Source organism: Antrihabitans cavernicola (assembly GCF_008297975.1).
GTDB lineage: Bacteria > Actinomycetota > Actinomycetes > Mycobacteriales > Mycobacteriaceae > Antrihabitans > Antrihabitans cavernicola.
Map to the genome: position 1 here is coordinate 56230 of NZ_VLNY01000002.1, position 55624 is coordinate 111853.

62 protein-coding genes and 1 tRNA gene (2 of these 63 running past the window's edge) are annotated in these 55624 nt (G+C 63.7%); 42 read left to right on the plus strand and 21 right to left on the minus strand.

What is annotated here, in order from left to right; translation table 11 throughout:
* Nucleotides 1–502 carry the 5' portion of a DUF4126 domain-containing protein gene (locus tag FOY51_RS03945; RefSeq protein WP_149428926.1) on the minus strand. It extends 74 nt beyond the left edge of the window, so the window shows 502 of its 576 coding nt (coding positions 1–502); it begins with the start codon at nucleotides 500–502; the stop codon falls past the left edge of the window.
* Between the two features lie 93 nt (nucleotides 503–595).
* Here FOY51_RS03945 and FOY51_RS27815 point away from each other — a divergent pair, with 93 nt between their 5' ends.
* From FOY51_RS27815 to FOY51_RS03955, 3 genes are read left to right on the plus strand one after another with little or no spacing between them, the layout of a single operon-like run.
* On the plus strand, nucleotides 596–724 hold the full coding sequence (locus tag FOY51_RS27815; RefSeq protein ID WP_290367874.1) for a hypothetical protein: 129 nt from the start codon (nucleotides 596–598) through the stop codon (nucleotides 722–724).
* Between the two features lie 55 nt (nucleotides 725–779).
* On the plus strand, nucleotides 780–2153 hold the full coding sequence (locus tag FOY51_RS03950; RefSeq protein ID WP_187776172.1) for a sigma 54-interacting transcriptional regulator: 1374 nt from the start codon (nucleotides 780–782) through the stop codon (nucleotides 2151–2153).
* On the plus strand, nucleotides 2153–4135 hold the full coding sequence (locus FOY51_RS03955) for a vWA domain-containing protein (RefSeq protein WP_149428927.1): 1983 nt from the start codon (nucleotides 2153–2155) through the stop codon (nucleotides 4133–4135). The genes FOY51_RS03950 and FOY51_RS03955 overlap by 1 nt, the downstream gene beginning before the upstream one ends.
* Here the strand turns inward: FOY51_RS03955 and FOY51_RS03960 are convergent.
* A complete protein-coding gene (locus FOY51_RS03960; RefSeq protein ID WP_149428928.1) occupies nucleotides 4122–4559 on the minus strand; it encodes a hypothetical protein in 438 nt (145 codons plus the stop codon). The two genes, FOY51_RS03955 and FOY51_RS03960, sit on opposite strands and share 14 nt — an antisense overlap.
* A gap of 173 nt (nucleotides 4560–4732) precedes the next feature.
* Between FOY51_RS03960 and FOY51_RS03965 the strand changes: the two genes are divergently transcribed.
* On the plus strand, nucleotides 4733–5308 hold the full coding sequence (locus FOY51_RS03965) for a LysM peptidoglycan-binding domain-containing protein (protein ID WP_149428929.1): 576 nt from the start codon (nucleotides 4733–4735) through the stop codon (nucleotides 5306–5308).
* A gap of 54 nt (nucleotides 5309–5362) precedes the next feature.
* Here the strand turns inward: FOY51_RS03965 and rpsR are convergent, their stop codons facing one another.
* From rpsR to rpmB, 4 genes are read right to left on the minus strand one after another with little or no spacing between them, the layout of a single operon-like run.
* A complete protein-coding gene (gene rpsR, locus FOY51_RS03970; RefSeq protein WP_149428930.1) occupies nucleotides 5363–5617 on the minus strand; it encodes a 30S ribosomal protein S18 in 255 nt (84 codons plus the stop codon).
* 9 nt (nucleotides 5618–5626) lie between these two features.
* Nucleotides 5627–5932, minus strand: a complete 306-nt coding sequence (gene rpsN, locus FOY51_RS03975; protein WP_149428931.1) for a 30S ribosomal protein S14 — start codon at nucleotides 5930–5932, stop codon at nucleotides 5627–5629.
* A 2-nt stretch (nucleotides 5933–5934) separates the two neighbouring features.
* Nucleotides 5935–6099: a 50S ribosomal protein L33 gene (gene rpmG, locus FOY51_RS03980; RefSeq protein ID WP_149428932.1), complete on the minus strand. Its 165-nt coding sequence runs from the start codon at nucleotides 6097–6099 to the stop codon at nucleotides 5935–5937.
* Nucleotides 6099–6335, minus strand: coding sequence for a 50S ribosomal protein L28 (gene rpmB, locus FOY51_RS03985; protein ID WP_149428933.1), 237 nt, complete (start codon nucleotides 6333–6335; stop codon nucleotides 6099–6101). The genes rpmG and rpmB overlap by 1 nt, the downstream gene beginning before the upstream one ends.
* 96 nt (nucleotides 6336–6431) lie before the next feature.
* On the opposite strand from rpmB, the gene mrf reads away from it, so the two are divergent.
* The 3 genes from mrf to rpmF are packed head-to-tail and all read left to right on the plus strand — an operon-like array spanning nucleotide 6432 to nucleotide 8112.
* Complete coding sequence (gene mrf, locus FOY51_RS03990) at nucleotides 6432–7703, plus strand: ribosome hibernation factor-recruiting GTPase MRF (RefSeq protein WP_149428934.1); 1272 nt, start codon at nucleotides 6432–6434, stop codon at nucleotides 7701–7703.
* Nucleotides 7700–7954 (plus strand): type B 50S ribosomal protein L31, encoded by a 255-nt coding sequence (locus tag FOY51_RS03995; protein WP_149428935.1) that lies wholly within the window; start codon nucleotides 7700–7702, stop codon nucleotides 7952–7954. Before mrf ends, FOY51_RS03995 begins: the two co-directional genes overlap by 4 nt.
* Nucleotides 7954–8112, plus strand: a complete 159-nt coding sequence (gene rpmF, locus FOY51_RS04000; RefSeq protein ID WP_149428936.1) for a 50S ribosomal protein L32 — start codon at nucleotides 7954–7956, stop codon at nucleotides 8110–8112. Before FOY51_RS03995 ends, rpmF begins: the two co-directional genes overlap by 1 nt.
* Before the next feature lie 52 nt (nucleotides 8113–8164).
* Here the strand turns inward: rpmF and asnB are convergent, their stop codons facing one another.
* Nucleotides 8165–10006: an asparagine synthase (glutamine-hydrolyzing) gene (gene asnB, locus FOY51_RS04005; RefSeq protein WP_149428937.1), complete on the minus strand. Its 1842-nt coding sequence runs from the start codon at nucleotides 10004–10006 to the stop codon at nucleotides 8165–8167.
* 158 nt (nucleotides 10007–10164) lie between these two features.
* On the opposite strand from asnB, the gene FOY51_RS04010 reads away from it, so the two are divergent.
* From FOY51_RS04010 to FOY51_RS04050, 8 genes are all read left to right on the plus strand, one after another.
* Entirely contained in the window at nucleotides 10165–10434 is a 270-nt protein-coding gene (locus tag FOY51_RS04010) for a hypothetical protein (protein ID WP_149428938.1), read from the plus strand.
* Entirely contained in the window at nucleotides 10434–11600 is a 1167-nt protein-coding gene (locus FOY51_RS04015; RefSeq protein ID WP_149428939.1) for a DUF2079 domain-containing protein, read from the plus strand. The genes FOY51_RS04010 and FOY51_RS04015 overlap by 1 nt, the downstream gene beginning before the upstream one ends.
* A gap of 32 nt (nucleotides 11601–11632) precedes the next feature.
* On the plus strand, nucleotides 11633–12259 hold the full coding sequence (locus FOY51_RS04020) for a trimeric intracellular cation channel family protein (protein WP_149428940.1): 627 nt from the start codon (nucleotides 11633–11635) through the stop codon (nucleotides 12257–12259).
* 47 nt (nucleotides 12260–12306) lie between these two features.
* Complete coding sequence (locus FOY51_RS04025) at nucleotides 12307–12993, plus strand: response regulator transcription factor (RefSeq protein WP_149428941.1); 687 nt, start codon at nucleotides 12307–12309, stop codon at nucleotides 12991–12993.
* 131 nt (nucleotides 12994–13124) lie between these two features.
* Nucleotides 13125–14528, plus strand: a complete 1404-nt coding sequence (locus FOY51_RS04030) for a sensor histidine kinase (protein WP_149429472.1) — start codon at nucleotides 13125–13127, stop codon at nucleotides 14526–14528.
* 124 nt (nucleotides 14529–14652) lie between these two features.
* Nucleotides 14653–16191: a S1C family serine protease gene (locus FOY51_RS04035; protein WP_149428942.1), complete on the plus strand. Its 1539-nt coding sequence runs from the start codon at nucleotides 14653–14655 to the stop codon at nucleotides 16189–16191.
* Between the two features lie 98 nt (nucleotides 16192–16289).
* Nucleotides 16290–16787, plus strand: a complete 498-nt coding sequence (locus FOY51_RS04040) for a MogA/MoaB family molybdenum cofactor biosynthesis protein (RefSeq protein ID WP_187776214.1) — start codon at nucleotides 16290–16292, stop codon at nucleotides 16785–16787.
* 645 nt (nucleotides 16788–17432) lie between these two features.
* The gene (locus FOY51_RS04050) at nucleotides 17433–18089 is read left to right on the plus strand and encodes an MspA family porin (RefSeq protein ID WP_149428944.1); all 657 of its coding nucleotides are present in this window, start codon (nucleotides 17433–17435) and stop codon (nucleotides 18087–18089) included.
* Between the two features lie 74 nt (nucleotides 18090–18163).
* Here FOY51_RS04050 and mscL read toward each other — a convergent pair whose 3' ends face one another.
* The 4 genes from mscL to FOY51_RS04070 form a co-directional block, all read right to left on the minus strand.
* Nucleotides 18164–18565, minus strand: coding sequence for a large conductance mechanosensitive channel protein MscL (gene mscL, locus FOY51_RS04055; protein WP_149428945.1), 402 nt, complete (start codon nucleotides 18563–18565; stop codon nucleotides 18164–18166).
* A gap of 123 nt (nucleotides 18566–18688) precedes the next feature.
* Complete coding sequence (locus tag FOY51_RS04060; protein WP_149428946.1) at nucleotides 18689–19366, minus strand: SAF domain-containing protein; 678 nt, start codon at nucleotides 19364–19366, stop codon at nucleotides 18689–18691.
* An 87-nt stretch (nucleotides 19367–19453) separates the two neighbouring features.
* Nucleotides 19454–19777, minus strand: a complete 324-nt coding sequence (locus tag FOY51_RS04065) for an FmdB family zinc ribbon protein (RefSeq protein WP_149428947.1) — start codon at nucleotides 19775–19777, stop codon at nucleotides 19454–19456.
* Nucleotides 19778–19889: 112 nt separating this feature from the next.
* Nucleotides 19890–20462 carry a 5-formyltetrahydrofolate cyclo-ligase gene (locus tag FOY51_RS04070; RefSeq protein WP_149429474.1) on the minus strand — a complete coding sequence of 191 codons (573 nt, stop codon included), beginning with the start codon at nucleotides 20460–20462 and terminating at the stop codon, nucleotides 19890–19892.
* Nucleotides 20463–20551: 89 nt separating this feature from the next.
* Between FOY51_RS04070 and FOY51_RS04075 the strand changes: the two genes are divergently transcribed.
* From FOY51_RS04075 to FOY51_RS04150, 16 genes are all read left to right on the plus strand, one after another.
* Nucleotides 20552–21493, plus strand: coding sequence for a UTP--glucose-1-phosphate uridylyltransferase (locus FOY51_RS04075; RefSeq protein ID WP_149428948.1), 942 nt, complete (start codon nucleotides 20552–20554; stop codon nucleotides 21491–21493).
* A gap of 63 nt (nucleotides 21494–21556) precedes the next feature.
* Nucleotides 21557–22816, plus strand: coding sequence for a molybdotransferase-like divisome protein Glp (gene glp, locus FOY51_RS04080; protein ID WP_149428949.1), 1260 nt, complete (start codon nucleotides 21557–21559; stop codon nucleotides 22814–22816).
* A gap of 1 nt (nucleotide 22817) precedes the next feature.
* Nucleotides 22818–23474, plus strand: coding sequence for a GNAT family N-acetyltransferase (locus FOY51_RS04085; protein ID WP_149428950.1), 657 nt, complete (start codon nucleotides 22818–22820; stop codon nucleotides 23472–23474).
* A 144-nt stretch (nucleotides 23475–23618) separates the two neighbouring features.
* Entirely contained in the window at nucleotides 23619–24452 is an 834-nt protein-coding gene (gene sepX / locus FOY51_RS04090; protein WP_149428951.1) for a divisome protein SepX/GlpR, read from the plus strand.
* Between the two features lie 89 nt (nucleotides 24453–24541).
* A tRNA-Ala gene (locus tag FOY51_RS04095) sits at nucleotides 24542–24617 on the plus strand.
* A gap of 152 nt (nucleotides 24618–24769) precedes the next feature.
* Nucleotides 24770–25228, plus strand: coding sequence for a GyrI-like domain-containing protein (locus FOY51_RS04100; protein ID WP_149428952.1), 459 nt, complete (start codon nucleotides 24770–24772; stop codon nucleotides 25226–25228).
* Nucleotides 25225–25662: an AraC family transcriptional regulator gene (locus FOY51_RS04105; protein WP_149428953.1), complete on the plus strand. Its 438-nt coding sequence runs from the start codon at nucleotides 25225–25227 to the stop codon at nucleotides 25660–25662. Before FOY51_RS04100 ends, FOY51_RS04105 begins: the two co-directional genes overlap by 4 nt.
* A gap of 353 nt (nucleotides 25663–26015) precedes the next feature.
* Nucleotides 26016–26669, plus strand: coding sequence for a DUF6875 domain-containing protein (locus FOY51_RS04110; protein WP_149428954.1), 654 nt, complete (start codon nucleotides 26016–26018; stop codon nucleotides 26667–26669).
* A 691-nt stretch (nucleotides 26670–27360) separates the two neighbouring features.
* Nucleotides 27361–27753 (plus strand): hypothetical protein, encoded by a 393-nt coding sequence (locus tag FOY51_RS04115; protein ID WP_149428955.1) that lies wholly within the window; start codon nucleotides 27361–27363, stop codon nucleotides 27751–27753.
* Entirely contained in the window at nucleotides 27750–28859 is a 1110-nt protein-coding gene (locus tag FOY51_RS04120) for an Rv1355c family protein (protein ID WP_149428956.1), read from the plus strand. Before FOY51_RS04115 ends, FOY51_RS04120 begins: the two co-directional genes overlap by 4 nt.
* A 146-nt stretch (nucleotides 28860–29005) precedes the next feature.
* On the plus strand, nucleotides 29006–30844 hold the full coding sequence (locus FOY51_RS04125; protein ID WP_149429475.1) for a putative bifunctional diguanylate cyclase/phosphodiesterase: 1839 nt from the start codon (nucleotides 29006–29008) through the stop codon (nucleotides 30842–30844).
* A gap of 105 nt (nucleotides 30845–30949) precedes the next feature.
* Nucleotides 30950–31918 (plus strand): GAF domain-containing protein, encoded by a 969-nt coding sequence (locus FOY51_RS04130; RefSeq protein ID WP_235916166.1) that lies wholly within the window; start codon nucleotides 30950–30952, stop codon nucleotides 31916–31918.
* Nucleotides 31919–32071: 153 nt separating this feature from the next.
* On the plus strand, nucleotides 32072–33076 hold the full coding sequence (locus FOY51_RS04135) for a GAF domain-containing protein (protein WP_149428958.1): 1005 nt from the start codon (nucleotides 32072–32074) through the stop codon (nucleotides 33074–33076).
* 210 nt (nucleotides 33077–33286) lie between these two features.
* Nucleotides 33287–34261, plus strand: a complete 975-nt coding sequence (locus FOY51_RS04140) for a GAF domain-containing protein (RefSeq protein ID WP_149428959.1) — start codon at nucleotides 33287–33289, stop codon at nucleotides 34259–34261.
* An 83-nt stretch (nucleotides 34262–34344) separates the two neighbouring features.
* Entirely contained in the window at nucleotides 34345–35478 is a 1134-nt protein-coding gene (locus FOY51_RS04145) for a glycosyltransferase (RefSeq protein ID WP_149428960.1), read from the plus strand.
* A gap of 76 nt (nucleotides 35479–35554) precedes the next feature.
* A complete protein-coding gene (locus tag FOY51_RS04150) occupies nucleotides 35555–36400 on the plus strand; it encodes an SDR family oxidoreductase (protein WP_149428961.1) in 846 nt (281 codons plus the stop codon).
* Here FOY51_RS04150 and soxR read toward each other — a convergent pair.
* Nucleotides 36375–36869: a redox-sensitive transcriptional activator SoxR gene (soxR, locus tag FOY51_RS04155; protein WP_149428962.1), complete on the minus strand. Its 495-nt coding sequence runs from the start codon at nucleotides 36867–36869 to the stop codon at nucleotides 36375–36377. The genes FOY51_RS04150 and soxR overlap by 26 nt on opposite strands.
* Nucleotides 36870–36982: 113 nt before the next feature.
* On the opposite strand from soxR, the gene arcA reads away from it, so the two are divergent.
* The gene (gene arcA, locus FOY51_RS04160; RefSeq protein ID WP_149428963.1) at nucleotides 36983–38200 is read left to right on the plus strand and encodes an arginine deiminase; all 1218 of its coding nucleotides are present in this window, start codon (nucleotides 36983–36985) and stop codon (nucleotides 38198–38200) included.
* A gap of 22 nt (nucleotides 38201–38222) precedes the next feature.
* Here the strand turns inward: arcA and arsC are convergent, their stop codons facing one another.
* Nucleotides 38223–38570 (minus strand): arsenate reductase (glutaredoxin), encoded by a 348-nt coding sequence (gene arsC / locus FOY51_RS04165; protein ID WP_149428964.1) that lies wholly within the window; start codon nucleotides 38568–38570, stop codon nucleotides 38223–38225.
* 66 nt (nucleotides 38571–38636) lie between these two features.
* Between arsC and FOY51_RS04170 the strand changes: the two genes are divergently transcribed.
* Together FOY51_RS04170 and FOY51_RS04175 are read left to right on the plus strand one after the other, a co-directional pair.
* Complete coding sequence (locus FOY51_RS04170) at nucleotides 38637–39299, plus strand: SDR family oxidoreductase (protein WP_149428965.1); 663 nt, start codon at nucleotides 38637–38639, stop codon at nucleotides 39297–39299.
* Nucleotides 39296–39664, plus strand: coding sequence for a GntR family transcriptional regulator (locus tag FOY51_RS04175; RefSeq protein WP_149428966.1), 369 nt, complete (start codon nucleotides 39296–39298; stop codon nucleotides 39662–39664). Before FOY51_RS04170 ends, FOY51_RS04175 begins: the two co-directional genes overlap by 4 nt.
* Here FOY51_RS04175 and FOY51_RS04180 read toward each other — a convergent pair.
* On the minus strand, nucleotides 39661–40023 hold the full coding sequence (locus FOY51_RS04180; protein ID WP_149428967.1) for a DoxX family protein: 363 nt from the start codon (nucleotides 40021–40023) through the stop codon (nucleotides 39661–39663). The genes FOY51_RS04175 and FOY51_RS04180 overlap by 4 nt on opposite strands.
* A 75-nt stretch (nucleotides 40024–40098) precedes the next feature.
* Nucleotides 40099–41655, minus strand: coding sequence for a dolichyl-phosphate-mannose--protein mannosyltransferase (locus FOY51_RS04185; RefSeq protein ID WP_235916106.1), 1557 nt, complete (start codon nucleotides 41653–41655; stop codon nucleotides 40099–40101).
* 76 nt (nucleotides 41656–41731) lie between these two features.
* On the opposite strand from FOY51_RS04185, the gene rsmI reads away from it, so the two are divergent.
* Nucleotides 41732–42589 (plus strand): 16S rRNA (cytidine(1402)-2'-O)-methyltransferase, encoded by an 858-nt coding sequence (gene rsmI / locus FOY51_RS04190; protein WP_149429477.1) that lies wholly within the window; start codon nucleotides 41732–41734, stop codon nucleotides 42587–42589.
* A gap of 3 nt (nucleotides 42590–42592) precedes the next feature.
* Here rsmI and FOY51_RS04195 read toward each other — a convergent pair whose 3' ends face one another.
* From FOY51_RS04195 to metG, 3 genes are all read right to left on the minus strand, one after another.
* On the minus strand, nucleotides 42593–43588 hold the full coding sequence (locus FOY51_RS04195; RefSeq protein ID WP_149428968.1) for an AurF N-oxygenase family protein: 996 nt from the start codon (nucleotides 43586–43588) through the stop codon (nucleotides 42593–42595).
* Nucleotides 43589–43687: 99 nt separating this feature from the next.
* Nucleotides 43688–44830, minus strand: a complete 1143-nt coding sequence (locus FOY51_RS04200) for a DUF2786 domain-containing protein (RefSeq protein ID WP_149428969.1) — start codon at nucleotides 44828–44830, stop codon at nucleotides 43688–43690.
* Nucleotides 44831–44981: 151 nt separating this feature from the next.
* Complete coding sequence (gene metG, locus FOY51_RS04205) at nucleotides 44982–46535, minus strand: methionine--tRNA ligase (RefSeq protein ID WP_149428970.1); 1554 nt, start codon at nucleotides 46533–46535, stop codon at nucleotides 44982–44984.
* 21 nt (nucleotides 46536–46556) lie between these two features.
* On the opposite strand from metG, the gene FOY51_RS04210 reads away from it, so the two are divergent.
* The 3 genes from FOY51_RS04210 to rsmA all read left to right on the plus strand — a co-directional run bounded on the left by FOY51_RS04210 (nucleotide 46557) and on the right by rsmA (nucleotide 49549).
* Nucleotides 46557–47387: a TatD family hydrolase gene (locus tag FOY51_RS04210; protein ID WP_149428971.1), complete on the plus strand. Its 831-nt coding sequence runs from the start codon at nucleotides 46557–46559 to the stop codon at nucleotides 47385–47387.
* A gap of 117 nt (nucleotides 47388–47504) precedes the next feature.
* Nucleotides 47505–48632: a resuscitation-promoting factor gene (locus FOY51_RS04215; RefSeq protein WP_149428972.1), complete on the plus strand. Its 1128-nt coding sequence runs from the start codon at nucleotides 47505–47507 to the stop codon at nucleotides 48630–48632.
* A gap of 35 nt (nucleotides 48633–48667) precedes the next feature.
* Nucleotides 48668–49549 carry a 16S rRNA (adenine(1518)-N(6)/adenine(1519)-N(6))-dimethyltransferase RsmA gene (gene rsmA, locus FOY51_RS04220; protein ID WP_149428973.1) on the plus strand — a complete coding sequence of 294 codons (882 nt, stop codon included), beginning with the start codon at nucleotides 48668–48670 and terminating at the stop codon, nucleotides 49547–49549.
* Between the two features lie 39 nt (nucleotides 49550–49588).
* Here rsmA and FOY51_RS04225 read toward each other — a convergent pair whose 3' ends face one another.
* The gene (locus tag FOY51_RS04225) at nucleotides 49589–50557 is read right to left on the minus strand and encodes a helix-turn-helix transcriptional regulator (RefSeq protein WP_149428974.1); all 969 of its coding nucleotides are present in this window, start codon (nucleotides 50555–50557) and stop codon (nucleotides 49589–49591) included.
* Nucleotides 50558–50619: 62 nt separating this feature from the next.
* On the opposite strand from FOY51_RS04225, the gene FOY51_RS04230 reads away from it, so the two are divergent.
* Nucleotides 50620–51594, plus strand: a complete 975-nt coding sequence (locus tag FOY51_RS04230) for an ABC transporter ATP-binding protein (protein WP_235916107.1) — start codon at nucleotides 50620–50622, stop codon at nucleotides 51592–51594.
* A gap of 41 nt (nucleotides 51595–51635) precedes the next feature.
* Nucleotides 51636–52379 (plus strand): ABC transporter permease, encoded by a 744-nt coding sequence (locus FOY51_RS04235; protein WP_149428975.1) that lies wholly within the window; start codon nucleotides 51636–51638, stop codon nucleotides 52377–52379.
* Nucleotides 52380–52384: 5 nt separating this feature from the next.
* Here the strand turns inward: FOY51_RS04235 and FOY51_RS04240 are convergent, their stop codons facing one another.
* Entirely contained in the window at nucleotides 52385–52858 is a 474-nt protein-coding gene (locus FOY51_RS04240) for a hypothetical protein (RefSeq protein ID WP_149428976.1), read from the minus strand.
* Nucleotides 52859–52969: 111 nt separating this feature from the next.
* Entirely contained in the window at nucleotides 52970–53410 is a 441-nt protein-coding gene (locus tag FOY51_RS04245) for a COG3650 family protein (protein WP_149428977.1), read from the minus strand.
* Between the two features lie 98 nt (nucleotides 53411–53508).
* On the opposite strand from FOY51_RS04245, the gene FOY51_RS04250 reads away from it, so the two are divergent.
* Nucleotides 53509–54444 carry a 4-(cytidine 5'-diphospho)-2-C-methyl-D-erythritol kinase gene (locus tag FOY51_RS04250; RefSeq protein WP_149428978.1) on the plus strand — a complete coding sequence of 312 codons (936 nt, stop codon included), beginning with the start codon at nucleotides 53509–53511 and terminating at the stop codon, nucleotides 54442–54444.
* 34 nt (nucleotides 54445–54478) lie between these two features.
* Nucleotides 54479–55624: the 5' portion of an ABC-F family ATP-binding cassette domain-containing protein gene (locus FOY51_RS04255; RefSeq protein ID WP_149428979.1), read on the plus strand. Its footprint extends 636 nt past the window's final position; 1146 of the gene's 1782 nt are visible here — the first part of the coding sequence; its start codon is at nucleotides 54479–54481; its stop codon lies beyond the right edge, outside the window.

Below are 55624 nucleotides of genomic sequence, written 5' to 3' on the forward strand. Positions count from 1 at the left end.
TCGGTATGAGGATCGGCGCTATCAACGCGATCAGCGAGGTCAGGAAGGTCACCACGTCTTCGATCACCGAGACGATCGGATTCGCCACTCCCGCAGTGGTTGCCGTACTCGCCGCCCGGACGCCCGTTTGCGCGGTGCTGAACGCGAGGGCTGTCGGAGCGCCCACGATGATCCCGGCGATCGCTGCCGTTGTCGGATCGTGCGACGAGAACGCCGAACCCGCGGCTATGGCACCTGCGACCGGTCCACTCACGTTGCCCACCAGCGACAACGCGTTGTCGACGAACGGGATCAGGTCGGCGAGCAGCTCGACGACCGCCGCGATCGCCAACGCGACCAGCGCACCCGTCGAACCGACCCACGCGAACGAGTGACTCAGGTCGATGCCGAACAGGTTGAAATGGGCGGCGATGCTCAGCATGAGCAGCGGAAGGAAGGTGCGGAATCCGCTCGCCGCGGCCAAACCCAAACCCAGCAGCGCAGGCAGGACCCAGGTATCCATGAACGGAGTCTAGAAGTACGACGAGCAATTCCGGCTGACCTTGGACGATGTGGTTTACCGTAATCATGCCGACCACCTCAGAACGGACTCGCCATGATCCCGCCACCCGCTCCGAACCTGCTGCAGTTTCTGATCGACCTGGTCGGCTTCGCGGGTCAGATGATCCCGCGCACCCCGGAACTGCTGACGGCGCTGGTCCAATCGATTCAAGCCCTGTCCTAGTCCCTGGAGTGGATACCAGGTGGCCGCATTGCCTCGACACTCGTAGCGTGAAGAGGTGACCACACCGAACACAGTCGGCGAGCTGCGCGCCTCCGGCCACAAGCAGCTGTCCGTCAAGCAAGAACTCCGCGCCAACCTGATTTCCGCGCTACGCGAGGGCCGTGATCCGTGGCCGGGAATCGTCGGCTTCGAAGACACCGTCATTCCCCAGCTGGAGCGCGCGTTGATCGCGGGCCACGACGTCGTGTTGCTCGGCGAGCGCGGTCAAGGCAAGACGCGTCTGCTGCGCACCCTGAACCTGCTGCTCGACGAATACACCCCCGTCATCGCAGGCAGCGAACTCGGCGAGCATCCCTACGAGCCGATCACGCCCGCATCGATCCGCAAGGCCGCCGAACTGGGCGACGACCTGCCCATCGAGTGGCGGCACCGCAGCGAACGCTATTCCGAGAAGCTGGCGACCCCGGACACCAGCGTCGCCGATCTGGTCGGCGACGTCGATCCGGTCAAGGTGGCGGAAGGCCGCAGCCTCGGCGACCCGGAGACCATCCACTTCGGCCTCGTTCCCCGCAGCCACCGCGGCATCGTCGCGATCAACGAGCTGCCCGACCTCGCCGAGCGCATTCAGGTGTCGTTGCTGAACGTCATGGAGGAGCGCGACATTCAGGTGCGCGGCTACACGTTGCGGCTGCCGCTCGACGTGCTGCTCGTCGCCAGCGCCAACCCCGAGGACTACACGAACCGGGGCCGCATCATCACACCGCTGAAGGACCGCTTCGGTGCCGAGATTCGCACGCATTACCCGCGCGCGCTCGGCGACGAGATTGCCGTCATCAACCAGGAAGCTCATCTGGAAGCGACGGTGCCCGAGTATCTGCTCGAGATCCTCGCCCGCTTCACGCGATTGCTCCGCGAGTCGACCGCTGTCGATCAGCGCTCGGGTGTCTCGGCACGCTTCGCAGTGGCTGCGGCAGAGACGGTCGCAGCATCGGCTGTGCATCGCAGTGTCGTTCTGAGCGAAGCGGATCCGGTTGCGCGGCCGGTCGACCTGACGACCGTCATCGAGGTGCTGCGCGGCAAGATCGAGTTCGAGTCCGGCGAAGAAGGGCGCGAGGTGGAGGTGCTCGAGCATCTCCTGCGACGCGCAACGGCGGATACCGCGCGTGAGCGACTCGGTGGAATCGACTTGGCGCCCTTGGTCTCCGCGGTGGAGCTGGGTGACCCGGTGACGACGGGCGAGCGGATAACGGCAAAGGCGTTGCTCGCCGAGCTGCCCGATCTGCCGGTGCTGAACGATGTTGCGGCCCGCTTGAATGCCGTCTCCGACGGAGAGCGTGCTGCTGCAGCCGAATTGGCATTGGAGGGTCTGTACCTGGCCCGTCGTATCTCCAAGATCGCGGGCGACGACGGCGAGTTGGTGTACGGCTGATGTCCGCCAACGCGCGTTATCTGCCCTACGACGGCAGCGACCCTTTGGCGCCACCGGTGGACCTGCGCGATGCGTTGCAGGCCATCGGCGACGACGTGATGGCGGGAAGTTCGCCGCGACATGCCCTGCAGGAGCTGCTACGTCGTGGCTCCAAGAACATGAAGGGGCTCGACGATCTCGCAATGCAGGCCCATCGCAAGAGGCGAGAGATGTTGCAGCGCAGCAATCTCGGTGGGACCTTGGACGAGGTCAAGAAGTTGCTCGACAAGGCGGTGCTCGAAGAGCGCAAGGAACTCGCGCGTGCACTCGACGACGAGGCTCGCTTCGCGGAGATGCAGATCGCCGAGCTGCCGCCCTCGACAGCGCAGGCGGTGCAGGAACTGTCCGACTACGACTGGCGCAGTCCAGCGGCGCGCGCGGACTACGAGAAGATTCGCGATCTGCTCGGTCGAGAGATGCTCGACCAACGCTTCGCCGGCATGAAGCAGGCGCTCGAAAATGCGACGGACGAGGACAAGCAACGCATCGACGAGATGCTGAGCGACCTCAACGATCTGCTCGACGCCCATGCGCAGGGCACGGATACGGACGAGCAGTTCCAGGACTTCATGGACAAGCACGGCCAGTACTTTCCGGAGAATCCGAAGAACGTGGACGAGCTTCTCGACTCCTTGGCGCAGCGTGCCGCAGCCGCGCAACGGCTCCGTAACAGCCTGACCCCCGACCAGCGTGCCGAACTCGATGCGTTGGCGCAGAATGCATTCGGATCACCGTCGTTGCTCGGTCAGCTCGACAGGCTCGATCAGCATCTGCGCGCCGCGCGTCCCGGCGAAGATTGGGAAGGCTCGCAACGCTTTCGTGGTGATCAGGGCATGGGCCTCGGTGAGGGCACGTCGTCGTTGCAGGAGATCGCGGAGCTCGAGCAACTGGGCGATCAGCTGTCCCAGCAGTACGCGGGTGCTCAGCTCGACGATATCGACATGGACGCTCTCGCACGGCATCTCGGCAACGAGGCGACCGCGGATGTGCGTACCCTGTCCGAGCTGGAGAAGGCGCTGCAGCAGGAGGGCTACCTCGACAAGGGCCCGGACGGGCAGTGGCGGTTGTCACCGAAAGCGATGCGGCAGCTGGGGGAGTCGGCGCTGAAAGATGTTGCGGGACGGCTCAGTGGCCGTGCCGGGCAGCGCGATACCCGACGTGCCGGTGCGATGGGCGAGCCGACGGGCGCAAGTAGGCCTTGGGAATTCGGTGATACCGAACCCTGGGACGTCACCCGCACCATCACCAATGCGGTACTCCGTGAATCCCCGGGTCGCTCCGCTCCTGCCCGCCGGCGCGATCCCGGGCGCGTCCCTGTCAAGCTCCGAGTCGTCGACGTCGAGGTCGCCGAAACGGAACAACGTGCCCAGGCGGCGGTGGCGCTGCTGGTCGACACGTCGTTCTCCATGGTGATGGAAGGCCGTTGGATGCCGATGAAGCGGACGGCGCTGGCGCTCAATCACCTTGTGACGACGCGTTTCCGGGGTGACGACCTGCAGTTGATCGGCTTCGGCAGGCACGCGCAGACGTTGACGGCATCGGAACTGGCAGGCCTGGACGGCGTGTACGAGCAGGGCACGAATCTGCATCACGCGCTGTTGCTGGCGGGTCGGCATCTGCGTCGCAATCCCAATGCGCAGCCGGTCGTGCTGATCGTGACCGACGGCGAGCCGACCGCGCATCTGGAGCCGGAAGGCTACGCGCACTTCGACTATCCGCCCAGCATGCGCACCCTGGGATTGACGGTCAAGGAACTTGACAACCTTGCGAAGCTCGGCGCGCAGGTGACGATCTTCCGGCTGGGCGACGATCCGGGGCTTGCGCGTTTCGTCGACCGGATGGCTCATCGCGTCGGTGGTCGCGTCGTCGCACCCGATCTCGACGGCCTCGGCGCGGCTGTGGTGAGCGACTACATGCGCTCGCGTCGCGCTACCGGTCGGTGATCACGTTGCGGGTGCCGAGCGACGCCTGCAACGGCAGCTCGACGGTGCCGAACACGGCGATCATCGAACACATCTTGCCCGCGGCTTCCGGTAGCGAGCCGGATCGAAGGTCGACTGTCACGGTGGTATCGGTTTCGCTGACGACATTGCCGTCGACGCCGTAGCAGGAAGGCGATCCGATAGTGAAGTGCAAGGCCACTCGCTCGCCGTGTTCGCCTGCGGGATTCCATGATTGGAACGCGAGCGGGTGCGGATTCACGATGGTGGGATTGGGTGTGAACGCGATGCCGCCGTCCGAGGCGGGTCTGTCGGGGCTCGGCGAGCTCGAACCGGGTGCGGGAAGCGCGGTCCCCGCGGTGGCACACCCGGCCAACGCGACGAGCAGCAATCCGGGAGTCAGCAATGCAGTGGCAATCCGGCGCATACCTTCACGGTAGTCCCGAAATGGGCATCTCCGACAGCATGATCCACGCGTTTGGGACAGCTCGTGAACTTTCGTTGAAATGGTGAGCGTAAGTCGGGCATTCTCGCCGACGCGCCAGTAGTGTTCGTTCGGATTCATCCATTTCGAACGCATCCCTCCGAAAGGGGAACAACGTGGCGGACACTCTGCGCCCGGGCGACAGCCTCAGCGCCGGTCAGTCGATCAACTCGAACAACGGTTCGTACGCGCTGACGCTTCAGGAAGACGGCAACCTCGTGCTGTCCGAGAACGGCAATGCCGTGTGGGCGAACGGCACCAACGGCTCCGGCACGGTCAAGGCGACCCTGCAGGATGATGGCAACTTCGTCACCTACAACGGTGAAAACCAGCCGACGTGGGCATCGCAGACCGGCGGCAACACCGGCGCGCACCTGACCCTGCAGGACGATCGCAACGTCGTCCTCTACGGCTCCGGCGACAACGCTCTGTGGTCTTCGGGCACCGCGGTCGAGGCTGCTGCCGCACCGGCCGAGCCTGCAGCGGCTCCGGCCGACGCACCGGCACCGCCGCCGCCCCCGCCGGCTGCACCGGCCGGACAGAGCTACACCGTGGAGAGCGGCGACACCCTCTGGGCAATCGCCGAGCGCTTCCTCGGTGACGGCAACCGTTACCAGGAGATCGCCAACGCCAACGGCATCGACAACCCGGATCTGATCAACCCAGGACAGGTTCTCAACATCCCGGGCTGAGTCCGACGACAAAGCGGCCGTCGCGTGTGTACACGCGGCGGCCGCTTTGGCATCTCAGCGAGAAGTAAAGGGCAGCAAGGCCATTTCGCGCGCGGTTTTCACGGCGATGGCAACTTGGCGCTGCTGCTGCGGGGTCAATCCGGTGACGCGCCTGCTGCGAATCTTGCCTCGATCGGAGATGAACGTTCGCAGTAGGTTGATGTCCTTGTAGTCGACCTTCTCGACGCCTGCGGTGATCAGCGGATTCTTCTTGGGCCGCCGGCCTTCCTGGACTCGGGCCTTCTTCGACGGTGCTCTCTTGACTGCCATGCGGTGTCCTCACCAACTCGACTTGCGTAGGCCGGGCAGTTCACCGCGGTGTGCCATGTCGCGCACCCGAATGCGAGAGAGCCCGAACTTTCGCAAGTGTCCGCGCGGACGGCCGTCCGCCACGTCTCGGTTGCGCAATCTTACCGGACTTGCGTCTCTCGGGAGGCGCTGCAGCGCGGTCTGCGCTGCCGCTCTCGCCGCCGCTGAACTGCTCGGTTTGCGAATGATCTCTTTGAGATCCGCTCGCCGCTCGGCGTAGCGCTCGACCACTTGGGCGCGCTGCGAGTTGCGGGCAATCTTCGACTTCTTGGCCATCGTCAACGCTCCTCGCGGAAGTCGACGTGCTTGCGCACTAACGGGTCGTATTTCCGCAGCACCATGCGATCGGGGTCGTTGCGCCTGTTCTTTCGCGTCACATAGGTGTAGCCGGTTCCGGCTGTCGATTTCAGTTTGACGATCGGCCGGATCTCGTTGCGCGCCATCAGAGTTTCTCGCCTTGACTGCGGATTCTCGCCACGACCGACTCGATGCCGTCACGGTCGACGATCTTGATGGCCTTGGTCGACAGTGTCAGCGTGACGCGACGGCCCTCGCTGGGCAGAAAGTACGTCTTGCGTTGGACATTCGGGTTCCAGCGACGGTTGGTGCGCACGTGCGAGTGCGACACGGACTTGCCGAATCCCGGCCGTCGACCGGTCAGTTGGCAGTGTGCGGACATACTTCTCCTCTAACGACAATCATTTTCGACAACATCGAGTTCGCACTGTAGCGTTCCGAACGGCTAATGACAATCGTTATCAACAAAGGGGCGCGGATGGACGGGAGAACCCCAGTCGTCGTAGTGACGGGCTGGTCGGATGCGACGGCGAAGACGGCACGATCGCTGCTGAGGGCCGGAACGGTCGTCGTCGAACACGATCTCGGCGACGTTCATCGCGGGGTGGTGCGACGGACGGTGACGTCGGTCGACGGCGAGCGGACCAGCACGCTCGACCTGGCTCATTGCTGCGTGTCCTGCACGCTGCGCGACGACCTGCTGCCGTTGCTGCGCCGCCTCAGCGCGCGCAGCACCGTAGACCGAATTGTGTTGGCACTGGACAGGATTCTCGAACCGGAAGCCGTGTGCGCGGCAATCGCCGATGTGGTGGTTTCCGGCGTGATCGGCCAAGTCGACGGGCCTGCGGCACGCGATGTTCGAGTCGCTGCTGTTGTCGGTTGCATCGATGCCGCGACCTGGCTCGACGACGCGACCGGCGACGACGCGCTCGACGATCGAGGCATCGTCACCGGAGTCGACGACGAGCGGACAGTTGCGCAAGTGGTGGTGGGGCAGGTCTCGATGTGCGATGCCGTCGTCGTCAGCGGTTCGACATCCGACGGCTGGGAGCACGCGCGACTGCATGCGGTTCTCGCCAGGCTCGCGCCCGGTGCGCCCGTTGCTTACGCACCCACTGCCTACTCACCGAGCAGCGTCGAGAAGCTGCTGGCCGCCGTGCCTGCGGGCGCCCGTCGCGGCGCCTCATCGGATCCGCACGACGGCCTGCTGTGCGGGCAACCACCACTCGACGGCGACGCGGGAGTGACGATCGTCGAGTTCGCAGCGGAGCGACCGTTCCACCCTGTGCGGCTGCACGATGCGATCGACGTACTGCTCGATGGCGTGGTCACGGCTCGTGGACGAGTCTGGGTCGCTACCCAACCGAACGAGGTGTTGTGGCTCGAATCGGCGGGCGGCGGATTGCGGGTCGGAAAGGTCGGCAATTGGCTCGCTGCGATGACTGTCGCTGAGCAGGAACAGGTTTCGGCGGAGCGACGCGCCATGGCGGCGTCGCGGTGGCACGAGCGATTCGGCGACCGGCATACGTCGTTGGTGGTCCTGGTGCACGCAGCCGATCCGACCGATATCGACCGCGCGCTGCAATGGGCACTCGTCACCGACGACGAATTGGCGAACGAGTCCGCGTGGGCAACGTGGCCTGACCCGTTCGGCGAGGAGCACCGGGATCCCTGCGGCGAGCCGCAGCAAAGTCTCTGCGGTGACAGCGAGTCGCCGCTGACCCAGAGCCATCGAGAGGATCAGGCATGAAGAAGAACGTCCATCCCGACTACCACCCGGTGGTGTTCGAGGACGCGAATACCGGCTCGCAGTTCTTGACGCGCTCGACCCGCACCAGCGAGCGAACCGTCTCATGGGCAGACGGGAACACCTATCCGTTGCTGGTGGTGGACGTGACGTCGGAGTCGCACCCGTTCTGGACGGGCAAGACGCGCGTCATGGACACCGAGGGTCGAGTGGAGAAGTTCAACCGACGCTACGGCCGGACGGGAGTCCGCTGATGGCTGTGCCGAAGCGGAAGATGTCACGATCCAACACGCGCAGTCGCCGATCGCAGTGGAAGGCATCGGTTCCCGACTTGGTGACCGTGACGGTCGACGGCGTCACTCACCGCGTGCCGCGCCGACTCGTGAAGGCGGTCCAGCGCGGACTCCTGTGACCGATCTGTGCGTGAAATTCGGTGCTGGGGCACTGAATTTCACGCACAGCGGTTAGAGCTGGAGCTGCGGGTCGTACATGTCGAGCCAGTGGTGGAGGTCGAGGACGCGGTCGAGGCTGTTGCGCACATCGCCGGGCATGGTCGTCGGATCGACCTCGGCGGCGCTGTGCACGTACGACCGGTCGACCAGCTCGAACAGCCGATCGTCACCGTCGGAGAGTACTTCCTTGACCTGCTGTTGCAGGGCGGCCGCGTAGCCCGGGTCCTGTGTCGACGGGTACGGGCTCTTGACGCGCTCGGCAACCGACTGCGGCAGAACGTGTTTCGTCGCATGCCGCAGCAGACTCTTCTCGCGCCCGTCGAATGTCTTCATCGACCACGGTGTGTTGTACACGTACTCGACCAGCCGGTGATCGCAGAACGGCACCCGCACCTCCAGGCCCACCGCCATCGAGGCACGGTCCTTGCGGTCGAGCAGCATGCGCACGAAGCGCGTCAGATGGAGATGGCAGATCGTCCGCATCCGCTGCTCGACAGGTGACGCGTCGGGGAGCTGATCGACTTCGGCAACCGCCGCGCGGTACTGCGCGTCGATGTAGGCCGGAATGTTCAGTCGATCACGAAGATCGGCGTTGAACACGTCGAATCGGCTGTCGCCGGTTTGCGCTGTCCGGAAGGCGAGCCACGGGAAGGTATCCGCGTTGACCGCCGTCTCGTCGTGGAACCAGCGGTACCCGCCGAACACCTCGTCCGCCGACTCGCCGGACAGTGCGACCGTCGACTGCGCGCGAATTGCCTTGAACAACAGGTACAACGACGTATCCATGTCGCCGAGACCTGCCGGAATGTCACGCGCCCGGATCACCGCCCGTCGTACCGCGGGATCGGTGAGGTCGGCGGGATCGAGCATGACGTCGTGGTGCGCCGATCGGACCTTCTCCGCAACCTCGCGCACGAACGGCGAGTCCGGGGTGTCGCGCATCTCGTCGGGTGTGAAGGTCTCCTCTTGATGCAGGAAGTCGACGGAGAACGTGCGCAGCTGCTCACCGTCGCGTGCGAGCCGCGCGGCAGCAAGGCCGGTGACTGCGCTGGAATCCAAACCGCCGGAAAGCAATACGCAGCGCGGCACGTCCGAGATCAGTTGCCGATCGACGATGTCCGTCATCAGTTCGCGCACGCGGTCGACGGTGGTGGACTGGTCGTCGGTGTGGGCGACGGCATCGAGTTTCCAGTAGGTGCGCGTACGAAGACCGGTGCGATCGACGGTCACGATGGTGCCCGGCCGTACCTCTTCCATGTCCTTCCACAGCGACCAACCCGGTGCCTTGGTCATCGCGAACAGTTCGCGTAGGCCGTCCGCGTCGACCACCTTGGGAGCGAGCGGGTTCGCCAAGATGGCTTTCGGTTCGGAGCCGAACAGCACCCCGTCGCGGGTGGGGTAGTAGTAGAACGGCTTGATGCCCATGCGGTCGCGGATCATCACCAGTTTGTCGTCGCGGCCGTCCCAGATCGCGAACGCGTACATGCCGTTCAAGTGATCGACGACGGCGTCGCCCCACTGCAGGTAGCCGTGCAGCACCACTTCGGTGTCGCTGTCGGTGCGGAAGGTGTGGCCGAGTGTGCGTAGCTCGGCGCGCAGCTCCGTGAAGTTGTAGGTCTCGCCGCTGTAGACCATCGCGATGTCACCGTCGGGGGTGCCGACGGTCATCGGCTGGGTGCCGCCGGGCAGGTCGATGATGGCGAGTCGGCGATGACCGAGCGCTGCGTGGGTACGAACGTAGGTGCCCGATCCGTCGGGCCCTCGGCAGGCCATGGTCTCGGTCATCGCGTCGATGGTGGCGTGCTGTCGTGTGAGATCGGAGTCGAACGAAACCCAGCCGGTGATACCGCACATGTCGAACCTCCCGAATTCGTTAGCGTTGGCAACTATCTTCGGTTCTAACACACGCGCGGTGCTGTGTCTCCCCCGACAAATCCGGCATCGGCACGAAACCGCTGGTCAAGAGTGCCGATTAAGGTGGCTCTCAGCTTCGGCTGCAAGCCTGCGTTGCTGTGACTGCGACGATCCAACGGGCTGAATCTGCGCCCGAGGTGTCGGATCGGCAGCGAAAGCCGCTGATCGCGGTGCCGCTCATGGCGTTTGCGCTCACGGCTCCGCTTTACATCGCACTCGCGCTGCGCAACCACGCCCACTTGAAGACCTGCGGTTTCGACCTGGGCATCTTCATGCAGGAGGTCAAGGCCTACGCGCACCTGCAGCAGCCCATCGCGCCGTTGCTCGGCGCCGGTGCGAGCACGTCGGTGACCACTTCTCACCGCTGATGGTGGTGTTTGCGCCCTTCTATCGCGTCTTCCCGAGCGCTGAGACGCTGTTGATCGGGCAGGCAGTGCTGTTCGCGCTGGGTGTCGTGCCCATCGCGCGGTGGGCGGTGCGCCGTCTCGGCACCGGCGCAGCGGTGGTCGTTGCGACCGGCTATTGCTTGTCGTGGGGTTTGCAGGCGGCCGTCAACTACGACTTCCACGAGATCGCTCTCGCCGTCCCCTTGCTCGCATTTTCGGTGACCGCGTTGGGGGAACGACGCTGGACAGCGGCCATGCTGTGGGCGCTGCCGCTGGTGTTCGTGAAGGAAGATCTGGGTCTGACCGTGGCGGTGATCGGCGGACTCGTCGCGTACTGGACGGCGGGCACCACGCGAACCCGCGGTGTTCTCACCGCAGTCTGGGGCGTCGGCTGGACCGTGCTGGCGGTCAAGGTGCTGATCCCGTGGTTCAGCGCCAGTGGGCAGTACGGTCAGGCGTCCAAACTGCCGTCCGGCGGAATGACCAGCGCCGTCGACTCTGCGTGGAACGGAGTGGTCGGCGGCGACAGTCGCGCGTCCACTGTCCTGTTGTTGCTGCTCATCACCGGTTTTGCCGCGTTGCGCTCGCCGTCGACGATCATCGCCCTACCGACGCTGGCGTGGCGTTTCATCAGCGACAATTCCAACTTCTGGGGACCGATCTACCACTACAGCGCGATTTTGATGCCCGTGCTGTTCGCTGCGCTCGTCGACGCTCTCGTCCGCGGCAAGCGCGACGGGGGAATCTCGCAGCGAGGGCGCCGGACCATCCTGGGCGTCGTGCTGGTTGTCGCGATCGCGTCGGTGCCGTCGCTGCCGCTGTTCCGGCTGGTGCACGCGCAGACGTGGCAGCCGGATCGTCAACTTGCCGCCGTGCAGGCGTTGGCGGACCGGATTCCGGACGGCGACAGCGTCGGTGCGTCGAACAACCTGGTGCCTCGACTGGCCGACGATCATTCGGTCAGCATCTTCCCGCGCCGCGACGCCGATCACACGACGCCGAATTGGATCATGGTCAACGTGGAGCGGCCACCCAACTGGCCGTTGGACAGTGCCGGCGACAAACAGGCCGTGGCCGACGCGTTGCGCAACGGCTACACCGCGGTCGCCGATCGCGATGGCATCGAACTGTTGCATCGAGGCGGCTGATACCCCGCACGCGGTCGTGAGACGCTGACCGGGTGTTCCTGCAGATCCTCAACCTCGCCGGTATCGCTGTGTTCGCGATTTCCGGCGCGCTGGTCGGTGTGCGCAACCGGCTCGACCTGTTCGGCATCTGTGTGGTCGGTACCACGACAGGCATCGGCGGCGGCTTGATCCGCGATCTGCTGCTCGGTGTGCATCCGCCGACCTCGATGGTGGAGTGGCCGAACGTTGCTGTGCCCGTGGCGATGTCGCTGATCGTGTGCTTTGTGCATGCGCAGCTCGACCGGGTCTGGCGCGCGGTGCTGCTCTTCGACGCCTGCGGTATGGGGTTGTTCGCGGCGACCGGTGCGTCGATCGCACTCGATCACGGGGCGGGTGCGCTTGCCGCGGTGATGATCGGTGCCACTGCCGCCGTCGGAGGTGGCGTGCTACGCGATGTTCTTGTCAACGAGGTCCCGATGCTGCTGCGACGTGACCTGTATGCCTTGCCTGCCTTGCTCGGCGCGGTGCTCGTCGTCGTGTGCAACCAACTCGGTCTCGCTACCGACGCAGCGCTTCTGGTGGGTGCTCTGACGGCGACCGGGCTGCGTTGCCTTGCGCTGTGGCAGCATTGGCAGCTCCCGCAGGCACGGGTGTCGGATTCGAGCAGGAAAGGCCGCTGACAGCGTGTTCTCAGACAGATCTCAGTCGATGAGGCCACACTGTCGATATGCGCATATTGGTGGTCGACGACGATCGGGCTGTCCGTGAGTCGCTTCGCCGGTCGCTGACGTTCAACGGGTACACCGTCGATCTTGCGGTCGACGGCCTCGACGCGCTCGAAAAGTCGACGGCCGCACGCCCGGACGCGTTGGTGCTGGACGTGATGATGCCGAAACTCGACGGGCTCGAGGTCTGCCGTCGGCTCCGCAGCACCGGCGACGATTTGCCGATTCTCGTTCTCACGGCGCGCGACTCGGTGTCCGAACGCGTTGCCGGCCTCGATGCGGGCGCAGACGACTACCTACCCAAGCCCTTTGCCCTCGAAGAGCTGCTGGCTCGCCTGCGGGCACTGCTGCGTCGCGCGGTTCCGGAAGCCGGTGTCGACTCCGAGGCAATGCAGTTCGCCGATCTGACACTGGATCCGGTGACCCGTGAGGTGCTGCGCGGTGAGCGCTCCATCAGCCTGACGCGCACCGAGTTCTCGTTGCTGGAGATGTTGATGGCGAATCCGCGTCGGGTGCTCACCCGAAGTCGCATCCTCGAGGAAGTGTGGGGCTACGACTTCCCGACGTCCGGAAACGCACTCGAGGTGTATGTCGGCTACCTGCGCCGAAAGACGGAGGCAGAGGGCGAGATTCGACTGATCCACACTGTGCGCGGGGTGGGTTACGTACTACGGGAGACGCCTCCGTGAGGTTCGCTCCACATTTGGGTGCCGCACCGGAGTCGCGCGGTGATCAGCAGCTGTCGGCCGCCGACACGGGTCCGATCGTTCGCGGTCCCATCGATGCGGTACCGCAGTCCAAGTCGAAGAATCCACCCGAGATGCGGCCACCGATGCCGTTGACGCGATCGGTGTCGCTGCGCTGGCGCGTCACGTTGCTTGCCGCGTCGGTGGTGGCGATCGCGGTTGCCGTGATGGCGATGGCCGCGTATGCCGTTGTGTCGCGGGCGCTCTACGCAGATGTGGATTCACAGCTGCGCAACCGGGCGTCGACACTGATCGACAACAACGTCGATTCGTTCGACTTCCGTTACATCACCGTTGCGACGTTCTATTCCAAGGACATCAGCGTCGCCCTGATCTTTCCGGACCTCAAGGTCTACATGCCGCCGGGCTCGCACACGCCGATCGGGCCCGAAGAGCTTGCTGTAGCCAAAGGCGACAGCGACTATTCGTTGCACACGGTGGACAACCAGCGGGTCCTGACGCAGCGTGCCAACACGGGTAGCACCGTGGTGATTTCGCAGCGACTGGCACCGACGGGAACCGTGCTGGATCGACTGGCCTGGGTACTGTTCGTCGTCGGCGGATGCGGCGTCGTGCTCGCCGCTGTTGCGGGTACGGCGGTGGGGCGCACCGGGCTTCGCCCCATCGCGAGACTGACGGCTGCGACGGAACGAGTTGCGCGCGCCGACGACCTGACTCCGATCCCGGTGACAGGAAACGACGAACTCGCAAGGCTGACAGAGAGTTTCAACACGATGCTGCGGGCGCTGTCGGAGTCGCGCGACCGGCAGAGTCGGTTGGTAGCCGATGCCGGGCACGAGCTGCGGACGCCGTTGACGTCGTTGCGCACCAACATGGAGTTGCTGATCGCGTCCAGTCGTCCTGGCGCACCGAGCATTCCGGACGAAGACATGGCCGAGCTGCGTCAGGATGTGATCGCTCAGATCGAAGAGCTGTCCACCCTGGTCGGCGATCTGGTCGACCTTGCTCGCGAAGACGCACCCGAAACCGTCTACGAGCGTGTCGATCTGGGCGACGTCGCCGAGCGCGCGTTGGAGCGGGCGCGGCGCAGGCGGACCGAAGTGGAGTTCGTCGCCCAACTGCAACCGTGGTTCGTCTACGGCCACGAGGCAGGATTGCAGCGCGCGGTTCTCAACGTGCTGGACAACGCAGCCAAGTGGAGTCCGACCGGCGGGCGCGTGTTTGTCGACATGCGTCAGATCGGTGACGGCTTACTGCAATTGACGGTGGACGATTCGGGGCCGGGTATCCCGGACAACGAGCGCGATCTTGTGTTCGAACGCTTCTATCGGACCATGGCGTCGCGGTCGATGCCCGGCTCCGGACTGGGCTTGGCGATCGTGCGGCAGGTGGTGACCAAGCACGGCGGCACCATTGCCGTCGACAGATCGGCGACCGGTGGTGCATCGATACGGATCGTGCTGCCGGGCGAGGCGGTGCCGTCGCTGGATCCCGAAGAGCCCGGCACTCTCTCGTAATCGGGAAAGGTCTCGGCAAACTGATATCGCCGTCTCAGTCCGCTCTCAGCCGCGTCGGACATGGTGGTCAGTAAGCAAGTGGGTTCAACACCCGCCACGCGGCGGAAGGACGAACGGGAAAACGATGACGGACGATCGCACGGGGGACAACGTCCCGCAGGACAACACCACACCTCAGCAGACCGGTAACCAGCCGCCGACTCCGCCACAGCAGGGCCAGGGCGCGTATCCGCCGCACCAGGGCGGACAGCAGCCGCCCGCCGGGTACCAAGGCAACACGCAGCAGTTCGGGGCCTACCAGCAGCCGAGCGGATACCCCACCGCGCAGTTCGGCCAGGCCGCGCAGTTCGGCCAAAACACAGAGCAGGGTGCCTACCGATCGCCGTACCAGCCGACCGAGCACCTGGCCGCCCCCCAGCAGCATCCGGTCCACGAACAGCCGAAGCCGAAGCGCGGCAGGACCGGACTGGTCGCGGGTGCTGTGGCGCTCGCGCTGGTGAGTGGTGGCGTCGGCGGTGCGGTCGGCGCGATGTCCACCCACTCGGATTCCAACGGCAGCTCGGGCAGCGTGAACAACGCGCTGAACCAGCCGATACCGAACGCCAATCCCGCCATCAACGCACCTGCCGGATCGGTGCAGGCGGTCGCAGGCAAGGTGTTGCCGAGCGTCGTGATGATCAAGGTGGTCGGGAGCAGAGAAGAGGGGGAGGGTTCCGGCGTCGTCTTGTCGTCGGATGGCCTGATCCTCACCAACAACCATGTCGCCACCGGCGCAGGTCCCAACGGCAAGCTCACTGTCGCCTTTGCCGACGGGTCCACCGCCAATGCTTCCGTCGTCGGCGCCGATCCGGTTTCCGACATCGCTGTCATCAAGGCGGACGGCAAATCCGGTCTCACTCCGATCGAGCTCGGTAGTTCCAACGGCGTGCAGGTCGGCCAGCAGGTGGTCGCGGTCGGTTCGCCGCTCGGATTGGCAGGCACCGTCACGTCGGGCATCGTCTCCTCGCTCAACCGTCCGGTCTCCACCAGTGGTGACTCGGGCAACCAGAACACGGTCATCGACGCGATCCAGACGGACGCCGCCATCAACCCCGGAAACTCCGGCGGCGCGCTCGTCGACATGAACGGCAAGCTGATCGGCATCAACACCGCCATCGCAAGCCTTGGCGGACAGCAGTCGGCTGGGCAGCAGGGCGGCTCGATCGGACTCGGGTTCGCCATTCCTGTCGACCAGGCACGCCGGGTCGCCGACGAACTCACCAAGACCGGTAAGGCCACCCACGCCCTGATCGGCATCCAGGTGCCGTCGCAGGACGATGCCAACGGCGCAACCGTCAGCGATGTGACTGCGGGAAGCCCAGCCGAGAAGGCTGGGATCCCCAAGGGTGCCGTCATCACCAAGGTCGACGACCGGATCATCGATACCGGCGATGCCCTGATCGCAGCAGTTCGCTCGCACGCACCCGGTGACAAGGTGCAGGTCACCTACACCGATGCGCAGGGCAAGAACCCGAAGACGACCGAAGTCACGCTGACCGACGCTCCGGCCACCACCGACACGCAGCCCGGCGCCGACCAGAACGGGGCGGATCCGAACGGCGGTGGCTCGAACGGCGGAGGCTTGCCGGGTGGTCTGCTGCCGCCGCTGAACGGCGGTCGCTGATGCCGACCTCACGAACGCGTGCGCTGTTCCCGATTTCAGGGCAGGTCGAGGCTGGGCAGTTCGCACCGGCCGGCGGCCTGGGCACTACGGTGAGCACCATGGAAATCGACGCCCCAGTTGCGGGCCGCGCGCTCGTTGTCATCGTTGACGACCGGACTGCTCACGGAGCCGGCACCGATTCGACGGGACCGTTGGTCACCGAGCTGCTCAACGAGGCAGGCTTCCTCGTCGACGCCACGGTGATCGTCTCTGCCGACGAAGTCGAAATTCGGAACGCCCTGAACACCGCTGTGATCGGTGGTGTCGACCTGGTCATCTCTGTCGGCGGCACCGGCGTCTCGCCGCGCGACGTCACGCCGGATGCCACCGAGGACGTGCTGGATCGGGAGCTCCTCGGCATCAGTGAGGCGCTGCGATCCTCCGGACTCGCCGCAGGCGCACTGGACGCCGGCCTCTCACGCGGCCTCGTCGGAGTCTCCGGCAGCACACTGGTGGTGAATCTCGCGAGCTCGCGCGCCGCGATCCGCGACGGCATGGCGACCCTGACGCCGCTTGCCGGACACGTCATCGGCGAGCTTTCCGGGATCGCGGAGTAGCAATTTCCGACACCGACCAACCGATCGACCGGGATAGCGCAGAACGCGCCCCGGTCGATCGGGCACGGCTGGATCGGGTCTTCGGAAACGTGTTGCCGGAGACGACCGGCGACGAGCGCGCCGCGGATGACGGAATCGGACAAGACGCCTCCGACGACTGGATCCGGCAGCAGGTTCCGCCGCACCACGGCTAGGAAATATTTCGGTCTGCCGCAAGCTGGCGCTCAGCACTTCCTGTCTCGCACGTGTATTCCAGATGAACTCGCAGGTCAATGGCGTGATGTGAATTACCTGTATTTAGAATCGTTGCCAGCATAAATCCTGGCCCCCTACACTGTGACGTAGATCACATCGAGCCCACAACGCCGTCGCGTTGCCTCGTCGTTATCTGACCGTTAGTGTCCAGTTCGAGTCAGTACTGGAACTAGGGGGCAGGGCGCAGCGTCGCGCACTCGCCTAGGTGAAATCGAGTCCGAGGATTTTGCCGCTAGCAGGAGTTAGCAGCGAGTTTGCGTGAGGTAACATCCACGTAATCAAACGTCGAAATACTTCCGCTGGGCCCCAAGGGACCACTCCCTGGTCTCGATGGTCGAGGCAAGGTGCCGACCGAGCAGTGTCGGCTACGAAATGAATGGATGAGGGTTGATGACGGATATTCGTACGCCACGGCGTAACCGTGGATTGGGCACCGCTCGCGCCTTGGCGCTCGCGTCTGTCGCAGCGGTCGGCCTGGCAGTTGCTACCAGCGGCTCGGCATCGGCAGTCGTCGACAGCCAGAACAGCGTTGTCGACCACGACGGCAACACCATCGCGGCGATCATCTCGGACACGCACATCAACTTTGTGCCGCCGCTCGATGGCAACCCGCTGACCCGTGAGTTCTTCCACAACGGTCGCGCGGGCTACAAGGTCACCGGCCCGAAGGCCGACAGCTGGAGCGGCAAGGTCGCCATCGGCTACCAGATCGGCTATCCGGCCACCCTCAGCGGGCACATCACGGTCAACTACCAGACACCGCAGCTGGAGGTCGACATTGTCGGCAACACCGGCGTTCCGACGGCTGATTTCACCAACATCCTCCCGACGATCGGTGGGGACCTGTCCGTCGGCTTCGGCCCCGGCATCGTCGACGTTCCGGCCACCTCGGGTTCCACCTCGGGCGCCGAGGGTGACATTGCGCTCTCCGCATTCCACGGCACCGTCACGGGCGTTCTCGGACCGACGAACATCCGTCCGTACGTGACGGTCACCAGCGGTGCCGGCGACTCGGTCACCACCTACGGCCCGATCGCGACCAACTGATCGCACAGCTTCATCGATAACGACGTGTGCCCCGGCCGAAAGGTCCGGGGCACACGTCGTTTCGGCCGTCTAGCTCAGGAGCCGTGGCGACATGTGTTTGCGCCTGCGGCGAGCAGGTCGCGGATCTCGGTGAGGAGATCGGTGTCGCTGAGGGTTTCTTCGCCCGCGGTCTTGCGACGCTTGTTCATGGCTGCAACCGGTACAACCAGCGCGAAGTAGACAACGGCCGCGATCAGCGCGAAGTTGATAGCAGCGGTGATGACAGCGCCGATATCGACGAATGTCTTCGGGTTGTCACTGATGAGCTGGAACCCGAGGCCGATGGACCCCGAGCCTCCGATGGCAGCGATCAGTGGATCGATGATGTTGTCACTGAAGGCTTTGACGATGGCGACGAACGCTGTACCGATGACGACCGCTATGGCCAGATCGATGACGTTGCCCCGAAGCAGGAACTCTTTGAAACCCTTGAGCATCTGAAATTCTCCCTCATGTGTCAGCTGTGATGTCAGCCACGCATTGAGGATCGTAATGGACTGGGCTAACTTCCGGCGAGTTATAGCGCGACAGGGTGGATAGCGATGTCCGCGTTGATTGTTTCAGTGGAAGGTGACGGTCAGAGCGCTCGTCAGAGAGGCAGCGGCAACCTTTCCGGCATCGCCGGTGGGTAGGGCCACCATCACGACTCGCTCCTTGGCTCCGCGACCGCTGTCGGTCGGCGAAACGAGAACGACGGCCGCGTCCGCGGCGATCATGGTCGGACCGTTCGGCGCTGCCGGGTCCGCGTGTTCGGCTGCGGTGAAAATGTCCACTCTGTCGCCTTCGCGCAACAATTCGGCAACCCCTGCGTCGGCCAATCGGAGCGGGACCACGCGCGATTCGGTCGTCCCGACGGATACCGCGGCGAGTCGTGGGCCCAGTACCCGGGCATCGGTGATGGGCTCGCCGCGCCGGGTGGCGCCTGCGACGGTCTTGCCGACAACCGCGTCCATCGACGACGCTGCACCCTCCGGGTGGATGCCCGAGCTGTACTCGGCGATGCGAATATCGTCGGCCGTGACGATCCGGCCGGGTTGCAGATCGTGCGCGGCGACGACGGTGGGCGTCAACTGCGATCGAGGGTCACCGCGGAAGAACAGAGCAACAGCAAGAGCGACGAGGGCGGCAGCGGCGACCCGCCGCGCGATGATCGTGCGAGCCCACGCGGGCCGCGACAGCACGGTGATGCGGTGAATCAGAGTGGGCGAGAGTGAGCGATGGGGCGCGCGTCGGTCCATGGGCGAACAGTAAGGCCGTGCCGACGCCGAGTAGGGCCCGTGACGGCCCTGCTGTGGATAGACGAAGTCCTGTGGATAACCAGCGAATCAGCTGGCTACGGCCTGTTTGGTCGCGGGCGCGCCGGCGCTCGAGGCCGTCGAATCAGATTTTTCTTTTTTCGCTGTTGCGGGAGCATCCGACTTGGGCTTGTCCGTCGTCGACTTCTCGCCGGCAGCTTCGCTCGCGGTGGATCCTGCGCGGCTGTCGGTGCGGTAGAAACCGCTGCCCTTGAAGACGATGCCGACGGAGTTGAAGAGCTTGCGCAACTTGCCGGAGCACTCCGGGCACACGGTCAGCGTGTCGTCGGAGAACGACTGGACGATGTCGAACCGGTTGTCACACTCGGTACACGCGTACGAGTAAGTAGGCACAGATCCTCCGCTTCGGTCTTCTCACCGCCGTGTTCGTCGCACGCAGTGTTAGCACTCTACAGGTGACAGTGCCAACGTCGCTATTGCGCAGGAAATTCCCTGCCAGAAACTTTCAACCCAGCGCAGCGAGACCACCGCGCGGTGTCAGCGACCAGCCCATTCTCGCGTCGTGGGCCTCCTCAGGCAATTCGGCGACCAGCTCTGTGTCTCTCACCACTGCGATCAGGCGAGTCTCGGGATCGGCAAGGGACAGCGTGCGGTCGTAGAAGCCTGCGCCACGCCCAAGTCGGACGCCGCGGCGATCGACGGCTAGAGCGGGTACCAGCACGTTCGCTGCCGTCCGAATCTCGGCGGGAGCGAACACCGGGCCGTCCGGTTCGCGGAGACCGAACCGCGCAGGAATCAAGTTGTCGGTCGCGGTGAACTCCGCCCAGCTCAGCGGACCGGGATCCCGGGCGATCGGGAGCAACACCCTGGCACCGGCCTGGATCAGGAGCTCGAGCAGTTGGGGTGACCCGGGTTCCGTACCGATCGGCATGTACGCGCACACTGTGCTTCCTGGGGTCACCAGATCTCGCGCAGCAACGCCGAGTTCGTGGGCGTCGGCAGCATGCTCCGCGGCCGACACCGTCGAACGCGCGGCAAGGATGTGACGCCGCCATTCCTGCTTCGACATGCGCTGCACGTCGTCGTTCTCGCCGGGCGCTTGCACCTGGATGACTTTAGGCTCTGTGCCGACATGCGTCGGGACTGTTGATGGATAGGGTGTGGGTTATGACAGAGGCTGGGGTCGATCTCCCGAAGTGCTTCCGAACTGCCGTTGTTCCGGCTGCCGGTCTGGGGACCCGCTTCCTTCCGGCAACCAAGACGGTCCCGAAGGAGCTGCTGCCGGTCGTCGACACACCGGGCATCGAGCTCGTCGCGGGCGAGGCCGCCGATTCGGGCGCCGACCGACTGGTGATCGTGACGTCACCAGGTAAGGACGGCGTCGTCGCGCATTTCGTCGAAGACCTGGTCCTGGAGAGCAAGCTCGAGGCAAGCGGCAAGCACAAACTGCTGGCGAAGGTTCGCAAAGCGCAGGGCCTGCTGCAGGTGGAGTCCGTGGTGCAGGACGAGCCTCTCGGTCTCGGCCACGCGGTTCTGCAGGCCGAGCAGGTGCTCGACGACGACGAAGATGCGCTGGCCGTGCTGCTGCCCGACGACCTGGTGCTGCCCCGCGGAGTGCTCGACGTGATGTCGCGTGTGCGGCGCAAGCGTGGTGGCAGTGTCTTGTGCGCCATCGATGTCCCGAAGGATCAGGTCAGCTCGTACGGCGTGTTCGAGGTGGAGACCGTTCCGGATGCGGCGAACCCGAACGTCCTGAAGGTTCTCGGCATGGTGGAGAAGCCTGCCGTCGAAGATGCGCCGTCCACGTTCGCGGCCGCCGGTCGCTACCTGCTCGACCGGGCAATTTTCGATGCGCTGCGTCGCATCACACCAGGGGCGGGTGGCGAGCTTCAGCTCACCGATGCGATCGCGCTGCTGATCTCGGAGGGCCATCCGGTGCACGTCGTCGTTCATCGCGGCTCGCGACACGACCTCGGAAATCCCGGTGGCTACCTTCGAGCTGCGGTTGACTTTGCGCTGGACAGTGAAGAGTACGGTCCGTCGTTGCGAGAATGGCTGACACACAGGCTGAGTGGGGAATGGGCTCCTCAGCTCACCAATGCGGAGTAGTCCCCCGCTGTGGGATCGGGCCTGTGCGGGATCGGGCCCCAGTGCGAGAACGGAAAGGGATAGATGCGCTCGGTTGAGGACCAGCAGACCAGGGTGACTGCTGCGGCGGTGGCGCCGCGGCCGGTCCGGGTCGCGATTTCGGAAGCGCAAGGTCTGTTGTGCGCCGAAGACGTGGTCACCGAGCGTCCGCTCCCCGGGTTCGATCAGGCCGCGATCGACGGCTATGCAGTCCGCAGCGTGGACGTTGCCGATGCGGGCACCGATGTGCGCGACGAAGAAGGCGAACCCATCGAGCTGACGTTGCCGGTGGTCGGCGAGGTGGTCGCCGGTTCGCGCACACCGACGCGGCTGCAACCTCGTCAGACCGTGCGCGTCGATACGGGCGCACCGCTGCCGACGCTGGCCGACGCGGTCCTACCCCTGGATCGCACCGACGGTGGCCGAGCGAAGGTCAAGGTATACAAGCCGGTTCGCTCGGGCGACTACGTTCGGCGCATCGGCGACGACGTGCAACCGGGTGATGTCGCGGTGCGATCGGGGACGATCATCGGCTCGGCGCAGGTGGGTCTGCTGGCCGCCGTCGGTCGCAACAAGGTGCTGGTCCATCCGCAACCGCGGCTGTCGGTGATCTCGGTCGGCGGCGAGCTGGTCGACATCGATCGCACGCCCGGTGCGGGACAGGTCTACGACGTGAACTCGTATGCGCTTGCCGCTGCCGCGCGTGATGCGGGGGCGGACGTGAATCGGGTCGGGATCGTCGGGGGAGATCTGCGCAGGTTGCGCGAGGTGGTCGAAGGTCAGCTGATCCGGTCCGAGGTGGTCGTGATCGCGGGCGCGGTCGGCGGGGGTGCGTCGGAGCAAGTACGTGACGCGCTTTCCGATCTCGGCGTCATCGAAGTAGACCGTGTCGCAATGCATCCCGGGTCCGTGCAGGGTTTCGGCAGGCTCGGACGCGACGAAGTGCCGACGTTCCTGCTGCCGTCGAATCCGGTGAGTGCGCTCGTGGTGTTCGAAGTGATGATTCGACCGCTGATCCGGATCACCTTGGGGCGCCGCCAGCCCATGCGCCGGATCGTCAAGGCGCGCACACTGGCGCCGATCACCTCGATCGAGGGCCGCAAGGGATTTCTGCGCGCCCAACTGATGCGCGACGAATCGACAGGTGAGTACCTGGTGCAGGCACTAGGCGGTGCGCCGGGTGCGTCGTCGCATCTGCTTGCGACGCTTGCCGAAGCGAACTGCCTGGTCGTGATCGACCCCGATGTGACGGATGTGCGTACCGGCGACGAGGTGGACGTCGCGTTTCTCGCTCAGCGCGGTTGAGATGACGACCAACGCGCTCAAGTGGACCAACCATCCGGGCTGGCCTGCGGATCTCGGTCCGTTGCGGGTCGCGGCAGGCCAGGTGTCGCTGCGCCCGATCCGGCTGCGCGATGCCGGCGCGTGGAGCCGAATCCGGACTCGCGACCGCGATCACCTGCAGCCGTGGGAACCCACGGGGACCGGGCAGTGGGAAGCCCGCCACCAGGCCGCGAACTGGCCGGGGCTGTGGTCGAGTCTGAAATCGGAAGCCCGCAAGGGACACATGCTTCCGATGGTGATCGAGCTCGATGGTGAGTTCGCAGGTCAGATCACCGTCGGCAACATCGTTCGTGGTGCGTTGCGCTCGGCGTGGATCGGCTATTGGGTCGCAAAGGATCTCGGCGGGCAGGGTGTCGCGACGGCGGCGCTGGCGCTGGGCCTCGACCACTGCTTCGGCCCGGTCGGCCTGCACCGGGTCGAGGCGACCGTGCGTCCGGAAAACCTTGCAAGCCAAGCGGTTCTGCGCAATGTCGGCTTTCGCGAAGAGGGCGTACTGAAGCGCTACCTCGACGTCGACGGGGCTTGGCGAGACCATCTGCTGGTCGGCATAACAGTCGAAGAGGTTGCAGGAACCATCACCGACAGGCTGGTCAGGACAGGGAAGGCGACGTGGTCGTAGGCGGCACTGTCCGCGTGTGACTGGAGTGACACGTGTGTAGTTCGGCCCGGCGAGTCTGCAGGGTCCGCCGACCTGATCGCACTAGCCTTGAGCTCGTCAGGGGTGTCGTTCGCACCGGTCGACGGGTAGGAGGTGCTAGGCGCAATGCCGAATTCGTTCTTATGGATCGGCTTGGTTGCGCTGTGGCTCTTCGTGCTCTTTCCTATGTTGGCGGACAAGCACCCTCGCATACGGCAGACCACCGATGCTGCGCTGGCGACGCGGGTTTTGCACCGCGGCGGATCGAAGCGCCGGACGGATCGCGGCCCAGCGTCCGGGCATGAAAGTGATCCGAACTGGCTGCCTCGCCCACAACGGTCGCGGGTAGTTGCACGTTCCGAGGACCCAGGCACTGACGCGGAGGACCTGATGGATACTGACGCCGAAGAAGAATCCACCGAGACGGCGGAGACGGAAGCGCCACGCGAACGTATCGCGGTCGCGGAACGTGACGAGGCGCCGACCGAGCGCCCGCCGGTCCGGCGGGGTCGCGGCGGTTTCGATCCCGAAGCCGACGCCATCGCACGGGCAGAGCGATACGCATTCCGTCAGCGGGCCGTGCTTGGTCTTGTGCTGGCGACGATTCTGACAGCTGCACTGGCCGTGGTGATCTCGTCGACGATGTGGTGGGTATGTGGCCTGGCCGCGATGGTTCTGGTCGGATACCTGAGTTACCTCCGCAAGCAGGTTCGGATGGAGGAGGACATCCGTCGCCGCCGAATGGCGCGGTTGAGTCGGGCCCGCCTGGGTGTCGAGTCACGATCGGACGACGAGCTCAAGTTGGTGCCTGCCCGGCTGCGCCGGCCAGGAGCGGTAGTCCTCGAAGTCGACGACGAAGATCCGGTGTTCGACCACCTCGATCACCATGACGTCCACGCGGCCGACGACGCTTCCGATCCCGGAAGCGAACTCCATATTCGGCGGGCTGCGGGGGAGTGATGAGTGGCTGCGGCCGACGGACAGACCTCGATTCGTAGCGGCGTCGGGTGTACTGCTAAAGTTGCGCAGCGCGGTCGAAGAAACCGCACGGGGCTGTGGCGCAGTTGGTAGCGCGCTTCGTTCGCATCGAAGAGGTCAGGGGTTCGATTCCCCTCAGCTCCACCATTACTCGGCTTCTGTCGAAAGCGTAAAGCTGGTCGTCTGACCGGCATTCGGCCAATTCAGTTCGCAGGCAAACTGGCTCCGCGCGTTGGTAGGATTGGGCACCTTGCCATCTTTGACAGGGATTGCTTGTCACTACTTTCGAAAGAGCCCCGATGCAGTTTCAAATCGTCGAACGTGACGAAACTTGGGTTGCAGGGCTACCTGTGCGGAGCCCGAAACGTGCGCTCGGGCGGCTACGGGATCTCGCGCTCGAAGAAGCATGGTCTGCGGTTTTGAAACAACAAATCGGCGGTCCCCTGGCGTCGATCTATACGGATTTCGCTCCCGACCTCTACACGTACAACACGCAGATCGTGGGCTACCAATGCTCGTCGCTCGACGAGGTAACTCGCGGCCATATTGTCGCTCGCGTACCGCGGGGTCGGTATGCAGTTTTTTCCGCAGTCGGCGAGTTCCCGAACGTTATGACCGACCTGTGGACTCAGATCACGTATGCCGAAGAACACGGTCAGATCAAGAGATCTTTCTTGGGTGACTTCGAGTGTTATCCGCACGCGTATGGGATCGAGATGTTCCTAGCTATCGAATCCGAACCCTCGAGTTCGACATGACGCACGAGATAGTCGTCCGGGAAGCGCAGATTTTCGGTGGGCTCGTCATACCCCGCGTGCTACCGGGCTTCAAGACGAGCGGCAGCGATCTCGTGGAGTTCCTGAAGGGCCGCTTGCGGGACCGGGATCGGCAGGCCGCCGAAGATATCTATACCATCTACATCCCCGATCCATCTGGGCAAAACAATGCACTGGTTTGTTTTGCCTACGATTATCATTCTGAAATTCCGATTGGGGACGTATTTGCTAGATCCCCTAAAGGAATATATGCGATCTTCCGGCCCATTGGCGAATACTCGGACCCGGTTGAGGACGTTTGGGCACAAGTCCACGGCGCTGCGGATTCGGGTGAAATCAATCGCGCATTCGCTGAGGAAATCGAGATTCTGCATCCCGATGGGGGTATCGAGTTACATATCTCGATCTCCTTGTGACTGAAACTAGCTGAGCAGCAACACCGGTCGATAGGGCCTATGCTGCAACTTCCTTCGCACCGCAAATAAGTGGCTTACATGCCGACCGTCGTTCGCCGGGATTCGAGATTATTCCCGCTGGTTTTTGAGCAAGCCTTTAGCGGATAATCGGGATTCCTGCAACGCTTGGTCGGGTTCGGTAGCAGTGTTGCTGATCTCGTCCCCGCTTCGCAGGGATTTTTAGGCTTCCCGTCACAATAGGGCGCCGGGTTCGAAGGTCAGTTAGGTAGATTTCCGACGGACAAGGATCTCTGCGACGGGAGGCCGCGGTGAATCGACAGTCGATTCACCTGCCTGCCTGAAGGGACCTGGCTATGCATTGCACCGCAACCTTGGTAGATCCGGCCGCCACTGAACTCAGAATCGCAAGTCTATTCACAGCCTCACCTGAGTCAGGGCTTGAAGAGCACACGGCGACGATGAGGCGCTGGGTGTTGGAATTCCTAAGCAAGTCGCACCCTGATCTGGGGCGAAAGGGTCCAGTCTGCCCCTATACGTCCCCGGCGATCAAACGTGATCTGCTCTGGGTGGCGTTTCTGCGTGGCGGTGACCTCGAACGTGACGACATCACCCGAGCGTTGACCGCGATCATCCAAGAATTTCGACGGCGTCCACCAACGGACGGGGACGACTCGCATCTCAAATCAGTCGTCCTCGCTTTCCCGGACTTCAGTGATGTCACGTTGATCGAATCGATTCAACTGGAGTTCAAGAACTTGTTCATAAAGTACGGCTTGATGGTTGGTCAATTCTATCCGGGCTGCGACGTCGGGGGTCTCTGGAATCCAGATTTCAAAGCACTCGATGCGCCGTATCCTATGCTCGCCGTGCGGCACATGACTGAAACCGATTATCCCTTTCTGGTCGAGAACGAAGAATGGCTTAACGCCTATTTCACTCACTTTGCTCCCCGAATACCAACCAGGGTTCGATCGGACATGATCAAACGCCTTCTTGTTAGTGCTTGACGGTGGGTACGCCGGTAGGCAATTGTGTATCGCGCGCCGAGCGGTGCGAGCCGCGACCTGAATTTCACAGACCTAACCAATCGGCCACCTTCTATCTCGTGACACTGGCTGGCTCGACGGTTGCGGACCGACCGGTAGGAATGTCACATCTAGGCAATGGTCGGCCGTCCACAACGCTCTGCGCATGCCCGGCACCGAATTCGTGGCTCTCATGCCGTTTCGCTCTTCATGGTGAATAATGCTACTTAGGTGAGATGACAGTTGTTTCACGTCGACCTACGCAAGTTGATCTATTCGTATCCGCTATGCGACCGATAGGACCTGGATGAATTACCTAAATCCCGCCGACTTGGCCAGCGGGCCGAGTGGTCGGCCGGTGCATTTGAGTTACACGATCGCGAACACTGAATGCCGAGTGGTTGCGACGACTCCAAGTGAAAGCCGCGAGCTCTGGGATCAGTATCTGCAAGGCGCACAACGCGCGTACCGCCGGTTCGGAGTAGAGGGCGCGCTAGAGTTGGACGCCATTCGAGACGGCCGAACGACGTCTCTATTCTTGGTAGCAATCGACCACCTCGGATCTGGACGCGTTGTTGCTGGCGCACGGGCACAGGGCCCGTATCGCTCCGCCAGCGAATCTCATGCCGTTGCCGAGTGGCAGGATCACCCGGGCCAAGAAGATGTGCGAACGATGATTGAAGAGCGAATTCCTCATGGGGTCGTTGAGGTCAAGGGCGCTTGGGTATCAGAAGATGCAGTCGAAAAGTCGGAGCTGTTTCATTTCCTCGCAAGAAGCCCGATCATGTCGTTGACAATACTGAATGCGAGGTTCACAGTCGGCACCGCAGGATCCGATTATCATTGGCGAGAATGGGGTTCTTCTGGTGGGGTCATTGCGACGGAAATTCCACCTGCGCCGTATCCATCGGAAAAATACCAAGCAAAAGTGATATGGTGGGATCGAGAAACTTATCCGTACCTTGCAAGTTCGTTCCATGCAGTAAGTGCTCTCCATGAAATTGCTGAACTGTTAGGTGGCGTCCGCATTCTTCCTGAGCGCCACGCTTCTGGGCAAGCGTCATGAGCGGAATAGAAGTGCCAACGTACCGTGCTCGGATCCTGAGCGACAATAACGAAGTTGATATCCAAACGGTCAATTCGTTACGAGCTGATCCAGGCATAGAGTTCATAGACGTGCTCGATTCGCAGGTGAACGAGCTTGTAGGTTTGTTACCTTCGCCACCTCCGGATTTGCTCTCGGAACCATACGCCTGGGTGTATTATTCTTGGCGTCGAAGTGTAGTCCGATCGTTAGGCCCGAAAGCTTATCGCGCAGTGCGCCTCGATAGAAATAGAAATAAAATCACTCGTGAAGAACAGGACCGTCTCGGAAAATTTCGGATAGGCGTCGTAGGGCTTAGTGTCGGGCACGCCATTGCATACACTCTTGCGATGGAGGGATTGTGCAGAGAATTGCGTCTTGCGGATTTCGACAATATTGAGTTGACCAACCTTAATAGAATACCCGCGTCAATGCTCGACCTCGGCTTGAATAAAGCAATCGTTGCTGCACGCAGGATAGCCGAAATTGATCCTTATCTTTCGGTCGTAGTATATCCATCTGGAGTATCCCGCGAAATGATGCCTGAGTTCGTCGACGGGCTAGACCTCGTGGTTGAGGAATGCGATTCTCTAGATATGAAAGTCGCTATACGCGACGCTGCGATCGAGCGACGGATTCCGATCCTCATGGAGACGAGCGATCGCGGCCTCTTGGATGTCGAGCGATATGACCTCGAACCTGACCGAAAACAATTCCACGGGTTGCTCGGTGACGAGTTTGATTTTTCCGCAATCTCAGATCTTTCGCCGCGCGAAAAGATTCCGCACATACACCGCATACTTGATGCGAGCGAATTTTCGCCGCGGCTGTTGGCATCATTTGACGAGGTGGGCCGGACGCTATCGACTTGGCCTCAGCTTGCGGGAGATGTTCAGCTCGGCGGAGCGTCAGTCGCGGCGGCGGTCCGTCGGATCGGTCTCGGGGAGCCTTTGAAATCCGGCAGGACTAGGGTCGATATCGAGCATTCCCTGGACAATGTCAGTGAACCGGCGGTCTCGGAAGAGGGCAGCAGACTGCGTCGTGGATCCGCAGATTCCGCCATAGGTCCGAACGTCCATACACAATGATCGCCCTTATCGGATAGGCGGGGTAACAGCAGGTCGACTGTCGACGATCATCATGCGAACGCGCTCAGTGAGAGGGTCGGGATGTGAACAGTACGGCTACCAGGAGAAGCCTCGAGCTACTCGTTTCCGAGATCGCTACATCGCTGATGGGTGTCGATGCGGCGACGATGGTTCCAACGACTGAAGTCATATTGGCGAGACTGCGTGCGTTTTTCGGTGTCGACCATACGTGCCTTCGGTATAACGATCATGAAATTCGTGCGTCGATCATGATTGCTGAATGCCCAAGCCGTGACGTGATTCCCGACCCGGATCCTCTGGGAGTCGTCTACTTCGAGGACGCAGACGAGGTTTTCGCGCAGGCGGAGCATATGACAGACCTGATTTATGGTCGCCCAGGTTCGGGAACGGAGGGGTATCAGGAGCGAGTTCGTGAGGGTGCAGCCGCAATGGCTGCCGATGTCGTTGGTGATGGCGTTCCCGAGGCGTCGTTCCTTGCGGCGCCCCTCGTCTCAGCCGGCGTCCCCTCAGGATTCATCTCGCTCACTAAGTTTGGTGATCGTGAATTCGATGCCGACGAGATGAATGCCATGAGGGCAATCGCAGCCCTTTTTGCGCAGCTGAAGGCCCGCATTGCAGCTGAGGAGCAATTGCGGCACATAGCGTCACATGACGATCTGACTGGATTGTCGAACCGCCGGGCCCTTCTCGAACACATGGAGGAGCGATTGGCGCCGGGAAGGCCTGGTCCGGTGGCGACGCTATTCATCGATCTGGACAGACTGAAGGCGCTCAACGACTTTCTCGGCCATTCGGCCGGAGACCAGTTTATCTCAGCAATTGCGCGGCGGCTCCGTGATCAAACCGACCCGCGTGACATGATCGCCCGCCTCGGTGGCGATGAGTTCGTAATCGTTCCTGCGCTTTCACTAGGCGCCGCTGCGGCAGAGAGTGAGGCGCAGCGCATCAGGAAACTGATTGGTGAGCGAGTCGAACTGGGCGGAGAGAAGGTCAGCCGCAGCGTGAGTATCGGTGTCGCGGTTGGGAATCCAGGCAGCACCTCGGTTTCGGATGTATTGCGCCAGGCCGACCAAGCTGTGATGGCAGCAAAGGCGAGCGGGGGAAATGGCATAGCTATTTTCACTGAGGAGATGAGGGCGCAGTACGAGCTCCGAGATGATATCGAGCTGAACTTGCGGCACGCTATCGAGAGCGAAGCGCTCTTTCTGCATTATCAACCAGAAGTTGATCTTCGAACTGGTCGTATCGAGGCAGTAGAGGCTCTCGTGCGATGGCAACATCCGACGCGGGGTCTCCTGTATCCAGGAGCGTTTATCGAGGTTGCGGAGGCGACGAATCTAGCCGGAGAAATTGGCCGCTGGGTAATTAGGAGTGCATGCCAGCAATTGGCGGACTGGAGAAAAGCCGGATTGGCCTCCGACATTGTGCTCAGGATAAATGTATCGCCGGTCCAGCTTGTAAGTCTCGATTTCGTCGCATCCGTGGACCAAGTGCTCGCGGAGTTTGGGATAGATGGCAAGTCTGTATGTTTTGAAATTACTGAGCACGTTGTAGTCCAAGACTTAGTGCGGACGCGAATTACGCTCCGAGGGCTGAAAGACATTGGTGTACAAGTCGCGATCGACGATTTCGGGACCGGCTACAGTTCGCTTGCACATCTGAAGGCGCTGACCGTCGACGCATTAAAGATCGACCTCGGATTCGTTCGTCGGCTGGGTGAGGACGCCGATGATCTTGCGATTGTAAAATCGATAGTTGGTCTTGCAAATTCGTTTGGTCTTGGTCTCGTGGCGGAGGGCGTTGAGACGGTCATTGCGGCCGAAACGCTTATAAGTGTCGGATGCTATCGCGCGCAGGGTTTCCTCTTGTCACTTCCAGTCGCGCCTTCGGAGATTGCCAAGCTATTGACGACGGGTTATATTTCTGTCGACTTTTCAGTAAACGACGAAGTCAACACGAATTGATTGATTTCAGATTGATTGCGTAGAGCCGGTTGGAGTATTTTCTCCTTGTAGTCCGGTGGGCGATCGACTAGGACCAGGGGGCTCGACGTGGACGGTTGGATTTTGGTGGAGACTCTGGCACCCGACGGCCCATATACGGTCATCGCAGATGGCAATCGACCCAGATCATGGGCGAGCCCACATAGAGTTCGGTTTGGATATGGCCCGACCGTGCTCAGTCAAATTGCAGTTGTGCGCGAATGTCGTGAATCTGCAGAGATCAAAGATGTTCTCATAACGGCGCGGCACGGGACGGTGCTCCGGATACTGGGAATCCCGATTCTCGGTGAGTACGGCGCAGTTCACGGTGTGTATCTCTGGTGTGGCACGAATGATGTTGCGCCGAGTGAGCGCAGGTTTACTGCCGCGTGGGAGTGGGATTCGAAGACAAAACTCGCACACCACGGTCCTGGTATCGAGGGTGACATCCTTGGTGTACCGAAATCGGCTCACCGTGATATACGCGCCCATACCGATTTCTTCCGACGAGTCGTGCGATTCGACGGTCGGATGTCCTACTACGACTTTGTCGCGAAGTTGGACCCGCGTGAATCTTGGGATGGTGAAGTCACCATCCTTCGCGAAGATGGATCGTTGCGGCAGTTGCATATCTTTGCCCGCGCGTACATCGAGGCGGGTGCTCGGGCCGTCCGTGGACTGGTTAATGATGTTACGGACATTCATCAACCGGATACCTCGTTGGAAATGCCAGCGCTCAGAGCGGTCGCCGCCGCCGATGGCGATCCAGCAGGTCTGATCGCGCTGGACTACTCGACTGTCTATGAGTGGTTATCCGCGCCGAATGGTGAGTTGCGTCGATGGGTGGAGGAAGTGCCGGATATCCATCCCGACGACTGGGACGACTGGTCCTGTGCTTGCCGCGCCGTACTCGAGGGTGACGATGTGGCGGCGGTGAATGTTCGCCTCCGCTTTGGCCAAGCGGAGTGGATTCGCGTGGTGGCTCACATCAACAACCTTAATTCGAGCGAGCGTTCGCTCGGTCTCATTCGGATCACCTCATCAGTAGACCTGTGATCAGGAAGTGCGAGTATTAGTGCTCATATCAACGGAGATCGACCTCGAAGAAAACGGCGCGGTGGGTGAGTCGGCTGTTAGCGAGTTGCGTGATTGCGACTCGCTGACTTACGTGGGTGCCTGGAGTGAACACGACGTCGATTGTCTGACGAAATGACGTCGTCAGACTGGATTGTCGTAGAGACTTTGGTGCCCGCAGGCCCGCATACCGTCATCGCCGATGGTGCGGAGCCGAGGAGCTGGGCCAGTCTCACTCGCATCCGGGCCGAGCACGGGCCGGATGCCGCTGGCAGCCTCGTCGGCGTCGTGACAAAATGCGTGGAAACTGCTGGTTCGCAACAAGAGTCGATCCTGCGCCGGCGCGGCGGAGGCCGATTGACTGTGCTCGCAGTACCGATTTTAGGGGCCTTCGGACATCCTCATGGAGCGCACGTCTGGGTTGGCGCTGACGGCGATCAACCGCCGCCTCGACGGCGGGTGGCCGCAGTTGAATGGGACGCGAAGTCTCAGTCGGCGCATCACGGTGCCGACCACGACGAATTGATACTTGGAACGACGCGCGGGCGACGCGGCGTCACGCGGCCACCGAATGACTTCTTCCGCCGGATTGTTCGATTCGATGACCGTATCGACTATCTCACGCTGGCTGCAAACATCGAGCAAGGAGGACGGTTCGAAGGCAATTTGACACTTCACGACGATTGCGGCGGCTTGAGAGTGCTGAGAATGGCCGCCCGGGCCTACTCCGAGGGAGACGCCCGATCATTGCGAATCCTCGTGCATGACATTTCGGATGTGCAGCCCCCTGAACCTGCGATGGACACGGCGGCGCTTCGGGCGGTTGCCGGCGCATGCGGTGACGGAGCGGGCTTGATGACGCTGGACGGCGCGCTGATATTCGAGTGGTTGTCACCGCCCCCCGGCCGGTTGGCAGCGTGGGAAGACGAGCCCCCGTTCATACGGCAAGACGATCAACGGAAACTCGAGGCGATGTGTGCGCGTCTGCGTCTCCGTGTGAGTGCTCCCGACGAGACGTTGGTTGTTCACGTTCGATTCGGTACGGGCGAGTGGATTCGGGCAGAAATCGCTGTGACGAGAATTGTGAATGATCCTGCCCCGCTGGGGCTTGCAATTGTAAGACTCGATGAGGAGGACTAGCAGGGCTCTTGTCGAGGCAACCACATTCGATCGGTGCGCGAACTCCGGGCTAGTAAGCTCTGCTGATTGCGTACGGAGGGCCGGAGTGGCGATTGAGCCGTTTCTGATTACTGCACTCGCGCGACAAAGATGCTCTGGCATTGGCGCAGATCAGTTTGGCGAGTGCGTTGGAGATGACGCGCGCGCATGACCTCACCACCCTGGATCGTCGTGGAAACCCTTTCTCCACTCGGCCCCCATACCGTCATCGCCGATGGTGATCGGCCGAAGAGCTGGTCAAGTTTGGCCCGAGCACGATCCGGCTATGGCGCGGATGCCACGAAACGCCTCATCGACATCGTCGGCCGGTGCGTCGAGCGTGCTGTCGAACTACAGGACGTGCTCACCGCGCGGCCGGGGAAAGAGCAACTTCGCACAGTCGGTGTCCCAGTGCTCAGCGCGTCCGGAGCGGTCCATGCTGTTCACGTTTGGGTCGGCCCCGTCGGCGCGACCCCGCCTGCGCGGCGGGGTGTTTTCGCATGGGACTGGGATGCCGACGCCGAACTCGCATATCAAGGCCCAGGGCTCGAGGCGGCGATTCACGGATTGGACCCGGCCGATCAGAAGGTGGAGCGAACCGCGAGCGAGAACTTCAGAAGCATCGTTCGATTCGACGATCGCGTGGGCTATCTGGATCTCTGCGCCAATGTTCACGGTGGTGGCGCATGGCAGGGCGAGATCACGTTTCTCGGCGAGGGAAATGGCTTGCACCAGCTGCAGATGATCGCAAAAGCGTCCACACCTGGCCGCTCGAAGGTGATTCATGGACTGTTTCACGAGATCAGTGACATTCGCCCGCCCGGGCCGATGGTCGAAATGTCCGCCCTTCGGGCGGTAGCCCGGGCCTCGGGCGACGGTGTCGCGTTGGTCGCGCTCGAAGCGGCCCTGATGTACGACTGGCTGGCCCCGCCGGCGCCGCCACTCGATCTGTGGGTCCGTGAGCGGCCGCAGGTTCACCACGACGATCGGACCGTTCTACGAGACGCGTGCCAGCGCATCCTCGCGGATGGGATCAGTCAAGAGATCTCGTTCCGAGTGCGCTTCGACGCGGATTGGCTACGAGCGGATGCTGTGCTGACCAGAGTCTCCGACGACATTGCACCCCATGGCCTCCTCTTGGTCAGGCCGAGCGCGACGGACCACTAGTCCGCACGCGTTTCGCCACGTCTTCCGCCCGTGTTCACCGGCGGTTCGCGCAACTGGATGTATCTCGGTGCACTATCGCCCCCGTGCGGATCATTCAGCTAGCGAATTTCTACGGCCCACGCTCGGGCGGCTTGCGGACTGCTCTGCATCATTTGGGCTCCGGCTACGTCGAGCAGGGGCACGAGGTCATCCTGATCGTCCCCGGTGCTCGTCGTTGCGAAGAAGTGCTGCCCAGCGGGGTCGTTCGAATAACGCTGCCCGCCTTGTCGATTCCTGCGACGGGTGGATATCGCGCTGCCAACCCGCGCCGGGTTGCGGATGCTCTGCGTGGCCTACGGCCGGACGCCCTGGAGGTATCGGACCGCCTGACCCTGCGTGGCTTCGGCTCCTGGGCCCGTCGACGTGGCGTGGCAAGCGTGATGATTTCGCATGAACGGCTCGACCGACTGTTCGGTCAAATCATGCCCGAATCGACTGCCCGTCGAGCCGCCGATTTCGCCAACCAGCGCACCGCCTGGAACTACGACACCGTCGTCTGCACAACCGAATTCGCCCAGGAAGAGTTCCGGCGGATCGGTGCTACCAACGTCCGCCGGGTTCCGCTCGGTGTCGACCTCGATCTGTTCACCCCCGGTCGCCGCAACGCCGACTTGCGTTCCACCCTCGCCAACTCCGAGCACCCACTGCTGGTCCACTGCGGACGGCTCTCGGTGGAGAAGAGGGTGAATCGCAGCATCGAGGCGGTCGGCGAGCTTCGCGAGTCCGGTCTCGACGTTCGGCTGGTCGTCGCGGGCGACGGTCCGCGACGGGACTCGTTGGAACGTCGAGCACGCGGGTTGCCGGTGCACTTCGCCGGTTTCATCAACGATCGGACGCGGCTCGCGACGCTACTTGCGACCGCAGATGTATCGCTTGCACCCGGTCCCCACGAGACGTTCGGCCTTGCCGCATTGGAGGCGCTGGCCGCAGGGACCCCGGTGGTGGCGTCGCGTTCGTCGGCCCTGGCAGGCATCGTCACAGCCGAATGCGGTGCCGTCGCCGACGACAACGCCGCATCGTTCGCTCAGGCGGTCACCGACGTGCTGACCATGCCGTCCGACGGCCGTCGTCAAGCCGCGCGGAGCCGCGCCGAACAGTTCGGCTGGCCCGCCAGCGTCGACGGGATGCTGTCGGCACTGCGCGGCGACACCGACACAGACATGCTGTTACCGCTCTAGAATCGACTTCCGCTACGCAGGTACCCTACGGTTGAGTAGCTAACTATCACCGCCCGACTGGGGGAGTAGGTCAACCGTGAGTGGCACGTTGAAGGACAAGAAGACGCTGGTCACCGGCGCGGCGAGTGGGATAGGTCGCGCGACCGCACTGGCGGCCGCGCGCGACGGTGCCCAGTTGTTCCTTACCGATATCAACGAGGACGGGCTGAAAGAGACTGCTGACCTGGCGGTCGACGTAGGTGGCACGGTCGCCTATTTCAAGGCTCTCGACATCTCCGACTACGACGCGGTCACCGAGTTCGCCACCGAGGTACACAGCCAGGTCGAAAGCTTGGACGTGGTGATGAACATCGCGGGCATCTCGGCGTGGGGCACCGTCGAGAACCTGGAACACCACCACTGGAAGTCGTTGGTGGACGTGAACTTGATGGGGCCGATTCACGTCATAGAGAACTTCATTCCGCCGATGATCAAGGCGGGCAAGGGTGGCAACCTGGTTAACGTGTCGTCGGCCGCCGGGCTGCTGGCGTTGCCGTGGCACGCTGCATACAGCGCCAGCAAGTACGGCTTGCGCGGTGTCTCCGAGGTGCTGCAGTTCGATCTCAAACGTCACCACATCTCGGTGCACCTGGTTGTCCCCGGTGCTGTGAAGACGCCGCTGGTGGACTCGTTCGTAGTCGTCGGCGTCGACAAGGAAGACCCTCGCGTCAAGCGCTACATGCACGAGTTCGAGAAGCGGGCGATCTCGCCGAATACCGCCGCGGACGCGATCATGAAGGGCATCGAGAAGGATCGATTCCTGGTCTACACATCTCGAGACATCCAGTTCGGTTACTGGTGGGCGCGCAAATTCGCACCGCCGTACAACTGGTTGATGCAGAAAGCGAACGACCGATTCAGCCGCTTCCTTCCACCTGCATAGTGTCCGCGTGGTTCAGGTGAACGTCGAGTACTTGGGCACCCGGACCACGTTCGCCGAGCCTGTCGTGCGGGTTGACCAGAGTGCAGCTTGCCAGCGACAGACAGCCGCAGCCGATGCACCCCGTCAGGTTGTCGCGTAGGCGCGTCAGCTGCGTGATGCGCTCATCGAGGTCGGTGCGCCACATGGTCGACAGCCGCGCCCAATCGCGACGCGTCGGGGTCCGCCCCTCGGGCAAGGTGTGGAGCGCACCGCGAATCTCGCTGAGCGGTATACCGACTCGCTGCGAAATACGGATGAACGCCACCCGCCGCAACGTCTCGCGGTGATAGCGACGTTGATTGCCCGACGTCCGACGACTGGTGATCAGTCCTTCACGTTCGTAGAAGTGCAGCGCGGATACCGCTACACCGCTGCGCTCGGACAACTCGCCCGGCGTCAGCTCCTTCACCTTCCAGTTCGGCATGTCCATGCTCGCCCTTTCGACGGTTGCGCCTGAACTTTACTCGAGGTTGCGACACAGGCTCCGGAATCCGCTGCGCGTTCCGCCTCGCCCGGTCGACCGGCCGGGATTAATGTTGCGGAATGAGTGCAGACGGCTCGTTGAAATTGGGTGCGAACTCCGAGGTCGGCAAGCTGCGTGCTGTGATGCTGCACCGTCCAGGCGACGAACTGAAGCGCTTGACGCCGCGCAACAACGATCAGCTGTTGTTCGACGGTCTGCCCTGGGTCGATCGAGCACAGGCCGAGCACGATGCGTTCGCCGATCTTCTTCGCAGTCGCGGCGTCGAGGTGTTGTTGCTCGCGAACGTGCTCACCGAGACCTTGTCGGCCAGCGGTGCCGCGCGCATGCAAGGTATTGCGGCAGCGGTCGATTCCCGTCGACTCGGGCACGCGCTGGCGGGCGATCTTGCGACCTATCTCAGAGGAATTGCGGCACCCGACCTCGCGACGGTACTGACGGCGGGCATGACCTTCGACGAATTGCCGATCGGTCCGAGCACCACGTCGTTGGTGCGACGCATGCACCACGGCGCCGACTTCGTCATCGATCCGCTGCCCAACCTGCTCTTCACGAGAGACTCGTCGTTCTGGATCGGCGATCGTGTTGCGATCACGTCGTTGGCGCTCCCGGCACGCGTTCGCGAGACCTCGCTGACCGACCTGATTTACGCGTTCCATCCCCGATTCCTCGGTGTCCGTAGGGCTTACGAGTCGCACACCGCGCCCGTCGAAGGTGGCGACGTGCTGCTGTTGGCACCGGGAGTGGTTGCGGTGGGTGTCGGCGAGCGGACCACGCCTGCGGGTGCGGAAGCGTTGGCGCGCAGCCTGTTCGAAGACGATCTTGCTCATACGGTGCTGGTGGTGCCCATCGCGCAGAATCGCGCAACGATGCACTTGGACACGGTGTGCACGATGGTCGACGTCGATGCTGTCGTGATGTACCCGGGAGTACAGGATTCGTTGTCGGCCTTCACGATTCATCGTGAGGACGACGGTGTCAGCATCACCGGCGCCGATCCGTTTCTGGAAGCCGCTGCGGCCGCGATGGGCATCGGCAAGCTGCGCGTCATCGATACCGGACTGGACAACGTGACAGCCGAACGCGAGCAGTGGGACGACGGCAACAACACGTTGGCGCTGGAACCCGGTGTCGTGGTTGCCTACGAGCGCAACGTCGAAACCAACGCGCGTCTGTCCGCGTCGGGGGTGGAAGTGCTCGCGATCTCGGGATCCGAACTCGGTTCGGGTCGTGGCGGACCACGTTGTATGTCGTGCCCGATCTCGCGCGACCTGGCGTAGTACGCACGGGCAGCGTAGCCGCCTACAGGATCTCGCGCACCGACTCGACCGGGCGGGCCAGTCGAGTTCCCTTGTCGGTGACCACGATCGGTCGTTCGATCAGGATCGGGTTGCTCGCCATCGCATCGAAGATGGCCTCTTCGGTCGCCTCGGCGAGACCGAGTTCCTTGAACAGCGCCTCACGTTTGCGTACGGCTTCGCTCGGCTGCAGGCCCGCGTCGTCGAGCAGCTTGCGCAGACCGTCGCGCGAGGGCGGAGTGTCGAGGTATTTGACGACCGTCGGCTGAACTCCTGACTCTTCGAGCAACGCCAGAACTTTGCGAGACGTACTGCATCGTGGATTGTGGTAGATGGTCGCAATCTTCGCCATGAAGCACATTGTGCCCCGCGCGCAATGAGATTACGCCCGCACACCCCCGATCTGAGGAGAACTTCGATGCCCAAGCACACAGTCGTGATCGCAGGTGGCCACGGCAAGATCGCCCACCATCTGATCGAGCGTTTGACCGCCCGCGGCGACGATTCCGTCGCGCTGATCCGCAACCCCGACCACAGCGCCGAGGTCGCCCGTTGGGGCGCCCGACCTGCAGTCATCGACCTGGAGAGCTCGTCTCCCGATGAGGTCGCCGCCGTACTCGACGGTGCGACCGCGGTCGTGTTCGCCGCAGGCGCAGGCCCCAACAGCGGCGTGGCACGCAAGGACTCCGTCGACCGAGGTGCCGCAGTTCTCCTGGCTCAGGCAGCCGAGAAGGCAGGTGTTCGACGTTTCTTGCAGATCAGCTCCTTCGGCGCGGGCGAACCGGCACCGGCCGACTCCGGCGAGACCTGGAAGGCCTACATCGATGCGAAGACGGCCGCCGAAGAGGATCTACGCACGCGCGACCTGGACGCGACCATCCTGCGACCTGGCGGGCTCACCGACGACGCGGCCACCGGCAAGGTTGCTCTGAGCGAGCCGCCACTCGAACGCGGCAGCATCCCACGCGACGACGTGGCCGCTGTGCTGGTCGCGCTGCTCGACGCTTCGGCAACAGCGGGCAAGACGTTGATGGTCACCGAAGGATCCACACCGATCGCCGAATCGGTGGCTGCCTCGTGAAGCTGACGATCGATCACGACTCGTCGACGCCCCCGTACGAGCAACTTCGCCGCGGCATCATCGAACAGGTCCGTAGCGGCGAACTGGTTGCGGGATCGAAGATTCCGACAGTGCGTCAGTTGGCGGAGGATCTGGGTATCGCGCCCAACACGGTGGCGAGGGCATACCGTGAACTTGAGCAGGATGCGGTGCTCGAAACCCGTGGGCGGCAAGGGTCTTTCATCTCCAGCAGTGGAGACCCGACCCGCGATCATGCGGGTCGCGCAGCAACCGAGTACGTCGCGGCGATTCGCAAACTGGGGTTGGCCGATTCGGACGCGTTGGCGTTCGTGGAGTCCGCCCTCGCCGCATCGAAAGACAGCTAGAACCTGCCGAACGCGACGATCAGCGCAAGAATCAGCAGCACTGCGTTGACCGGAAGGTTCTTGGTCTCGCCGCGCCGGTAGTGAACGACGATCGCACCGACTTGCACCGCGGCGAGGCCCAGGGCCGCGAGCGGCGTGAACACCTCGGCGAGGCCGGTCAACCGGGGGAGGATCAGTCCCGCGGCGCCGAGCACCTCGACAGCACCGATCCCCTTGATGGCGTTCTGCGAAAAGTCCTGCGCCCAAGCCATGTTCGGGTTCTCGACGAGTTTGGGGCGCGGCGTGACGAGCTTCATGATGCCCGCGCCGAGATACACGGCGGCGAGCAGCAGGGCGATGATCCACAGCACAACGTTCATCGGTTTCCTCCAGGCCATCGGGGCGTCTGTCCATAATCTAACCGGACAATATGCCGGCGCGGACGAACTATCGGTCTACCGCCAGCTCGGGAGCCACAGTTGCTCACTCCACGTCGTCGCAGAAATCGGCATAGCTGTGAGGATCGGCCACAACCAGACGAAGTTCGCGATCACGAGACCCAGGTAGATACACACCGCGAGCAGACCGGTGGTGCGTCGCTCGGTCGCATTGTCGGATTTGCCGAGGACGTCGCCGAGCACCAACGCCACCGCCATGACGAGAAACGGCGCCAATGCGACGGCGTAGAAGTAGTACATCTGCCGGTCCAGGGTGGCGAACCACGGCAGGAACGCAGCGCCGTACGCGGTGAGCACGACGGCGTAGCGCCAATCGCGACGGACGAATGCCCGCCACAGCGCCCACCCGAGCACAGGGAATGCGAGCCACCAGATGGCGGGTGTGCCGACCAACATCACTGCCTTGACGCAGTTGCCGGAGCCGCAGCCCTTGATCTTGTCGCCGTCGGCGAAGTAGTACAGCATCGGCCGCAGACCCATCGGCCAGGTCCACGGCTTCGATTCCCACGGATGCCTGTTGCCAGCGGAGTTGGTGAGCCCTTCGTGAAAGGCGAGGACGTTGCCGCTGTAGTACCAGAGTGAGCGCAGGGCGTCGGGAACGAACGAGAACGGGCCACCGGTCCCGATCTTGGTACCGACGACGTGCCGGTCCACGCCGGCCTCGCTGGCGAACCACGCCCAGTACGTCGCGAGATACACGCCGATCGGTATGAAGACCAGCGCGTACAGCGCGGGACCCAGATCGCGCAGTGCGGTGCCCGCCCACGGCCTGCGGACGGCGTAGGCGCGACGTGCCGCTACATCGAAGAAGATGGAGGCAAGGCCGAAGAAGACGATGAAGTACACGCCGGACCACTTGGTGCCGCATGCCAGACCCAGCATCAGGCCCGCCCCGAACCGCCACCACCGCACGCCGAGGCGCGGTCCGTAGTCGGTGAGCCCGATCCGATCCTCGGCGGCCACCTTCGCCATCCGCTCGCGGACCTGATCGCGGTCGACGATCAGGCAGCCGAAAGCCGCGGTGGCGAACAAAGCAAGAAAGATGTCGAGCATTCCCAGCCGCGACGAGACGAAGGTGACGCCGTCGGCGATCAACAGAATGCCTGCAATGGCACCGAGCATGGTGGAGCGCGTCATCCGGCGGACGATGCGCACCACGAGCAACACCAGAATGGTGCCGGCGAGTGCCGACGAGAATCGCCAGCCCCAGCCGTTGTATCCGAAGATCGCCTCGCCGACGGCGATCATCTGTTTGCCGATCGGCGGGTGAACCACCAGGCCGTACGCGGGGTTGTCTTCGATCCAGCCGCCGGTCAGCACCTGCCAGCCCTGTGGGACGTAATGCTTTTCGTCGAACACGGGCGTGCCCGCATCGGTGGGGTAGCTGAGCAGCGTGAACCGGGTGATTGCTGCGATGACGGTGACAACCGCTGTGACCAGCCAGCCGCGCAAAGTGTCGGTCGGACGGAACTCCGACGAGGGGATCAGCGGCGCGGGGCTGACGATCGGCGAACTCGCGGCGGGCGCGGGTCGCTCGTCGGTCAGCTGGGTCACGCCCCGATCGTATGCTGTGCACGAGCAACGAATGGACCTGCGGGGGACCGTGGCGAACGAGGTGACAAGGGAGCCGATGGAGAATCCGCAGGTGGAGGCCGGTCGGCTGGTGCTGGCAGGGACCCCGATGGGCGAGGTCCGCGACGCCTCCGATCGCCTGCGCGAAGCGTTGGCAACCGCCGACGTGGTCGCGGCGGAAGACACCAGACGAACCAAAACTTTGGCGCACTCGCTGGGTATCACCATCACGGGCAGGGTGGTGAGCTTCTACGACCACGTCGAGGCCGCGCGCATTCCGATGCTGGTCGCCGCCATCACCGACGGAAGGACCGTGCTGTTGGTGACCGACGCAGGTATGCCGTCGGTAAGCGATCCCGGTTACCGATTGGTTGCCGCCTGCGTCGATGCTGGGCTCGCCATCACCTGCCTGCCCGGTCCGTCGGCGGTGACGACGGCTCTCGCGCTCTCCGGACTGCCCGTCGAACGATTTTGTTTCGACGGCTTTCCGCCGCGCAAACACGGACAACGTCGAGACTGGCTGGACTCGTTGATTGCCGAGCCACGCGCGTGTGTGTTCTTCGAGGCGCCCCACCGCCTCGCCGACTGTCTGGCCGATGCTGCCGAGGTCCTCGGGACCCAGCGTCGAGCCGCCGTCTGTCGGGAACTGACCAAGACCTACGAGGAAGTGAAGCGCGGAACGCTCGGCGAGCTCGCCGAGTGGGCCGCGGACGGCGTGCGAGGTGAGATCACCGTCGTCCTCGAAGGCGCGAACCCGGAACCCGCCGATCCCGTGGATCTCGTTGCCGCTGTGGAGAAATTGGTCGCGTCCGGAACCCGGCTCAAGGACGCGTGCGCGGAAGCCGCGACGGCGGGAGTGTCGAAGCGCGAGTTGTACGAGGCTGTGCTCGCCGAACGACGTGCGGCGGCCGACTGACCGTCAGCCTGCAGCGAGCGATCGCGCCGGCTCACCTCGATAGCGCGCGTGCTCGCCGTCGATGTGGAGCATCTTCCACACCTTCCTGGTCACTCGGTTCATCAAGCCGAGATCGTCTGCCAGCGTGCGCATCTCGCCGAAGTAGCTGCTGAGGATCTTGCGCGAGTGCTCGCCGCGCCAGAACGCTTCACGGAAGACGTCGTCTGGAATGTCGAATCGTTCGGCGAAGCTGCGTGGCGGGGTCATGATCTCGCCTGCGAGCCATCGCATGGCGAGCGGAAATGCCAGGCCGCATACGGCCGTGCTGATCGGATTCATCCGTTCGACGTGCACGCGAAGGAACTCGTGCGCAAACGAAATGTGGCGGGCCTCTTCGGCAATGTGAATCTGCATCGTCCGCAGCACCGCAGGAGGGATGTTCACACCCTCGCGGATGAGAGCCTTCTGATAATGATCGATGGGTTCTTCGCCTGCGAGAATTCCGATCCACAAGATCACATGCGCGTAGCCCCCGGCTACGCCGACAATCGGAGAGAGAGCGCGAAACAGCGGTCGCATCCCGGGAACGTCCGCGCCGATCCTGTTGACCAATTCCTGAAACATCTGGATGTGGTTGCACTCTTCGGTCATCTCGTGCAGGCAGTAGCGGAATTCGGCCGACCCGTTGGGCAGCTTCATGATGTATTGCATCATTCCGCGGATCAAGATGGATTCGAACGCTGCGCCGACCTTGATGGTGTTCGCCTGCCGCCAGCGACCGATCTCGATCTGCCTCTCCAAGGGCAGGTCGCGGTACCACTGCGTCGCGCCCAGCGGATCGATCGCGGCAGCGAGTACCCACCGCGGATCGTCTTTGTCGATCGCGAACTCGGGTGAGTCCCAGGCGATATCGCGATAGGGGTCGAAGCTCTTGGCGACCGAGCCCTCGGACAGTGTCCGCAGCAGGTCGCGGTACGGCTCGTCGACCACGCCTTTCGAGGTCAGAAGTGACAGCGTCATTGGTGCCTCCTCGTCGAGAGACGCTGCCGTTCCGAACGGAACGGCAGCCCGACACTCTCGAATCTATTTGTGACACTGTGTCACAGTCAAGAGAAACCGCTAGCCGGCTTCGAGACGTCGATCGTCGGTCCCGTCGTGACGACGCAGGTTGGCGCGGTCGGCCGCTGCGCGGCCTGCACGTACGCCGTTCGCGTCGAACGATCCTCGCGATCGCACCAGTCTGGTGCTGGGGAACAGGCGCGTGACCTCTGCCTCGACGGCTTCGGATCGTGACGCCAGTACCGGCAGTACTTCGGCGACGGTGAACGACGACTCCTGCGCGGCGGCGGCCGTCGCTCGCTCGCCTGCTTGCCGGAGACGCTCGCCGATCCGAACAGCGAAGCCGTAGAGGAAGGCTCGTCGAAAAGCGCGCGCCGACGATGCGTCCGCCGCGTCCGCGCCCGCGTCCCGCAGCGCCCGTGTCGCCTGAATGAGCAGCGAGGTGAACAACATCTCGACCTGCCCCACATCGATCGGTGCGCCGACGGCGGTGGCCATCCCGACCTCCTCTATCCAGACGGTGCGGACGCGATTGGCGTCCGAGATCTGGTTGAGGAGTTGCACCTTCTGCTTGATGTACGGGTTCTCCACGTGAATGCGTCGACTGACGATCTCGGTCGAGGTATTGGTGCGGGCGTCGAGCAAGGCCGCGTTGATGGCGTACTTGGTCATCAGTTCCTGGGCCTTGGCGGTGAAGATCTCGGCTTCTTCGACGAAGTCGGTGCTTTCCGCCTTCGCGAGCAAGCCGCGAATCCTGCCGAGAACCTTGGCGTCCGCTGGACCCACCGGGCTCGGATCGGCCGCGGTGTCCGCCCTGTACTCGGCCCATTTCGACGGTGGCGGGGCCTCGGCAGGAAGTGGCGGCAACTCCCGCCACAACTGGGCAACCGCCTTGCGCTGCAACGCCGTCGAGGCGAAATGGCCTGGATCGGTGTGTTGTTCGCGAATCGCCCGAAGGTGGGACAGCCACGAGCGCGGTGCCCGCTCGACCGCCTTGGACAATCGTGCCTCGTACATGATCGCCCACACCGCCAGCCGGACCTCGGCCGCGCCCAGTGATCGGCGCGTCATGTGGACGATGTCTGCCGGTTGCCAGCCGCGCTCGTATGCCGCGGTCAGTGCGTGCAGGACGGAGTCGCCGTCGGTGGGACATCCCCCCGAATTCGCGTTGTTGCCTCGAACGTATGTGCTATTTATCCCCATGGCACGAGTATGCCGCGGGGGTCCGACAGCTCCGACGTTCTCAGATTCTCTCGGCAAGGCAAGCCGACTTCGCACACCTTCTCGGCACTCCACCCGCGATGGACCGGCTGCGCAGTGGGCAGAGCCGCTGCGAAGTGACGGCCTCCGAAACTCAGTCGACGAAGCGCGGGAAAACGGCCTGCGGTGCAGGTAGCGGCTTGCCTGCCTCGATGGGGGCGCCTAGGTTCGCGAACGACCGTTCGTCGTCGTCCTGTGCCAACAGGTCCAGGATCTTGGCGCCCGAACCCGGCATCACCGGCTGCACGAGGATGCCGACGATCCGCACGACCTCGAGGGTCACGTAGAGCACCGTCGCCATCCGATCGGGATCGGTTTTGCGTAGCACCCACGGTTCCTGCGCCGAGAAGTAGCGGTTGTTTTCGGCAAGCACCGACCAGATTGCTTCCAGCGCGAGATGTATTTGCTGTGAATCGAATTCGGCGCGGCAGCGCTCGAGCAGGCCGCCTGCCAGATCGAGGAGCGCTCGATCGTCTGCGGTGAACTCGCCCGGTGTCGGCACCGCTGCACCGCAGTTCTTCGCAACCATGGACAGCGAACGCTGTGCCAGGTTGCCGAGCTCGTTGGCGAGGTCGGCGTTGATGCGCGAGACGATCGCGTCGTGGCTGTAGCTCCCGTCCTGGCCGTACGAGATCTCGCGGAGCAGGAAGAACCGCAGCGGGTCGAGGCCGTACTGCTCCACCAACTCGAGCGGGTCGACGACGTTGCCCACAGACTTCGACATCTTCTCGCCCTTGTTGTACAGAAAGCCGTGCACGAAAACGCGTTTCGGCAATTCGACGCCTGCGGACATCAGGAACGCAGGCCAGTACACCGTGTGGAACCGGCTGATGTCCTTGCCGATGATGTGTAGGTCGGCCGGCCAGAACCGTTGGAACGCAGCGGAATCGGTGTTCGGGTAGCCGACGCCCGTAATGTAGTTGGTGAGTGCGTCGAGCCAGACGTACATCACGTGATCGGGGTCGCCGGGCACCGGGACGCCCCAGTCGAACGTGGTGCGCGAGATCGACAGGTCGCGCAGCCCGCCCTTGACGAAGCTCACGATCTCGTTGCGGCGAGTGGCGGGTTCGAGGAACTCGGGATGCTCGGCGTAGTGCGCCAGCAGCTTGTCCTGATACGCGGAGAGTCGGAAGGTGTAGTTGGCTTCCTCGGTCCATTCGACGGGAGTTGCTGTCTCCGTGGAGATTCGGCTGCCGTCGCCGCGGAGCGTGGTTTCGGCCTCGCTGTAGAAGGCTTCGTCGCGCACCGAATACCAGCCCGCGTAGGTATCGAGGTAGATGTCGCCGTTGGCCTGCATCTTCTCCCAGATCGCGGTGCTCGCGATCTGGTGATCTGGATCGGTGGTGTGGATGAAGCGGTCGAACGAGATGTCGAGCGCCTTGTCCATCGACTCGAACACGTCGGAGTTGCGAGATGCGAGCTGCTCCACCGGAATGCCCTCGACAGCCGCGGTCTGCTGCATCTTCTGGCCGTGCTCGTCTGTGCCCGTCATGAAGAACACGTCGAAGCCGTCGAGCCGCTTGAAACGAGCGATCGCGTCGGCGGAGATGTATTCGTAGGCGTGCCCGATGTGCGGGGCACCGTTGGGGTAGGCGATGGCCGTGGTGATGTAGAACGCTGGCCGATCGTCTTGGTGAGTCGCAGTCATGATCCGCTTACTCTAAACGGCGTGCCGAGAGATCTTCCTGCCCCCGACCTCCCTGAGCCGCTCGCACCGCTCGTCGATGCGCACACGCATCTCGACGCGTGTGGTGCGACGGACGCCGCGAGCGTGGCGGCCATCGTCGACCGTGCCGAATCCGTTGGTGTGGGACGCGTCGTCACCGTCGCCGACGATCTCGATGCGGCACGATTCGCCGTCGATGCCGCGCACTGGGATCCGCGGGTCTGGGCAGCGACTGCGATTCACCCGACGCGGGCGAACGTTCTCGACGACGCGACCAAGGCCGAGATCGAACGACTGAGCGCGGACCCGAGGGTGGTGGCCGTCGGAGAAACCGGACTCGACTACTGCTGGCCGGGCAAGCTCGACGGCTGCGCGACCGTCGACGAGCAAGTCGAGGGCTTTCGCTGGCATATCGATCTGGCCAAACGGCTGCGCAAACCGCTGATGATCCACAACCGCGAGGCCGACCACGACCTGCTCGCGGTTCTGCTCGACGAAGGCGCACCGGAGACCGTGATCTTCCACTGCTTCTCGTCCGACGCGACCATGGCGATCGCCTGCGTCGAGGCCGGTTACGTCTTGAGCTTGTCCGGGACCGTGAGTTTCCGCAACGCGCGCGAGCTGCACGAGGCCGCCACCCTGATCCCCGCGGACCAGCTCCTTGTCGAGACCGACGCGCCGTTCTTGACCCCCCATCCGTTCCGTGGAGCGCCGAACGAGCCTTATTGCCTTCCGTACACGGTGCGTGCGTTGGCGCAGCTGCGGGGCGTCGATCCGGCGGAACTGGCGGCCGCAGTCACCGCCACGGCGGAGCGGGTGTACCGACTGCGCTGATCGATCGCGGTTCGTTACGGCCGGCAAACCCCGCGATGCGGGACTGTTACGTGGATATTCACAGGTCAGGGCGCTGCGGTTGCCATTGCACGCAAGTCTCGTTACCGTACTGTGATCATGCAGGCCATTGCCCGGATCAACAACGCGAAATCGCCGATGCTCTACGCCATCGTGGCGGCACTTCTCGCCACCCTGATCGTCGGCGGCGCGATGGCAGTTGCTCGGCACAAAACCATCACCGTCGACGTGGACGGGCAGAAGACTTCGCTGTCCACCATGACCGGGAACGTTCAGGGCGCGATCGAGGACGCCGGCTACTCCGTCAAGGAACGCGACGTGGTCGCGCCTGCGCTCGACGCCGCGATCGCCGACGGTGACACCGTCACCCTGCGCCGCGCTCGCGAGGTGAACCTCAGCGTCGACGGCCAGTCGAAGCAGGTCTGGACGACGGCACTCACCGTGGACGAGGCGCTCGCGCAGTGGCAGCTCGCGAGCGACGTCCACGTCAACGAGCCCCGCACCGAGCGTCTCCCGCTCGACGGCACCGCACTCCAGGTTCTGACCCCCCGCGATGTCTCGCTCGCCGATGGCGGCACCGACCCGACCGACACCCGCATCGCCGCGCCGACGGTCGGCGACCTGCTCGCCGCCAAGGGTGTGCCGCTGGTGCAGGCCGACTCGGTCGTCCCGCCTGCGAACACTCCGGTCACCGAAGGCCTGCAGATCGTCGTGACCCGTAACCGCACCGAAAACCGCGTCGAGACGGTCCCGGTCCCCGCACCGGAGAACGTGGTCCAGGACCCGACGATGAAGATGAGCCAGCGCGTCGACGAGAACCCCGGCGTTCCCGGCGTGCAGGACGTCACCTTCGCCGTGAATCTGGTCAACGGCAAAGAGGTCGGGCGCAAGCAGATTTCAGCGGTCGTGAAGACCCCGCCGCAGCCCAAGACCGTACGCGTCGGCACCATGCCCGGCACCGACGTTCCCCCGGTTCAGAACGGCGCCATCTGGGACGCCCTCGCGCAGTGCGAGTCCACCGGTAACTGGCACATCAACACCGGCAACGGCTTCTTCGGCGGGATCCAGTTCGATCAGAACACCTGGGAGCGTCAGGGCGGACTGAAGTACGCGCCCCGCGCCGACCTGGCAAGCCGTGAAGAGCAGATCGCGATCGCATCGATCACGCAGGAGCGTCAGGGCTGGGGAGCATGGCCTGCATGCACGGCCAAGCTCGGCATGCGCTGACGGTTCCCGCCACGGCACGCGTGTAGGTTTGCGCCGTGTCAGCTGCCGACGTAACGCCACGGGGTAAAGCCGCGCTGCTCGGTCCGGCCGAAGTGCGCGGGCTCGCCGCCAATCTGGGAATCAGGCCGACCAAACAGCTGGGCCAGAACTTCGTTCACGACGCCAACACCGTGCGACGGATCGTGTCCGCGGCAGGCGTGAGCGCCGACGACGTGGTTGTCGAGGTGGGCCCGGGGCTCGGATCGCTCACTCTCGCACTGCTCGATGTGGTGGATCGCGTGATCGCCGTCGAGATCGATCCGGTTCTCGCGCAGCACCTTCCGGCGACGGTGGAGCAGCGGGCACCTGAGTTGTCCGATCGGCTGACGGTGGTCGAAACCGATGCCATGCGGGTGCAATCGGTCGATCTGCCTGCGGCTCCCACCGCGCTGGTCGCGAACCTGCCCTACAACGTCGCGGTACCGGTGCTGCTGAACATGCTTGCCGAGTTCCCCACCATCCGAACGGCTTTGGTCATGGTGCAGGCCGAGGTCGCCGAGCGATTGGCCGCGCCGCCGGGCGGTCGAATCTACGGCGTGCCGAGCGTGAAGGCGCGCTTCTTCGGAACCGTTCGCCGGGCCGGGTCGGTAGGCCGGTCGGTGTTCTGGCCGGTTCCGCAGGTGGAATCGGGCCTGGTGCGTATCGACCGCTATGCCGAATCGCCGTGGCCGACCGACGAGGCGAGTCGTAGGCGGGTGTTCGCGGTGGTGGATGCGGCGTTCGCCCAGCGCCGCAAGACCTTACGCGCTGCACTCGCAGGCTGGGCGGGCTCGCCGGTCGAGGCGGAACGCAGGCTGGTCGCAGCCGGTATCGACCCTTCGGCACGTGGTGAAACCCTCGATGCAGCGGCGTTTGTGCAGCTCGCTGCAGGTGAGTGAAAAAGTGGTCCAGGGACCAAGGAAGCGCTCACCTGGCGGCTACGCACGCTGGTAGCGGTCCAGCAACTGCGCATGGCGCTGCGCGACCTTTCGGCATTCGTCGCGCAATTCGGGCGGGTCGAGGACGGTGAAGTCGACATCGAAGGCGGACAACCACTTCGCGATCGAATAGAGCGAATCGGCGCGGATCACGATGGCACAGTTGCCGTCGTCGGTCGCCTCCAGTGTTCCCCAATCCTCGTGCACTCCAGGCGCGATCTGATCGAACGGTGCGTGCAGCGCCACCTTGGCCCGTGCGCTGGTGGTCGCCCGATTGATGCCGCGTTCGACGAATTCCGCTGCGCCGCCCGGTGGTAACGAGCGCGGTTGGAATCGCGGGCCGGTGGGAATCTTCGGGGTCATCCGATCGACGCGGAACGACCGCCAGTCGTCGCGGCCGAGATCCCAGGCGACCAGGTACCAGCGCGCGCCTGCTCGCACGACGCGGTAGGGCTCTACCTCACGGCGACTTTCCGCACCACCGTGCGCGCGATAGTCGAAGCGAAGCCGCTCGCGTACGTGGCACACCGACGCGATCGTCGCCAGCACCTTCGCCTCGACCGCGGACTTCGCCTGCGGGCGCGCGACAACGTCGACCGTCAGCGCATCGAGGCGATGCTGTAATCGCGACGGCATCACCTGACGCAACTTGGTCAGGGCGCGCAACGACGGTTCACCGATACCGACGACCGGACCGGTCGCGCCGGATTGCAGGCCGAATGCGACCGCCAGCGCTTCCTCGTCGTCGAGCAGTAGGGGCGGCATCTCGGCGCCCGCACCCAGTTGATACCCGCCGCCGACCCCCACGCTGGCGTTGACCGGATAGCCCAGCTCGCGAAGTCGATCGATGTCACGTCGCACCGTGCGCGGCGTGATCTCCAAACGGTCGGCCAGTTCGGCACCGGACCACTCCCGCCGCGTCTGCAGCAGCGAAAGCAACCGAAGTAGTCGTGCTGATGTTTCCCACATGCCAGAAGAATGCCAGTGATTGCGGACCGCTTCTGTCCTAATTCACTTTTAGCGTTTGGGTCATGACTCAGCACATGATCCACACCCAAGGACTGACCAAGCATTTCAAGACGGTCGAAGCCGTGCGCGGCATCGACATCGACGTGAGCGACGGCGAGCTGGTCGCCTTGCTCGGACCCAACGGGGCGGGCAAGTCGACCACGTTGCGAATGCTCACCACCTTGCTGGAACCGACGTCGGGCACCGCGACCGTCGCGGGCTTCAGCGTGACCGACCAGCGCGACGACGTCCGCCGCCACATCGGCTACGTGGGGCAGGGCAGCGGGGCGGGCAACAACCAGCGCGTGCGCGACGAACTGATCACCCAGGGGCGTTGCTACAGCTTGTCGGCGCAGGCCAGCAGGCAGCGGGCCGACGAATTGGTGGATGCACTCGACCTGGGTGAGTTCGCCGGACGATCCGTCAGCACGCTCTCCGGTGGCCAGCGCAGGCGGCTCGACATCGCTCTGGGGCTGGTGCACCGCCCGCCGCTGCTGTTTCTCGACGAGCCGACCACCGGTATGGATCCGCAGAGTCGGGCGAATCTGTGGGAGCACATTCTGCGGCTCCGCACGGAAACGGGAACGACGATCGTCCTCACGACGCACTACCTCGAAGAGGCCGATTCGATGGCCGAACGGGTGATCGTCGTCGACAGGGGTGTGGTGATCGCCGACGACACCGCGGCATCGCTGAAGAACGACCTCGCGAGCGACCTCGTGGTTGTCGCCACGGCGGATCGCGCTGCGGCGCAACGCATCGCAACGACGGCCGAGCGTATCGATCAGGTATGTGACGTCACCGTCGCCGGATCGCGGGTGCAGATCCGCTCACGCGCCGGCTCGGCGGTCATCGCAGAGTTGCTTCGCAACGACACCGGTGCAGGGGTGCTCGGCGTCGACCTGTCGAGGCCCACACTCGACGACGTCTTTCTCGGCCTCACCGGTCGCAGCCTGCGCGAATCACACAGCGCACCCGAAACCGCCAGTGTTGCTTGATCTCCCGACTTCCTGACCTCCAGACCCCGAAAGGCAAGACAATGAATTCTCTTCTGCGCGACAGCGTCATCGTCATGAATCGCGAGCTGCGCCCCGCCGCACGCGACCCGTTCACCGTTGCATTCAGCCTCACCCAGCCACTGATTCTGCTGGCGCTCTTCGGTCCGTTGCTGCACGGTGTGCCCGGTATGGGGGAGCAGGTGTGGAACTGGTTCGTACCAGGCGTTTTGGCGATGATCGCAATCTTCGGCACGTCGATGGTCGGGTCGAACTTGCTTCAGGAGATGCAGCAGGGTTCCCACGAGCGAATGTTGGTGACGCCGCTCCATCGCTCCGCCCTGCTGATCGGTCGGGCCTGGAAGGAAATGATTCCCCTTGCGGCACAAGCGGTTGTGATCATCGTCGTCGCGCTGCCGCTCGGGTTGGATCTGAATCCGATCGGTGCCGCTGTTGGCATCGTGATCCTCGGAGTCTTCGGGATCGGCCTCGGCGCGCTCTCCTACGCATTGGCTCTTGCTGTACGACAGCAGGATTGGGTGTTCTGGACAGTGCAGCAGACACTGATGTTCCCGATGTTGATCCTGTCCGGAACCATGCTGCCCCTCGACAACGCACCCGGATGGATGCGCGCGCTCGCCGCGATCAACCCGTTGCGCCATGTGGTCGACACCGAACGCGCATTGTTCGTCGGCAACTTCGCGGCCGGCCAGTTGGCGACCGGTGCCGTCGCCGCCGGGATCGTCGCGGTCGCCGGACTCGGCGTCGGAATCAAGGCCCTGCGGTGAGCATGCTATCCCGCAGGCTTGGGAGCGGGGGCGGCAGGCGCGGCGGGTACGTCGGCGAAGTCGAATCCCGGTATCAGGAAACACGTCTGGCCGGCCGAATTCGTGTACGACCCGCTGACCACGCTCAGGACCCGACCGGCACCGGTGTTACCGAGTGCCTGCGGCACGGTGCCGGTGAGGAAGGGGGCGGGCGTCAGCGGCGCACTGCCGAGCGCGAACGTGTTCAAGTTGAGCCAGTTGACGTTTGCGCCTGCCCCGCCTTTGTCCTCGCCGATCGCGTAGAACTGCTGTCCGGCGGGCACGGTGGCCGATTCGGCGTTGGTCACGGCGACGACGCCGCCCATGCCGTTTGCGCAGCCGAGCGGGGCGGGTTGGTTGTCGAAGGGCACGGCGGCCGCGACGGCAGGAACTAGCATCGCCGCCCCGCAGGCGAGGGTGAGTACCGCGCCACAACGGCGAACTGTTCGACGAGTCGACATGTCTGCATCCTTTTCGACGAGCGTGCAAGGGGTCCCCGACGGTATTCGAGACTGCGGGACGCGCGGATGCTCTTGTACCAAGTTGTTGCGATCTCGAGATCCTGGAACGAGCTACTGAGTGCCGGATCTGGCGCAGCCGTCGAGCTTGGTGTCGCCATACGTGAATTTCGCGGTGAACTCGAAGTCTTTGCCGGACATCGAATCGCTGCACGGTGCGTCGGTCAGCACCAGGGCGAACGCCGCGCCGGTGTCGTTGCCGCTGAAGGTGACGACGCCGTTCTCGGCGGTGCGGGTCGACTGCAGCTTTTTGCCCGGCATCGACTCCGGTGTGGAATACAGCAGCGTCGTCCCGTCGACAGTGACGCTCCAGAAGGGCTCGTTTCCGGACGCCGAGTATGCGGCCACCGGTGCGTCGGTACCCGCAGGCGCCGGTACCGGTGCCGTGGTGGCTGGTGTCGCGGCCGGTTCGCTCGCGTCGTCGCTGCATGACACGAGGGCACATGCGGCAACGACAGCAACTATCAGCGGGGCGATTCGACCGATATGTGGCATGCGCCGATCGTAAGGTCCGCGGCCCCGGATCTGGCGCATTTCGCGTAGTCAGAGCCACCGAAAGCGCACCCGAACCCGGTGACCATTAGTCTTGGACAGTGCTTTCCGTCGTTCCACGCGCGATCTCGGTCCGGGCACCGTCCAAGGTCAACCTGCATCTTGCGGTAGGCGACCTGCGTCCGGACGGGTATCACGAACTCACCACGGTCTTTCAGGCGTTGTCGCTGAGTGATCAGGTGGATCTGGTGCCCGCGCCGGCGCTGACCGTGCGTGTTCGCGGCGAGGGGGCGCGTGACGTGCCCACCGACCGTCGCAACCTGGTGTGGAAGGCGGCGACGCGGCTCGCGCACCGGGCGGGCCGTGAGCCGCTGGTGGAGATCTCCATCGACAAGGGCATTCCCGTCGCAGGCGGAATGGCAGGCGGCAGCGCCGACGCCGCGGCGGCCCTGCTCGGGTTGAATGCGCTGTGGCAGCTTGATCTGAGCCGCGACGAGCTGGCCGAGTTCGCTCTGGAACTCGGCAGCGATGTCCCGTTCGCGATGCACGGTGGAACAGCCCTGGGCACAGGTCGCGGCGAAAAGCTCCTGCCGGTGTTGGCCCGCGACACGTTCCACTGGGTGTTGGCGTTCGGAAAGGGCGGATTGTCGACGCCCGACGTGTTCCGTGAACTCGACCGGCTACGCGGTCAGGGGCAGCCGCCGAAGCTCGGCGATCCAGAGAAACTGATGCACGCCCTCGCCGCGGGTGATCCTGCACAGCTGGCACCGCTGCTCGGCAACGACCTGCAGGCCGCCGCCATCTCGCTGAAGCCGGAGCTGCGCCGGACGCTCCGCGCCGGGATCACGGCGGGAGCTTTGGCGGGGATCGTCTCGGGCTCCGGTCCGACCTGTGCGTTTCTCTGTGCGGATGCCGATGCGGCCGTCGAGGTCAGCACCGAGCTGTCCGGTGCAGGGGTGTGCCGCAGCGTTCGCGTTGCGTACGGACCGGTGTCCGGCGCTCGTGTCATCGATATCGAACCGATCGTGAAGCATTGATTACAGAAGGCTTCGATGTGCAGAAAGTAGTGATTTGACCAACCTGATCAACCTCGAACAGGTCAGCAAGTCGTTCGGCGTCAACCCGCTGCTCGAATCGATCTCGATGGGTGTGCACGAAGGGGAGCGCATCGGCGTAGTCGGTCTCAACGGCGGCGGTAAGACGACGCTGCTCGAGGTGCTGGCCGGGATCGAACCACCCGACTCCGGCCGAGTGAGCCGGGTCGGCGGATTGCGCATGGCGGTTGTCACCCAGCGCGGTGTCCTACCGCCGGGCTCGACCATCGCCGACGTCGTCATTGCTCCGCTCGGTTCCGCCGAGCACGAATGGGCAGGTGACGTTCGAATACGAAACATCCTGTCCGGCATCGGAATCGACGGCTTGGGGTTCGACACCGAGGTGGACAACCTTTCCGGTGGCGAACGCAGGCGAGTGGCGCTCGCCGCCGCTCTGGTCCAGGATCTGGATCTGCTGGTCCTCGACGAGCCGACCAACCACCTCGATGTCGAAGGCGTCCAGTGGCTCGCCGAGCATCTGCTGACTCGTCGCACCGCGTTGGTGGTCGTCACGCACGATCGGTGGTTCCTCGACACCGTCGCGACTCGGACCTGGGAGGTGGTCGGCGGCAACGTCGAAACCTACGAAGGCGGATACGCGGACTGGATCTTCGCTCGTGCCGAACGCGCCAGGCAGGCCGACGCGTCCGAGGCGCGTCGGCAGAACCTGGCGCGCAAGGAATTGGCGTGGCTGCGTCGCGGCCCGCCGGCGCGAACGTCCAAGCCGCGCTACCGAATCGAAGCCGCCGAGACGTTGATCGCCGACGTCCCGCCACCGCGTAACAGCATCGCGCTCGCCGCCTTTGCGCGTCGCAGGCTGGGCCGCGTCGTCATCGAACTCGAGGACACTCGGCTGGAGTCGCCGGACGGCCGCGAGCTCGTCCGCGATCTCACCTGGCGATTGGCGCCGGGGGAGCGGGTCGGGCTTGTCGGGGTCAACGGATCGGGCAAGACGACGCTGCTGCGTGCCCTCGCGGGCGACGCCACCCTGGCAGCGGGTAAGCGGATCGAGGGACAGACCGTCAAGATCGGTTGGCTGCGACAGGAACTCGACGACCTGCCGATCGACATGCGTGTCCTGGAGGCCGTTCAGGATGTCGCTGAACGAATGACGCTGGGCGAC

Coding starts and splice junctions, on each gene's coding strand:
- FOY51_RS27815 (WP_290367874.1), top strand. CDS start 596: ATGATCCCGCCACCCGCTCCGAACCTGCTGCAGTTTCTGATCGACCTG.
- FOY51_RS03955 (WP_149428927.1), top strand. CDS start 2,153: ATGTCCGCCAACGCGCGTTATCTGCCCTACGACGGCAGCGACCCTTTG.
- FOY51_RS03960 (WP_149428928.1), bottom strand. CDS start 4,559: ATGCGCCGGATTGCCACTGCATTGCTGACTCCCGGATTGCTGCTCGTC.
- rpsR (WP_149428930.1), bottom strand. CDS start 5,617: ATGGCAGTCAAGAGAGCACCGTCGAAGAAGGCCCGAGTCCAGGAAGGC.
- rpsN (WP_149428931.1), bottom strand. CDS start 5,932: ATGGCCAAGAAGTCGAAGATTGCCCGCAACTCGCAGCGCGCCCAAGTG.
- rpmG (WP_149428932.1), bottom strand. CDS start 6,099: ATGGCGCGCAACGAGATCCGGCCGATCGTCAAACTGAAATCGACAGCC.
- rpmB (WP_149428933.1), bottom strand. CDS start 6,335: ATGTCCGCACACTGCCAACTGACCGGTCGACGGCCGGGATTCGGCAAG.
- mrf (WP_149428934.1), top strand. CDS start 6,432: ATGGACGGGAGAACCCCAGTCGTCGTAGTGACGGGCTGGTCGGATGCG.
- FOY51_RS03995 (WP_149428935.1), top strand. CDS start 7,700: ATGAAGAAGAACGTCCATCCCGACTACCACCCGGTGGTGTTCGAGGAC.
- rpmF (WP_149428936.1), top strand. CDS start 7,954: ATGGCTGTGCCGAAGCGGAAGATGTCACGATCCAACACGCGCAGTCGC.
- asnB (WP_149428937.1), bottom strand. CDS start 10,006: ATGTGCGGTATCACCGGCTGGGTTTCGTTCGACTCCGATCTCACACGA.
- FOY51_RS04015 (WP_149428939.1), top strand. CDS start 10,434: ATGGTGGTGTTTGCGCCCTTCTATCGCGTCTTCCCGAGCGCTGAGACG.
- FOY51_RS04025 (WP_149428941.1), top strand. CDS start 12,307: ATGCGCATATTGGTGGTCGACGACGATCGGGCTGTCCGTGAGTCGCTT.
- FOY51_RS04030 (WP_149429472.1), top strand. CDS start 13,125: ATGCGGCCACCGATGCCGTTGACGCGATCGGTGTCGCTGCGCTGGCGC.
- FOY51_RS04035 (WP_149428942.1), top strand. CDS start 14,653: ATGACGGACGATCGCACGGGGGACAACGTCCCGCAGGACAACACCACA.
- FOY51_RS04040 (WP_187776214.1), top strand. CDS start 16,290: ATGGAAATCGACGCCCCAGTTGCGGGCCGCGCGCTCGTTGTCATCGTT.
- FOY51_RS04050 (WP_149428944.1), top strand. CDS start 17,433: ATGACGGATATTCGTACGCCACGGCGTAACCGTGGATTGGGCACCGCT.
- mscL (WP_149428945.1), bottom strand. CDS start 18,565: ATGCTCAAGGGTTTCAAAGAGTTCCTGCTTCGGGGCAACGTCATCGAT.
- FOY51_RS04060 (WP_149428946.1), bottom strand. CDS start 19,366: ATGGACCGACGCGCGCCCCATCGCTCACTCTCGCCCACTCTGATTCAC.
- FOY51_RS04075 (WP_149428948.1), top strand. CDS start 20,552: ATGACAGAGGCTGGGGTCGATCTCCCGAAGTGCTTCCGAACTGCCGTT.
- glp (WP_149428949.1), top strand. CDS start 21,557: ATGCGCTCGGTTGAGGACCAGCAGACCAGGGTGACTGCTGCGGCGGTG.
- FOY51_RS04085 (WP_149428950.1), top strand. CDS start 22,818: ATGACGACCAACGCGCTCAAGTGGACCAACCATCCGGGCTGGCCTGCG.
- sepX (WP_149428951.1), top strand. CDS start 23,619: ATGCCGAATTCGTTCTTATGGATCGGCTTGGTTGCGCTGTGGCTCTTC.
- FOY51_RS04100 (WP_149428952.1), top strand. CDS start 24,770: ATGCAGTTTCAAATCGTCGAACGTGACGAAACTTGGGTTGCAGGGCTA.
- FOY51_RS04105 (WP_149428953.1), top strand. CDS start 25,225: ATGACGCACGAGATAGTCGTCCGGGAAGCGCAGATTTTCGGTGGGCTC.
- FOY51_RS04110 (WP_149428954.1), top strand. CDS start 26,016: ATGCATTGCACCGCAACCTTGGTAGATCCGGCCGCCACTGAACTCAGA.
- FOY51_RS04115 (WP_149428955.1), top strand. CDS start 27,361: ATGATTGAAGAGCGAATTCCTCATGGGGTCGTTGAGGTCAAGGGCGCT.
- FOY51_RS04120 (WP_149428956.1), top strand. CDS start 27,750: ATGAGCGGAATAGAAGTGCCAACGTACCGTGCTCGGATCCTGAGCGAC.
- FOY51_RS04125 (WP_149429475.1), top strand. CDS start 29,006: ATGGGTGTCGATGCGGCGACGATGGTTCCAACGACTGAAGTCATATTG.
- FOY51_RS04135 (WP_149428958.1), top strand. CDS start 32,072: ATGACGTCGTCAGACTGGATTGTCGTAGAGACTTTGGTGCCCGCAGGC.
- soxR (WP_149428962.1), bottom strand. CDS start 36,869: ATGGACATGCCGAACTGGAAGGTGAAGGAGCTGACGCCGGGCGAGTTG.
- arcA (WP_149428963.1), top strand. CDS start 36,983: ATGAGTGCAGACGGCTCGTTGAAATTGGGTGCGAACTCCGAGGTCGGC.
- arsC (WP_149428964.1), bottom strand. CDS start 38,570: ATGGCGAAGATTGCGACCATCTACCACAATCCACGATGCAGTACGTCT.
- FOY51_RS04170 (WP_149428965.1), top strand. CDS start 38,637: ATGCCCAAGCACACAGTCGTGATCGCAGGTGGCCACGGCAAGATCGCC.
- FOY51_RS04180 (WP_149428967.1), bottom strand. CDS start 40,023: ATGAACGTTGTGCTGTGGATCATCGCCCTGCTGCTCGCCGCCGTGTAT.
- rsmI (WP_149429477.1), top strand. CDS start 41,732: ATGGAGAATCCGCAGGTGGAGGCCGGTCGGCTGGTGCTGGCAGGGACC.
- FOY51_RS04195 (WP_149428968.1), bottom strand. CDS start 43,588: ATGACGCTGTCACTTCTGACCTCGAAAGGCGTGGTCGACGAGCCGTAC.
- FOY51_RS04200 (WP_149428969.1), bottom strand. CDS start 44,830: ATGGGGATAAATAGCACATACGTTCGAGGCAACAACGCGAATTCGGGG.
- metG (WP_149428970.1), bottom strand. CDS start 46,535: ATGACTGCGACTCACCAAGACGATCGGCCAGCGTTCTACATCACCACG.
- FOY51_RS04215 (WP_149428972.1), top strand. CDS start 47,505: ATGCAGGCCATTGCCCGGATCAACAACGCGAAATCGCCGATGCTCTAC.
- FOY51_RS04225 (WP_149428974.1), bottom strand. CDS start 50,557: ATGTGGGAAACATCAGCACGACTACTTCGGTTGCTTTCGCTGCTGCAG.
- FOY51_RS04230 (WP_235916107.1), top strand. CDS start 50,620: ATGACTCAGCACATGATCCACACCCAAGGACTGACCAAGCATTTCAAG.
- FOY51_RS04235 (WP_149428975.1), top strand. CDS start 51,636: ATGAATTCTCTTCTGCGCGACAGCGTCATCGTCATGAATCGCGAGCTG.
- FOY51_RS04240 (WP_149428976.1), bottom strand. CDS start 52,858: ATGTCGACTCGTCGAACAGTTCGCCGTTGTGGCGCGGTACTCACCCTC.
- FOY51_RS04245 (WP_149428977.1), bottom strand. CDS start 53,410: ATGCCACATATCGGTCGAATCGCCCCGCTGATAGTTGCTGTCGTTGCC.